This is a genomic window from Kutzneria sp. NPDC052558, from assembly GCF_044547355.1.
Taxonomy (GTDB): Bacteria; Actinomycetota; Actinomycetes; order Mycobacteriales; family Pseudonocardiaceae; genus Kutzneria.
The window spans coordinates 67,625-122,274 of record NZ_JBIUAG010000017.1 but is presented as its reverse complement, the minus strand read 5'-3'; the positions used below and the strand labels follow the sequence as shown (position 1 = coordinate 122,274).

General features: G+C 71.7%; 58 protein-coding genes and 1 pseudogene (1 of these 59 cut by a window edge). 32 read left to right on the top strand and 27 right to left on the bottom strand.

Features of this window, described 5'->3' with window-relative positions; all coding sequences use genetic code 11:
* Nucleotides 1-358 carry the 5' portion of a DUF1707 domain-containing protein gene (locus tag ACIG5F_RS28575; RefSeq protein ID WP_396522665.1) on the bottom strand. Its footprint begins 164 nt before the window's first position, so the window shows 358 of its 522 coding nt (coding positions 1-358); it begins with the start codon at nucleotides 356-358; its stop codon lies beyond the left edge, outside the window.
* A 52-nt stretch (nucleotides 359-410) separates the two neighbouring features.
* Nucleotides 411-2,198, bottom strand: a complete 1,788-nt coding sequence (locus ACIG5F_RS28570; protein ID WP_396522663.1) for an acetyl/propionyl/methylcrotonyl-CoA carboxylase subunit alpha — start codon at nucleotides 2,196-2,198, stop codon at nucleotides 411-413.
* Nucleotides 2,199-2,364: 166 nt separating this feature from the next.
* On the opposite strand from ACIG5F_RS28570, the gene ACIG5F_RS28565 reads away from it, so the two are divergent.
* The gene (locus ACIG5F_RS28565) at nucleotides 2,365-3,069 is read left to right on the top strand and encodes a hypothetical protein (RefSeq protein WP_396522661.1); all 705 of its coding nucleotides are present in this window, start codon (nucleotides 2,365-2,367) and stop codon (nucleotides 3,067-3,069) included.
* Nucleotide 3,070: 1 nt separating this feature from the next.
* On the opposite strand, the gene ACIG5F_RS28560 is transcribed toward ACIG5F_RS28565, so the two are convergent.
* The 4 genes from ACIG5F_RS28560 to ACIG5F_RS28545 form a co-directional block, all read right to left on the bottom strand.
* Entirely contained in the window at nucleotides 3,071-3,706 is a 636-nt protein-coding gene (locus ACIG5F_RS28560; RefSeq protein ID WP_396522659.1) for a Maf family protein, read from the bottom strand.
* Nucleotides 3,707-3,773: 67 nt separating this feature from the next.
* Entirely contained in the window at nucleotides 3,774-5,603 is a 1,830-nt protein-coding gene (locus ACIG5F_RS28555) for a Xaa-Pro dipeptidyl-peptidase (RefSeq protein ID WP_396522657.1), read from the bottom strand.
* A 59-nt stretch (nucleotides 5,604-5,662) separates the two neighbouring features.
* Nucleotides 5,663-5,899, bottom strand: coding sequence for an acyl-CoA carboxylase epsilon subunit (locus ACIG5F_RS28550; RefSeq protein ID WP_396522655.1), 237 nt, complete (start codon nucleotides 5,897-5,899; stop codon nucleotides 5,663-5,665).
* Complete coding sequence (locus ACIG5F_RS28545) at nucleotides 5,896-7,533, bottom strand: acyl-CoA carboxylase subunit beta (protein WP_396522653.1); 1,638 nt, start codon at nucleotides 7,531-7,533, stop codon at nucleotides 5,896-5,898. The genes ACIG5F_RS28550 and ACIG5F_RS28545 overlap by 4 nt, the downstream gene beginning before the upstream one ends.
* A 98-nt stretch (nucleotides 7,534-7,631) precedes the next feature.
* On the opposite strand from ACIG5F_RS28545, the gene ACIG5F_RS28540 reads away from it, so the two are divergent.
* Genes ACIG5F_RS28540 through ACIG5F_RS28520 form a run of 5 tightly spaced genes read left to right on the top strand, consistent with a single transcriptional unit; the run spans nucleotide 7,632 to nucleotide 11,125 of the window.
* Nucleotides 7,632-8,429, top strand: coding sequence for a biotin--[acetyl-CoA-carboxylase] ligase (locus tag ACIG5F_RS28540; RefSeq protein ID WP_396522651.1), 798 nt, complete (start codon nucleotides 7,632-7,634; stop codon nucleotides 8,427-8,429).
* A gap of 44 nt (nucleotides 8,430-8,473) precedes the next feature.
* Nucleotides 8,474-9,013 carry a PH domain-containing protein gene (locus tag ACIG5F_RS28535; protein WP_396522649.1) on the top strand — a complete coding sequence of 180 codons (540 nt, stop codon included), beginning with the start codon at nucleotides 8,474-8,476 and terminating at the stop codon, nucleotides 9,011-9,013.
* On the top strand, nucleotides 9,010-9,939 hold the full coding sequence (locus tag ACIG5F_RS28530; RefSeq protein WP_396522647.1) for a hydroxymethylglutaryl-CoA lyase: 930 nt from the start codon (nucleotides 9,010-9,012) through the stop codon (nucleotides 9,937-9,939). The genes ACIG5F_RS28535 and ACIG5F_RS28530 overlap by 4 nt, the downstream gene beginning before the upstream one ends.
* On the top strand, nucleotides 9,936-10,532 hold the full coding sequence (locus ACIG5F_RS28525; RefSeq protein WP_396522646.1) for a GNAT family N-acetyltransferase: 597 nt from the start codon (nucleotides 9,936-9,938) through the stop codon (nucleotides 10,530-10,532). Before ACIG5F_RS28530 ends, ACIG5F_RS28525 begins: the two co-directional genes overlap by 4 nt.
* Nucleotides 10,529-11,125: an adenosylcobinamide amidohydrolase gene (locus ACIG5F_RS28520; protein ID WP_396522644.1), complete on the top strand. Its 597-nt coding sequence runs from the start codon at nucleotides 10,529-10,531 to the stop codon at nucleotides 11,123-11,125. Before ACIG5F_RS28525 ends, ACIG5F_RS28520 begins: the two co-directional genes overlap by 4 nt.
* Here ACIG5F_RS28520 and ACIG5F_RS28515 read toward each other — a convergent pair.
* Both ACIG5F_RS28515 and ACIG5F_RS28510 read right to left on the bottom strand, forming a co-directional pair.
* On the bottom strand, nucleotides 11,106-12,290 hold the full coding sequence (locus ACIG5F_RS28515) for a serine hydrolase domain-containing protein (protein WP_396522642.1): 1,185 nt from the start codon (nucleotides 12,288-12,290) through the stop codon (nucleotides 11,106-11,108). The two genes, ACIG5F_RS28520 and ACIG5F_RS28515, sit on opposite strands and share 20 nt — an antisense overlap.
* Before the next feature lie 7 nt (nucleotides 12,291-12,297).
* The gene (locus ACIG5F_RS28510; RefSeq protein WP_396522640.1) at nucleotides 12,298-12,735 is read right to left on the bottom strand and encodes a MaoC family dehydratase; all 438 of its coding nucleotides are present in this window, start codon (nucleotides 12,733-12,735) and stop codon (nucleotides 12,298-12,300) included.
* Nucleotides 12,736-12,822: 87 nt separating this feature from the next.
* Between ACIG5F_RS28510 and ACIG5F_RS28505 the strand changes: the two genes are divergently transcribed.
* The 4 genes and pseudogenes from ACIG5F_RS28505 to ACIG5F_RS28490 form a co-directional block, all read left to right on the top strand.
* Nucleotides 12,823-13,278 (top strand): YbaB/EbfC family nucleoid-associated protein, encoded by a 456-nt coding sequence (locus tag ACIG5F_RS28505; RefSeq protein WP_396522638.1) that lies wholly within the window; start codon nucleotides 12,823-12,825, stop codon nucleotides 13,276-13,278.
* On the top strand, nucleotides 13,275-13,586 hold the full coding sequence (locus tag ACIG5F_RS28500) for a hypothetical protein (RefSeq protein WP_396522636.1): 312 nt from the start codon (nucleotides 13,275-13,277) through the stop codon (nucleotides 13,584-13,586). The genes ACIG5F_RS28505 and ACIG5F_RS28500 overlap by 4 nt, the downstream gene beginning before the upstream one ends.
* A 25-nt stretch (nucleotides 13,587-13,611) precedes the next feature.
* Nucleotides 13,612-15,813 carry a glycohydrolase toxin TNT-related protein gene (locus tag ACIG5F_RS28495; protein ID WP_396522634.1) on the top strand — a complete coding sequence of 734 codons (2,202 nt, stop codon included), beginning with the start codon at nucleotides 13,612-13,614 and terminating at the stop codon, nucleotides 15,811-15,813.
* A pseudogene (locus ACIG5F_RS28490) lies at nucleotides 15,810-16,079 on the top strand (hypothetical protein); the annotation flags it as partial. The gene ACIG5F_RS28495 and the pseudogene ACIG5F_RS28490, both read left to right, overlap by 4 nt.
* A 98-nt stretch (nucleotides 16,080-16,177) precedes the next feature.
* On the opposite strand, the gene hisN reads toward ACIG5F_RS28490, so the two are convergent.
* On the bottom strand, nucleotides 16,178-16,951 hold the full coding sequence (gene hisN / locus ACIG5F_RS28485; RefSeq protein WP_396522812.1) for a histidinol-phosphatase: 774 nt from the start codon (nucleotides 16,949-16,951) through the stop codon (nucleotides 16,178-16,180).
* Between the two features lie 42 nt (nucleotides 16,952-16,993).
* On the opposite strand from hisN, the gene ACIG5F_RS28480 reads away from it, so the two are divergent.
* Together ACIG5F_RS28480 and ACIG5F_RS28475 are read left to right on the top strand one after the other, a co-directional pair.
* The gene (locus tag ACIG5F_RS28480; RefSeq protein ID WP_396522632.1) at nucleotides 16,994-17,668 is read left to right on the top strand and encodes a response regulator transcription factor; all 675 of its coding nucleotides are present in this window, start codon (nucleotides 16,994-16,996) and stop codon (nucleotides 17,666-17,668) included.
* Between the two features lie 3 nt (nucleotides 17,669-17,671).
* On the top strand, nucleotides 17,672-18,952 hold the full coding sequence (locus ACIG5F_RS28475; protein ID WP_396522630.1) for an ATP-binding protein: 1,281 nt from the start codon (nucleotides 17,672-17,674) through the stop codon (nucleotides 18,950-18,952).
* A gap of 3 nt (nucleotides 18,953-18,955) precedes the next feature.
* On the opposite strand, the gene ACIG5F_RS28470 is transcribed toward ACIG5F_RS28475, so the two are convergent.
* The 5 genes from ACIG5F_RS28470 to ACIG5F_RS28450 all read right to left on the bottom strand — a co-directional run bounded on the left by ACIG5F_RS28470 (nucleotide 18,956) and on the right by ACIG5F_RS28450 (nucleotide 23,981).
* Nucleotides 18,956-20,248, bottom strand: a complete 1,293-nt coding sequence (locus ACIG5F_RS28470; RefSeq protein WP_396522628.1) for an amidohydrolase — start codon at nucleotides 20,246-20,248, stop codon at nucleotides 18,956-18,958.
* The gene (locus ACIG5F_RS28465; protein ID WP_396522626.1) at nucleotides 20,245-21,438 is read right to left on the bottom strand and encodes a M20 family metallopeptidase; all 1,194 of its coding nucleotides are present in this window, start codon (nucleotides 21,436-21,438) and stop codon (nucleotides 20,245-20,247) included. The genes ACIG5F_RS28470 and ACIG5F_RS28465 overlap by 4 nt, the downstream gene beginning before the upstream one ends.
* Nucleotides 21,439-21,628: 190 nt before the next feature.
* Nucleotides 21,629-21,859 carry a hypothetical protein gene (locus ACIG5F_RS28460; RefSeq protein ID WP_396522624.1) on the bottom strand — a complete coding sequence of 77 codons (231 nt, stop codon included), beginning with the start codon at nucleotides 21,857-21,859 and terminating at the stop codon, nucleotides 21,629-21,631.
* Between the two features lie 27 nt (nucleotides 21,860-21,886).
* Nucleotides 21,887-23,287 carry a xylulokinase gene (xylB, locus tag ACIG5F_RS28455; protein WP_396522622.1) on the bottom strand — a complete coding sequence of 467 codons (1,401 nt, stop codon included), beginning with the start codon at nucleotides 23,285-23,287 and terminating at the stop codon, nucleotides 21,887-21,889.
* Between the two features lie 40 nt (nucleotides 23,288-23,327).
* Nucleotides 23,328-23,981: a GPP34 family phosphoprotein gene (locus tag ACIG5F_RS28450; protein ID WP_396522620.1), complete on the bottom strand. Its 654-nt coding sequence runs from the start codon at nucleotides 23,979-23,981 to the stop codon at nucleotides 23,328-23,330.
* A gap of 90 nt (nucleotides 23,982-24,071) precedes the next feature.
* Here ACIG5F_RS28450 and ACIG5F_RS28445 point away from each other — a divergent pair, with 90 nt between their 5' ends.
* The gene (locus ACIG5F_RS28445) at nucleotides 24,072-25,511 is read left to right on the top strand and encodes an APC family permease (protein WP_396522619.1); all 1,440 of its coding nucleotides are present in this window, start codon (nucleotides 24,072-24,074) and stop codon (nucleotides 25,509-25,511) included.
* On the opposite strand, the gene ACIG5F_RS28440 is transcribed toward ACIG5F_RS28445, so the two are convergent.
* Nucleotides 25,508-26,320: an LLM class flavin-dependent oxidoreductase gene (locus tag ACIG5F_RS28440; RefSeq protein ID WP_396522617.1), complete on the bottom strand. Its 813-nt coding sequence runs from the start codon at nucleotides 26,318-26,320 to the stop codon at nucleotides 25,508-25,510. The genes ACIG5F_RS28445 and ACIG5F_RS28440 overlap by 4 nt on opposite strands.
* Before the next feature lie 89 nt (nucleotides 26,321-26,409).
* Here ACIG5F_RS28440 and ACIG5F_RS28435 point away from each other — a divergent pair, with 89 nt between their 5' ends.
* Genes ACIG5F_RS28435 through ACIG5F_RS28420 form a run of 4 tightly spaced genes read left to right on the top strand, consistent with a single transcriptional unit; the run spans nucleotide 26,410 to nucleotide 31,136 of the window.
* Nucleotides 26,410-26,922 carry a TetR/AcrR family transcriptional regulator gene (locus ACIG5F_RS28435; protein WP_396522616.1) on the top strand — a complete coding sequence of 171 codons (513 nt, stop codon included), beginning with the start codon at nucleotides 26,410-26,412 and terminating at the stop codon, nucleotides 26,920-26,922.
* A gap of 36 nt (nucleotides 26,923-26,958) precedes the next feature.
* Nucleotides 26,959-28,653, top strand: a complete 1,695-nt coding sequence (locus ACIG5F_RS28430; RefSeq protein WP_396522614.1) for a serine/threonine-protein kinase — start codon at nucleotides 26,959-26,961, stop codon at nucleotides 28,651-28,653.
* A 21-nt stretch (nucleotides 28,654-28,674) separates the two neighbouring features.
* A complete protein-coding gene (locus ACIG5F_RS28425) occupies nucleotides 28,675-29,490 on the top strand; it encodes a purine-nucleoside phosphorylase (protein WP_396522612.1) in 816 nt (271 codons plus the stop codon).
* A complete protein-coding gene (locus ACIG5F_RS28420) occupies nucleotides 29,487-31,136 on the top strand; it encodes a phospho-sugar mutase (RefSeq protein WP_396522610.1) in 1,650 nt (549 codons plus the stop codon). Before ACIG5F_RS28425 ends, ACIG5F_RS28420 begins: the two co-directional genes overlap by 4 nt.
* A 43-nt stretch (nucleotides 31,137-31,179) precedes the next feature.
* Here ACIG5F_RS28420 and ACIG5F_RS28415 read toward each other — a convergent pair whose 3' ends face one another.
* Complete coding sequence (locus ACIG5F_RS28415) at nucleotides 31,180-31,515, bottom strand: hypothetical protein (RefSeq protein ID WP_396522609.1); 336 nt, start codon at nucleotides 31,513-31,515, stop codon at nucleotides 31,180-31,182.
* 213 nt (nucleotides 31,516-31,728) lie between these two features.
* Between ACIG5F_RS28415 and ACIG5F_RS28410 the strand changes: the two genes are divergently transcribed.
* Complete coding sequence (locus ACIG5F_RS28410) at nucleotides 31,729-32,181, top strand: flavodoxin family protein (RefSeq protein ID WP_396522607.1); 453 nt, start codon at nucleotides 31,729-31,731, stop codon at nucleotides 32,179-32,181.
* 43 nt (nucleotides 32,182-32,224) lie between these two features.
* On the opposite strand, the gene ACIG5F_RS28405 is transcribed toward ACIG5F_RS28410, so the two are convergent.
* Genes ACIG5F_RS28405 through ACIG5F_RS28395 form a run of 3 tightly spaced genes read right to left on the bottom strand, consistent with a single transcriptional unit; the run spans nucleotide 32,225 to nucleotide 34,595 of the window.
* Nucleotides 32,225-33,211, bottom strand: a complete 987-nt coding sequence (locus ACIG5F_RS28405; protein WP_396522605.1) for an aldo/keto reductase — start codon at nucleotides 33,209-33,211, stop codon at nucleotides 32,225-32,227.
* Nucleotides 33,212-33,222: 11 nt separating this feature from the next.
* Complete coding sequence (locus ACIG5F_RS28400) at nucleotides 33,223-34,140, bottom strand: aldo/keto reductase (RefSeq protein WP_396522810.1); 918 nt, start codon at nucleotides 34,138-34,140, stop codon at nucleotides 33,223-33,225.
* A gap of 56 nt (nucleotides 34,141-34,196) precedes the next feature.
* Nucleotides 34,197-34,595 carry a MerR family transcriptional regulator gene (locus ACIG5F_RS28395; RefSeq protein ID WP_396522603.1) on the bottom strand — a complete coding sequence of 133 codons (399 nt, stop codon included), beginning with the start codon at nucleotides 34,593-34,595 and terminating at the stop codon, nucleotides 34,197-34,199.
* Between the two features lie 98 nt (nucleotides 34,596-34,693).
* Here ACIG5F_RS28395 and ACIG5F_RS28390 point away from each other — a divergent pair, with 98 nt between their 5' ends.
* A complete protein-coding gene (locus tag ACIG5F_RS28390) occupies nucleotides 34,694-35,287 on the top strand; it encodes a DinB family protein (protein WP_396522601.1) in 594 nt (197 codons plus the stop codon).
* Here ACIG5F_RS28390 and ACIG5F_RS28385 read toward each other — a convergent pair.
* From ACIG5F_RS28385 to ACIG5F_RS28375, 3 genes are read right to left on the bottom strand one after another with little or no spacing between them, the layout of a single operon-like run.
* Nucleotides 35,238-35,618, bottom strand: coding sequence for a type II toxin-antitoxin system death-on-curing family toxin (locus tag ACIG5F_RS28385; protein WP_396522599.1), 381 nt, complete (start codon nucleotides 35,616-35,618; stop codon nucleotides 35,238-35,240). The two genes, ACIG5F_RS28390 and ACIG5F_RS28385, sit on opposite strands and share 50 nt — an antisense overlap.
* Nucleotides 35,619-35,819: a type II toxin-antitoxin system VapB family antitoxin gene (locus ACIG5F_RS28380; RefSeq protein WP_396522808.1), complete on the bottom strand. Its 201-nt coding sequence runs from the start codon at nucleotides 35,817-35,819 to the stop codon at nucleotides 35,619-35,621.
* A 29-nt stretch (nucleotides 35,820-35,848) separates the two neighbouring features.
* Nucleotides 35,849-36,328 (bottom strand): DUF4188 domain-containing protein, encoded by a 480-nt coding sequence (locus ACIG5F_RS28375; RefSeq protein ID WP_396522597.1) that lies wholly within the window; start codon nucleotides 36,326-36,328, stop codon nucleotides 35,849-35,851.
* A 64-nt stretch (nucleotides 36,329-36,392) separates the two neighbouring features.
* Between ACIG5F_RS28375 and ACIG5F_RS28370 the strand changes: the two genes are divergently transcribed.
* The gene (locus ACIG5F_RS28370; RefSeq protein ID WP_396522595.1) at nucleotides 36,393-37,040 is read left to right on the top strand and encodes a TetR/AcrR family transcriptional regulator; all 648 of its coding nucleotides are present in this window, start codon (nucleotides 36,393-36,395) and stop codon (nucleotides 37,038-37,040) included.
* A 121-nt stretch (nucleotides 37,041-37,161) separates the two neighbouring features.
* Here ACIG5F_RS28370 and upp read toward each other — a convergent pair whose 3' ends face one another.
* Entirely contained in the window at nucleotides 37,162-37,785 is a 624-nt protein-coding gene (upp, locus tag ACIG5F_RS28365; RefSeq protein ID WP_396522593.1) for a uracil phosphoribosyltransferase, read from the bottom strand.
* Nucleotides 37,786-37,917: 132 nt separating this feature from the next.
* On the opposite strand from upp, the gene efeU reads away from it, so the two are divergent.
* From efeU to ACIG5F_RS28345, 4 genes are all read left to right on the top strand, one after another.
* On the top strand, nucleotides 37,918-38,754 hold the full coding sequence (efeU, locus tag ACIG5F_RS28360; protein ID WP_396522591.1) for an iron uptake transporter permease EfeU: 837 nt from the start codon (nucleotides 37,918-37,920) through the stop codon (nucleotides 38,752-38,754).
* The gene (efeO, locus tag ACIG5F_RS28355; RefSeq protein ID WP_396522589.1) at nucleotides 38,751-39,905 is read left to right on the top strand and encodes an iron uptake system protein EfeO; all 1,155 of its coding nucleotides are present in this window, start codon (nucleotides 38,751-38,753) and stop codon (nucleotides 39,903-39,905) included. Before efeU ends, efeO begins: the two co-directional genes overlap by 4 nt.
* A complete protein-coding gene (efeB, locus tag ACIG5F_RS28350) occupies nucleotides 39,902-41,104 on the top strand; it encodes an iron uptake transporter deferrochelatase/peroxidase subunit (protein WP_396522587.1) in 1,203 nt (400 codons plus the stop codon). Before efeO ends, efeB begins: the two co-directional genes overlap by 4 nt.
* 210 nt (nucleotides 41,105-41,314) lie before the next feature.
* Nucleotides 41,315-41,944 carry a DUF1707 domain-containing protein gene (locus ACIG5F_RS28345; protein ID WP_396522586.1) on the top strand — a complete coding sequence of 210 codons (630 nt, stop codon included), beginning with the start codon at nucleotides 41,315-41,317 and terminating at the stop codon, nucleotides 41,942-41,944.
* Nucleotides 41,945-42,088: 144 nt separating this feature from the next.
* Here the strand turns inward: ACIG5F_RS28345 and ACIG5F_RS28340 are convergent, their stop codons facing one another.
* Nucleotides 42,089-42,364 carry a CU044_2847 family protein gene (locus tag ACIG5F_RS28340; protein WP_396522584.1) on the bottom strand — a complete coding sequence of 92 codons (276 nt, stop codon included), beginning with the start codon at nucleotides 42,362-42,364 and terminating at the stop codon, nucleotides 42,089-42,091.
* Between the two features lie 145 nt (nucleotides 42,365-42,509).
* The gene (locus tag ACIG5F_RS28335; protein WP_396522582.1) at nucleotides 42,510-43,232 is read right to left on the bottom strand and encodes a DivIVA domain-containing protein; all 723 of its coding nucleotides are present in this window, start codon (nucleotides 43,230-43,232) and stop codon (nucleotides 42,510-42,512) included.
* Nucleotides 43,233-43,291: 59 nt separating this feature from the next.
* Here ACIG5F_RS28335 and deoC point away from each other — a divergent pair, with 59 nt between their 5' ends.
* The 4 genes from deoC to ACIG5F_RS28315 all read left to right on the top strand — a co-directional run bounded on the left by deoC (nucleotide 43,292) and on the right by ACIG5F_RS28315 (nucleotide 47,183).
* Nucleotides 43,292-44,242: a deoxyribose-phosphate aldolase gene (deoC, locus tag ACIG5F_RS28330; RefSeq protein WP_396522581.1), complete on the top strand. Its 951-nt coding sequence runs from the start codon at nucleotides 43,292-43,294 to the stop codon at nucleotides 44,240-44,242.
* A complete protein-coding gene (locus ACIG5F_RS28325) occupies nucleotides 44,242-45,675 on the top strand; it encodes an aldehyde dehydrogenase family protein (protein WP_396522579.1) in 1,434 nt (477 codons plus the stop codon). The genes deoC and ACIG5F_RS28325 overlap by 1 nt, the downstream gene beginning before the upstream one ends.
* Entirely contained in the window at nucleotides 45,668-46,528 is an 861-nt protein-coding gene (locus tag ACIG5F_RS28320; protein ID WP_396522577.1) for an aldehyde dehydrogenase family protein, read from the top strand. Before ACIG5F_RS28325 ends, ACIG5F_RS28320 begins: the two co-directional genes overlap by 8 nt.
* Nucleotides 46,529-46,589: 61 nt before the next feature.
* Nucleotides 46,590-47,183 (top strand): Uma2 family endonuclease, encoded by a 594-nt coding sequence (locus tag ACIG5F_RS28315; RefSeq protein ID WP_396522575.1) that lies wholly within the window; start codon nucleotides 46,590-46,592, stop codon nucleotides 47,181-47,183.
* A gap of 7 nt (nucleotides 47,184-47,190) precedes the next feature.
* Here ACIG5F_RS28315 and ACIG5F_RS28310 read toward each other — a convergent pair whose 3' ends face one another.
* Together ACIG5F_RS28310 and ACIG5F_RS28305 are read right to left on the bottom strand one after the other, a co-directional pair.
* Complete coding sequence (locus ACIG5F_RS28310; protein WP_396522573.1) at nucleotides 47,191-48,369, bottom strand: thiolase family protein; 1,179 nt, start codon at nucleotides 48,367-48,369, stop codon at nucleotides 47,191-47,193.
* A 113-nt stretch (nucleotides 48,370-48,482) separates the two neighbouring features.
* The gene (locus tag ACIG5F_RS28305; RefSeq protein ID WP_396522571.1) at nucleotides 48,483-49,742 is read right to left on the bottom strand and encodes a hypothetical protein; all 1,260 of its coding nucleotides are present in this window, start codon (nucleotides 49,740-49,742) and stop codon (nucleotides 48,483-48,485) included.
* 363 nt (nucleotides 49,743-50,105) lie between these two features.
* Here ACIG5F_RS28305 and ACIG5F_RS28300 point away from each other — a divergent pair, with 363 nt between their 5' ends.
* From ACIG5F_RS28300 to ACIG5F_RS28285, 4 genes are all read left to right on the top strand, one after another.
* Nucleotides 50,106-51,185 (top strand): adenosine deaminase, encoded by a 1,080-nt coding sequence (locus tag ACIG5F_RS28300; protein WP_396522569.1) that lies wholly within the window; start codon nucleotides 50,106-50,108, stop codon nucleotides 51,183-51,185.
* 23 nt (nucleotides 51,186-51,208) lie between these two features.
* Nucleotides 51,209-52,597 carry an AAA family ATPase gene (locus ACIG5F_RS28295; protein WP_396522567.1) on the top strand — a complete coding sequence of 463 codons (1,389 nt, stop codon included), beginning with the start codon at nucleotides 51,209-51,211 and terminating at the stop codon, nucleotides 52,595-52,597.
* Nucleotides 52,594-53,157 (top strand): DUF4276 family protein, encoded by a 564-nt coding sequence (locus ACIG5F_RS28290; RefSeq protein WP_396522565.1) that lies wholly within the window; start codon nucleotides 52,594-52,596, stop codon nucleotides 53,155-53,157. Before ACIG5F_RS28295 ends, ACIG5F_RS28290 begins: the two co-directional genes overlap by 4 nt.
* Nucleotides 53,158-53,315: 158 nt before the next feature.
* Nucleotides 53,316-54,521, top strand: coding sequence for an MFS transporter (locus tag ACIG5F_RS28285; RefSeq protein WP_396522563.1), 1,206 nt, complete (start codon nucleotides 53,316-53,318; stop codon nucleotides 54,519-54,521).
* Nucleotides 54,522-54,650 lie beyond the last annotated feature (129 nt).

The following is a 54,650-nucleotide window of genomic DNA, read 5'->3' as shown; positions in this document are numbered from 1 at the left end:
TCACCCAGTCATGAGTGATCCAGCTGACCGCGATGGCCACCGGCCAGCTGGCCGCCGCGATGGCGGCCATGGAGATGCGCGGGGCGTTGCTCCGCTTCTCCACCGGGGCGGCCGGCACTGCGGCCGGCGGCTGCGGGGCAGCCGCCGGCTGAGGCGTCGGGACGGATCCGGGCTTGGGATCCGGCAGGTCGGTGAACAGCTCGACGAGCTCCCGGTGGGTGCGCGCGGCGGTCACCTTGGCCGAGCGCTCGCCGTACTCGTCGATGTCCAGTCGACCGGCGCTCATGTGCTCCCCGAGCGCGGCGAGCGCCTGCTCGCGTTCGGTGTCACCGATCCGCATGTCCGGGGAGTCGTTCACGACCCCAATCGTACGGGCCACCCACGGTGGCCTGTAGTGACATCCGTCAGGTTCAGTCCTTGATCTCCAGCAGCACGGTGCCCTGGGTGACCGTTTCGCCCGGTGTGGCGGCGAGCCCGGTCACGGTGCCGGCCTTGTGCGCGGTCACCGGGTTCTCCATCTTCATGGCCTCCAGCACCACCAGCAGCTCGCCGGCCTCGACGGCCTGCCCGTCGGCCACGGCGACCTTGACGATGGTGCCCTGCATCGGCGCCGCCACCGCGTCGCCGGAGACGGCGGCTGTGCTCTTGCCGGCGCGCTTGCGGGGCTTGGCCTTGGCGGCGGCCGGTGCGGCGGCGCCGACGGCCAGGGTGCCGGGCAGCGACACCTCCAGCCGGCGACCGCCGACCTCGACCACGATGGTCTGCCGCTCGCCGTCCTCCTCCTCGGCCACGGCCGGGTCGGTGAAGGGCGGGATGGTGTTGTCGAACTCGGTCTCGATCCACCGGGTGTGCACGGTGAAGCCGTCCTCGGCGGTGAACGCCGGGTCGCGCACGACCGCCCGGTGGAACGGCAGCACGGTGGCCATGCCCTCGACGACCATCTCGTCCAACGCCCGGCGGGCCCGCGCCAGCGCCTGCTGCCGGGTCTCGCCGGTGACGATGAGCTTGGCCAGCAGCGAGTCGAACTGGCCGCCGATCACGTCGCCCGACCGCACGCCGGCGTCGACCCGCACGCCGGGGCCCGCCGGCTCGATGAACGTCTGCACCACGCCCGGGGCGGGCAGGAAGTTGCGGCCGGCGTCCTCGCCGTTGATCCGGAACTCGATGGAGTGCCCGCGCGGGGTCGGGTCCTCGGTGAAGCGCAGCTTCTCGTTGGCGGCGATGCGGAACTGCTCCAGCACCAGGTCGATGCCGGAGGTCTCCTCGCTGACCGGGTGCTCGACCTGCAGGCGGGTGTTGACCTCCAGGAAGGAGATCGACCCGTCCAGGCCGACGAGGTACTCCACGGTGCCGGCGCCGTAGTAGCCGGCCTCGGCGCAGATCGCCTTGGCGCTGGAGTGGATCCGGGCCCGCTGCTCCTCGGTGAGGAACGGGGCCGGGGCCTCCTCCACCAGCTTCTGGTGCCGGCGCTGCAACGAGCAGTCGCGGGTGCCGACCACGATGACGTTGCCGTGCTTGTCGGCGATGACCTGGGCCTCGACGTGCCGTGGCTTGTCCAGGTAGCGCTCCACGAAGCACTCCCCGCGCCCGAAGGCCGTGACGGCCTCGCGGACGGCGGAGTCGAACAGCTCGGGGATCTCCTCCAGCGTGCGGGCCACCTTCAGGCCCCGGCCGCCGCCGCCGAACGCCGCCTTGATCGCCACCGGCAGCCCGTGCTCCCGGGCGAAGGCCACGATCTCGTCCGGGCCGTCGACCGGGTCCTTGGTGCCGGGCACCAGGGGCGCGCCGGCGCGCATGGCGATGTGCCGGGCGGTGACCTTGTCGCCGAGGTCGCGGATGGACTGCGGCGAGGGGCCGATCCAGGTCAGCCCGGCGTCCAGCACGGCCTGGGCGAAGTCGGCGTTCTCGGACAGGAAGCCGTAGCCGGGGTGCACGGCGTCCGCGCCGGCCCGCTTGGCCACGTCCAGCAGCTTGTCGATGACGAGATAGCTCTCGCCGGGGGTGCTGCCGCCGAGGGCGAAGGCCTCGTCGGCCATCCGCGCGAACGGCGCGTCCCGGTCCGGGTCGGCGTAGACGGCGACGCTGGCCAGGCCGGCGTCCCGACAGGCCCGGATCACCCGGACGGCGATCTCGCCACGGTTGGCGACCAGGACCTTGTGCAGCGTGATGGGACCCAGGTCTGCGGCCGACTCTGGCACGCCATACCTCCTCGTACGACTTCCAGCTGAACGCACGCGTTTCGCAGCAGTCTACGGACGAGTAACCCCGCGCGGGGGGAGACCATGCTCACGACGCGGCGCGCGCGGAACCCGGTTTGACGTGCAGACTCATGGTGAGCGCGCGAAGCGGAGGAGGTGTCGGCGCGTGACGAGAACGTCCAAGCCGGTGTTCGTCGCCGTTGTGGTCGCGGTGCTGGTGCTGGCGACCACGCTCGGCGCGACGCTGGTGCTGCGCCAGCTGCGCGAGACCGCGTCGGCCCAGCCGTCGTCGAGCACGCCCCCGCCGAACCCGTCGACCGGACCGGCCCAGCTGTGCGGCCAGGCCGAGTGCCTGAAGCTGACCAGCGTCGCGATGCCCCAGTTCAAGGAGACGGTCGAGCTGCTGGCCGACGCCAAGGGGCACTTCGCGCGGCTGCGCGTCACCTCCGACCGGGGCACGGTGATCTTCAGCTCGCAGCTCGCCACCGTGGACGCGCACTCGATCACCTGCGAGGAGGGCAAGATCTCGGCCTGCCTGCTCCAGGGCCCGGACGGGGACGACTCCGACCTGATCGGCGAGGTCTTCACCGACGACGCCGGGGCGTGGCGGCAGACGTCCATCCCGTTCGGCTCGGACGCCGGCTACCTGGCGCTGCGGGACGTCGACGGCGACGGAACCCCCGATGTGGTGACGACGCAGCGCCGCTGCGGCGACACCCCGGCCGCCTCGTGCACCAAGGTCGCCGCGGCGGTGTTCCAGCTGATGGGCGACCCGATCGGGTGCACCGTCACCTACGCGACGCCGCAGCAGCTGCCCGGCTGGCCGGAGGTCGCGCCGGTCGCCTCGAAGCTGTCGGCCTGCCCGTCATGAGTCATGAAGCCGGCCACAGGTCGATCACACTGACCCCGACCTCGGCCAGCAGCCGGCGGGTCAGCGGCAGGCTGATGCCGAGCACGCTGCCGTGGTCGCCGTCGATGCCGTCGATGAACCAGCCGCCCATGCCGTCCAGGGTGAAGCCGCCGGCCACGGCCAGCGGCTCGCCGGTGGCGATGTAGGCCTCCAGCTCACGGTCGCTCGGCGTGCCGAAGCGGACGGTGGTGGCCTGCGCGCCCCGCGCGGCCCGGTCCACGACGCCGTCGACGAGCCGCAGCACCACGTGCCCGGTGAGCAGTTCGCCGGTCTTGCCGGCCATCTCCCGCCAGCGCTCCCGGGCCACCTCGGGCGTGCCGGGCTTGCCGACCATCTTGCCGTTGATGGACAGCATCGAGTCGCAGCCGACGACGACTGCCTCTTGCAGAAGCTCTGTCGGCTCGCCGGCCAGGGCCGCGACGACGGCATGGGCCTTGGCCTCGGCCAGCGCCGTGACGAGCTCGTCGGGGCGGGGATCGGTGAGCGCCGCCGCGACCGCGTCCTCGTCGACGCCGGAGACCCGGACCACCGGGTCGATGCCGGCCGAGCGCAGCACGGTGAGACGGGCGGAGGACTGGGAGCCGAGCACGAGTCGCACGGCTGCGAACCCTAGGCCACGGATGGGTCTCGCGTGTGTGAGACCCATCCGCGCCCAAGGGCCTCACCTACGGAAGGGACCCCACCAGCGGGATCTGGATGGCGGTCTTGGTCAGGTCCAGCGTGATCTTCGGCTTGGCGCTGCCGGCGGTGATCCAGCCGTTGTCGGTGCCGCCCACGATCAGCGCCAGCCGGTGCCCGGCCGCCACCTGGTGGTCGGTCGGGGCCAGCTTGAACGTCAGCGTGTACGCCTTGCCCGGCGTCAGCGTGGCCTTGCTGTTCAGCGACGCGTAGTGGCCGATGTCGGCCCAGCCGCGGGAGATCACCGAGGCGTTGGTGCTGACGGTGTCGGCCGAGGTGTCGAGGAAGCAGCCGGTGTCCCCGGTGGTGCCGGAGCCGAAGCAGGTCCTGGTGCTCAGCGTGGTGATGCCCTCGCCGCTGCCCGACCAGTTGCGGATCGTCTCCGGGCCGAGGTCGACCAGCACCGCGGACACCTGCCCGCTGCTGGCCGAGGACGACGCCGTCACGGTGATCGTGCTGGTGCCGGAGACCGTCACCGGCGCGGTCAGCGTGCCGCTGCTGAACACGACCCGGGCGCTGTTGGCCGAGTCCGGGCTGGTGGCCCAGTTGGTCTCGCTCAGGCTGGGGTTGTCGGTGAACGACTCCACCGAGCCGGCGGTCGGCGCGGTGCTGCCGAGCTTGCCGAGGCCGTTGGTGTTGGTGGCGCTCAACTTCAGCCCGGTCGCGGTGGCCGCCTCGGGGAAGGACGCGGCGTCGACCCAGTTGTCGGGGGTGCGCTCGACCGACAGCTGCGGGCCGTTCTGGATGCCGTTGTCGATGCCCATCAGGTAGTGGTCGAACCACTGGTGCAGGGTGTCGACCCACTGCGCGCGGCGGTAGTCGAACGGGTCGACATGGCTGGTCTGCGAGAGCCAGATCTTGCGCTCGACGCCGTGCGCGGCCAGCGCGTCCCACCACTGCCCGAAGTTGATCGGCTTGACGTTGTCGTCCTCCACGCCGTGCGCGACGAACACGCTGGCGTGCACGTTGGCCGCCTGCGCGTAGTAGTTGCGCTGGTCCCACCAGGACGTGTAGTTGCCGTTGGTCGGCGAGCCGGTGTCGATCGCCGACTGCACGCTCCCGCACCCGCTCTGCGCGGCCGAGTTCTCGACCAGGTTGGACAGGCCGGACGGCTGGCCGGAGGTCAGGTCGGCCCCGTTGGCCCGGTAGTAGTCGTACCAGGAGGAGATGGCCGAGATCGGCACGATGGTCTTCAGGCCGGCGACCCCGGTGGCGGCCACGCCGTTGGCGATGGTGCCGTCCCAGGACTTGCCGATCATGCCGACGCTGCCGCTGGTCCAGGTGGCCGTCACGGTCGTCGAGCCGGTGGCCGTGGTGTACGCCGTCTTGCGGCCGTTGAGCCAGTCGATCACCGACTTGGCCGAGCCGATGTCCGACGGGCCGCCGATGTCCACGCAGCCGTTGGACCGGTTGGTGCCGGCCAGGTCGACCAGCACGATGGCGTAGCCGCGGGGCACGAAGTAGTTGTCGTAGTACAGCGGGAACTGCACCGGCTTGCCGGCGGAGTCGTAGGTCTTGAGCTGGCTCTCGTTGCCCCGCCCGCAGCAGGAGTAGTACGGGCTGGCATCCATGATCACCGGCACCCCGGAGCTCAGCTCCGACGGGCGGATGATGTCCGCGGCGACCCGGACCGCCTTGCCGGTCGGGTCCTTCAACCCGGTGTCGACCCACGCGGTCTCACGGATGGCGTTGGCGTAGGAGTAGGTCGGCTGGCTGCCGCTGTCGTGCGGCGCGGCGCCTGCGGCCGCCGGGACGAGCAGCAGCCCGAGCCCGGCGACCAGGACGGTCAGCAGGGAGGATAACCGTGTCACCTTCACCGGAATGACGTTAGGAACCCGTCGAACCCGGGGAGTAGAGCCGATAGGCGGGTCTGTTGTTACCGGGCGGAGAACTGCCACGCGCCGGGGCCGGGCCGCAGCTGTCGGCCCAACTGCGGCATGCCCCAACGGGATCGGGCGGCGGGCTCCTCGGCGGGAGCCGGGGCGGCGGCGACCGCGCTGACCACGGCGGCCAGCGCGGCGAGTTCGGCGTCGTCCGGATTGCCCCGGACGACGCGCAGCAGCGGACGGACCGGCCCGCTCACGGCGTCCCCGCTCACAGTGCTCCCGCTCACAGGGGGATGTTCCCATGCTTCTTGGGCGGCAGGGCTTCCCGCTTCTCCCGCAGCGTGCGCAGCGCCCGGGCGACGTAGCCGCGGGTGTAGGAGGGCGGGATCACCGAGTCCACGTAGCCGCGCTCGGCCGCCTGGTACGGGTTGCAGAGCGTGTCCTCGTACTCCTGGATCAGCTTGGCCCGCAACGCTTCCACGTCCTCGCCGCGCTCCTTGGCCTCGGTCAGCGTGCGCCGGTGCACGATGTTGGCCGCGCCCTGCGCGCCCATCACCGCGATCTGCGCGGTCGGCCAGGCCAGGTTCAGGTCCGCGCCCAGGTGCTTGGAGCCCATCACGTCGTAGGCGCCGCCGTAGGCCTTGCGGGTGATCACGGTGACCAGCGGGACCGTGGCCTCGGCGTAGGCGTAGATCAGCTTCGCGCCGCGCCGGATGATGCCGTTCCACTCCTGGTCGGTGCCCGGCAGGAAGCCCGGCACGTCCACGAAGGTCAGCACCGGGATGTTGAAGGCGTCGCAGGTCCGCACGAACCGGGCCGCCTTCTCGCTGGCGTCGATGTCCAGGCAGCCGGCGAACTGGGTGGGCTGGTTGGCCACCACGCCGACCGCGTGCCCCTCGACCCGGCCGAAGCCGACCACGATGTTCGGCGCGAACAGCTGGTGCACCTCCAGGAACTCGCCGTCGTCGACGACCCGGGAGATCACCTCGTGGATGTCGTAGGGCTGGTTGGCCGAGTCCGGGATGAGCGTGTCCAGCTCGCGGTCGGTGTCGGTGAGCGTCTCGGCCACCGAGCCGTCCTCGACCAGGCCCGGGAACACCGGCGGCTCGGACAGGTTGTTGGACGGCAGGTAGGACAGCAGTTCCTTGACGTAGGCGATCGCGTCCTGCTCGTCCGTGCCGAGGTAGTGCGCGTTGCCGGACTTGGTGTTGTGGGTGCGGCCGCCGCCCAGCTCCTCGAAGCCCACGTCCTCGCCGGTGACGGTCTTGATCACGTCCGGGCCGGTGATGAACATGTGCGAGGTCTTGTCCACCATCACGGTGAAGTCGGTCAGCGCCGGCGAGTAGACGTGGCCGCCGGCGGCCGAGCCCATGATCAGCGAGATCTGCGGGATCACGCCGGAGGCGTGGGTGTTGCGGCGGAAGATCTCGCCGTACAGGCCGAGCGAGACCACGCCCTCCTGGATGCGCGCGCCGCCGCCCTCGTTGATGCCGACGATCGGGCTGCCGGTCTTCATGGCCAGGTCCATGATCTTGACGATCTTCTCGCCGTAGACCTCGCCCAGCGAGCCGCCGAAGATGGTCACGTCCTGGCTGAACACGCACACCCGGCGGCCGTCGACGGTGCCGTAGCCGGTGACCACGCCGTCGCCGTAGGGCCGGTTGCGCTCCTGGCCGAAGTTGGTGGACCGGTGGCGGGCGTGCTCGTCCAGCTCGATGAACGAGCCGGGGTCGAGCAGCAGGTCGATGCGCTCCCGGGCGGTGAGCTTGCCCTTGGCGTGCTGCTTGGAGATCGCACGCTCGGAACCGGCGTGCACCGCCTCGTCGTTGCGGCGATAGAGGTCGGCCAGCTTGCCCGCGGTGGTGTGGATGTCCGGCTCCGCCGTTGGAGCGACACCCACTGGCTCGGTCGCACTGCTCATGCGTCCGCACTCTAACCACGCTCACCCCCCTGGTTACTGACACGTAGCCCACATCACCCCGACGGTGAGACCGGAGCGGGAGGCTACGCTCGGCAACCGTGCCCGAACCCCTGGACTCCGACCGGCTCCGCGCCGCGCTGACCGGCCCGTACGCGCAGGTGGACGTGGTCGAGAGCACCGGTTCCACCAACGCGGACCTGCGCACCGCCGCCCGGGCCGGCGCCGCGGACCGGACCGTGTTGTTCGCCGAGGAGCAGACCGCCGGCCAGGGCCGCCGGGCCCGCACCTGGGTGTCGCCGCCGCACACCGGCCTCTACGTCAGCGTGCTGCTACGCCCGGACGTCCCGCCGCACCGGGTCCCGTGGATCACGATGCTCGCCGGCGCCGCCCTGGTCCGCACGGCACGGAGCGTCGGCGTGGACGCCGGCCTGAAGTGGCCGAACGACCTGCTCGTCGGCACGGCCAAGTGCGCGGGTGTGCTGGCCGAGGCCGACGACGGCGTGGTGTTGGGCATGGGCCTGAACGTCGCGGCGCTGCCGGACGACGTGCCGCCGGGCGCGGGCGGCCTGCCGGCGACCTCCCTCGAACAGCAGGGCGCGACCACCACCGACCGCACCGAGATCGCCGTCCGCCTGCTGCGCAACCTGGCCGAGCTGGACGACGCGTGGCGGCAGGAGCACGGCGATCCGATCGCCTCCGGCCTGCACGCCGAGTACCGCGAGCACTGCTCGACTCTGGGCCGGCGGATCCGGATCGAGCTGCCCGGCGACCGCGAGCTGGTGGGGACCGCGGTGGCGGTCGACGCCGACGGCCAGCTGGTGATCCGGGCCGACGACGGCTCCCGGCACAGCGTCCACGCTGGTGACGTGGTGCACCTGCGATCAGCCGCCGGCTGAACACCGGTACCGTGGCGGCGTCACCAGCTTCGGGAGGAATCGCCGTGGCCTACCCAGACGACCTGCTCGGCCAGGACGAGCACGTCGTGATCCACAAGCACCCGCACTGGAAGATGCTGTTCTGGCCGATCGTGACCTTCCTGGTCACGGTGGGCGCGGGCGCCTATCTCGCGGCGCTGCTCAGCAGCCAGAGCTGGCATCTCTACGCGTGGATCGCGATCGGCGCCATCGCCCTGGTCGTGATCTGCTGGATCGTGCTCGGCCCGCTGATCCGCTGGCGGACCACGCACTTCGTGCTCACCACGCACCGGGTGATGGTGCGCGAGGGCGTGCTGACCCGGACCGGCATCGACATCCCGATGTCCCGGATCAACAGCGTGCAGTTCCGGCACGGCCTGTTGGACCGGCTGGTCGGCGCGGGCACGCTGATCATCGAGTCAGCCTCGGACGAGCCGCTGGAGTTCGACGACATCCCGAACGTGGAGCACGTGCACTCGCTGCTCTACCGGGAGATCAACGACGACCCCAACGATCGCCATGAAGATGGATACGGTCATCCGGGACACAGCCGGAGCGAGCGATGACCGCACGGTCGGTCGGGCTGCCCAGCGTCGTTCCCGGCGCCGGGCTGCCGGAGCGGATCACGATCTGGGAGGTCGGCGCGCGCGACGGCCTGCAGAACGAGTCCTCGGTCGTGGACGTCGCGGTGAAGCTGGAGTTCCTGGACCGGCTGGCCGACTCCGGCCTGTCGGTGCTGGAGGCGACCAGCTTCGTGCACCCGAAGTGGGTGCCGCAGCTGGCCGACGCCGAGCAGCTGCTGGCCGGGCTGGCGCAGCGGGCCGGCGTGTCCTACCCGGTGCTCGTGCCCAACGAGCGCGGGCTGGACCGGGCGCTGGACGCCGGCGTCCGGCACATCGCGATCTTCGGCAGCGCCACCGAGACGTTCGCCAACAAGAACCTCAACCGGACCCTCGACGAGCAGTTCGCCATGTTCGAGCCGGTCGTGACCCGGGCCCGCAAGGAGGGCCTGGACGTCCGGGCGTATGTGTCGATGTGCTTCGGCGACCCCTGGGAGGGGCACGTCGAGCCGGCGCAGGTGGTGTCGGTGGGCACCCGGCTGCTGGACATGGGCTGCTCGCAGCTGTCGCTGGGCGACACCATCGGGGTCGCGACCCCGGGCCAGGTGGAGGCGGTCGTCGGCGGCTTCCCGTCCGTCGAGAACCTGGCCGTGCACTTCCACGACACCTACGGCCAGGCGCTGTCCAACACGCTGGCCGCGCTGCGGCTCGGCGTGACCACAGTGGACTCGTCGGCCGGCGGCCTCGGCGGCTGCCCGTACGCCGAGTCGGCGACCGGCAACCTGGCCACCGAGGATCTGGTGTGGATGCTGGACGGTCTCGGCATCGAGCACGGGGTCGACCTGGACAAGCTGGTCGCGACCAGCGCGTGGATGGCGGAGCGGCTGGGGCGGCCGAGCCCGTCCCGGGTCGTGCGGGCCCTGGCCGGATGAGTGCCGGCACCGGAGTCGAGGCCACGGTCGTCGCCCTGACCGAGCAGACCTGGCCCGCGTTGCAGGAGTTGCTCGGTCCACAGGGCGGGGCCAGCGGCTGCTGGTGCATGTGGTTTCGGCGCACGGCCAACGACTTCAAGCGCAACAAGGGCGAGTCCAACCGGCAGGCGCTGGGCGAGCTGGTCAGCTCGGGAGAGCCGGTGGGGCTGCTGGCGCTGGACGCCGGTGGCCGGGCCGTGGGCTGGGCCGCCGTCGCGCCTCGGCTCGCGCACATCCGGCTGGACCGGTCGGCGGTCGCGGCGCCGCCCGACCCTCGGGAAGACCTCTCCGACGTCTGGTCCGTGACCTGCTTCTTCGTGCACCGCGAGGCCCGCGGCGCCGGCATCACCCGCTCGTTGCTCGGCGCCGCCGTGACCTACGCGGCCGAGCACGGCGCCCGCTGCATCGAGGGCTATCCAACGGACACAGAAGGCGACCGCAAGCAGGTCAGCACCCTCTACCACGGCACCTTGACCATGTTCCTGGACGCCGGGTTCGAGCTGATCGGCCGGCGCGGCATCAAGCGCGCCCTGGTGCGCCGAGACCTCCGGTGATCATCACCTACGTCGAGTCGTCACCCGTGCTGGTGTGGCGGTTCGACCGGCCCCGGCTGGCCATCTCCTCCGCGCCCTACGGCGGCGGCGTCGGCGAACGCGGCTGGGTGCTCAACGCGACCGTGCCGCACGGCTACGACCGGCTCGACCCCGACCAGCACGTCGCCGAGATCGCCGCCGAGCTGAAGCTCACCGGCCCCGGCACCGGGCTGCTCACCGCGGTCGACGTGCGCAAGGTCGTGTCGGTGACCGAGCGCGGCGTCACCGCCGAGGTGACCACCGGCGTCGGCGACCCGACCTGGGCCGCCGCGCCCGACGCCGCCGGGGAGCGCATCGGCACCATCAACGCCGTCTGCCGGTTACCGATCCGGCTCAGCCCGGCCGCGCTGGTCAACGCCGTCGCCACCGTGACCGAGGCCAAGTCCCAGGCCCTGTTCGAGGCCGGCGTCGCCGGCACCGGCACCGCCACCGACGCGATTGTCTTACTGTGCCCCACTTTCGGCCCCGTGGAGCCCTACGGCGGGCCACGCTCCCGCGTCGGCGCGGCGCTGGCCCGAGCCGTGCACGAGGCCGTCAGCTCGGGCTTACGGTGACCGGCTGGTCGAACATGGCGCAGGTCGCGGCGTTCGACATCGCCTTGCTGGCGGCGGCCAGCTGCGGCTCGGCGTCGAACTCGCTGAACAACTCCGTCGAGATCAACACGGACGCGGAGCGATCGCCAGTACTGTCCGTGAGGTTGACGCTCAGATAGCCGGGCACTCCCCCGTCATGGCTCCACGTCGTGCCGCACGGGCCGGCCACCTTGTCGATGCCCAGTCCGGCGCCGGCCTCCGGATGACCCGGAACCCCTACGGTGTCCCGCATCTGCGCCAGCTGCGCGGCCGGGATCAGCTGGCCCGACATCAACGCCTGGAAGAACCGGGCCCAGTCCTGAGCGGTCGACACGACCGCACCGGCCGCCCCGCCCCAGCGCACGGGATTGCCGGAGACGTCGACATGACCGTCGTGCCGTGGCCCGGCGATGGTCCCGACCTCGGTCGGCATCTGCGGCGGCAGATGACCGGCGTCCGCCTCGTAGCCGCGCACGTAGGGCGCGGACCAGGAGCCGTCGGTGGCGAAGAAGGTGTGTCGCAGGCCGAGCGGCCGGGCGATCCGGTCCCGCACCAGGTCGGCCAGGCTCTGGCCGGTGACCCGCTCCAGGATCGCTCCGATCGCGGCGTAGTTGGTGTTGCTGTACGACCATTGCGCGCCCGGCGGGAACAGCGGCGGCAGTTGCGCGCCGAGTGCGAGCAACTCCTCGTTCGTCCACGGGTGCGGGTCGAGGCCGAGGATGGCCGGCTCGATCGCGGGGACGCTGGTGTAGTCGTCGAGGCCGCTGGTGTGGTTGAGCAGCATGCGCAAGGTGATCGCCTGGCCGTTGGGCACCTTGTCCGGCAACGACTTCTGCACCGGATCGGTCAGCGCGAGCCGGCCTTCGGCGACCAGCTGCAACACCAGCGTGGCCATCATGGTCTTGGTGTTGGACCCCATCCGGAACTCGTCTCCGGCGGCGAGCCGGTGGTCCTTCGCGGTCCAGTCGGCCTGCTCGGCGATCTCCACCGGACGCCCGTGGCCGTCGTCGACCCGCACGATCACCCCGGGCGCGCCGGCGGCGATCAGGTCGTGGACCAGTTGTCGAAGCGGGGCCGTGCTGTCCGGCGGACACAGGACCGTGCCCGCCGCGACCGCCACCGCCGAGGCCAGGTGCAGCCAACGCATGCCGTGGTCAGCCCCTTGTGCCGAACATGCCGGTGAAGGTGGACCGCAGCACCGGCTGCCCGTCCCGGTCGGCCTGCGCGCGGATCTCCACCAGGCCGAGTTCGGGCCGGCTCTTGGACAACCGCGCCGACAACACCTCCAGCGAGAAGTCCAGCTTGTCGCCGGGGAACACCGGGGCCGGCCAGAGCAGGTCCTTGCCGCCGGGCGAACCCTGCGAGGTGGAGTCGAGCAGCACGGTGTCGGCGTACGCGCGCATCCACAGGCACATGGTGAACCAGCCCGACGCGCACAGGCCGCCGAGCACCGAGTTCTTGCCGGCCTCCTCGTCGAGGTGGAACGGCTGCGGGTCGAAGCGGGCCGCGAAGGCGAGCATCTCGTCCCGGTCGACGGTGGTGCTGCCCAGCTCGACCACGCGGCCGGCCGGCAGGTCCTCGAAAGCGATCACAGCTCATTCCTACCCGAAAGAGTGGAACCGAACGCGGACAACGGACGTCCGAAGCTCTGACGTGCCCACCATGCTGGAGGTACCGGGGTGCCAGTTGACCACCAGGCCGAGGTCGACCAGCTCATGGCCGACTACCGGCGCAGCCGCGAGCAGCTGGTCGCCGTGCAGCGGGGCCTGGCCTCGATCCGGGAGACCGCGACGAGCCACGACGAGCTGGTCACGGTGACCGTGGGGCCCAGAGGCACGCTGGTCGACCTGACCATCGACGACCGGGCCTACCAGCGGCTGCGGCCGGCCGAGCTGGCCGAGCTGATCGTCCGCACCACCGACGTCGCGGTCGCGGGCGCGACCAGACGCATGCACGATCAGCTGGCCCCGGTGCTGCCGGCCGGCACGGATCCGGACGCCGTGCTGACCGGCCGGGCCGACCTGACCCAGTCGGAGATCGAGCCCGAGCCGGAGCCGGGCCGGCACTCGCGCCGGTCCCGCGAGGACGACAGCTTCGAGAACCGCAGCTGGCTGACCGACGGGAGGCACGCGTGAACACCGGAGGCTTCAGCACCGACGTCGACCTCGTGCTCGATCGGGCGGGCCAGCTCGACGGCCTGTCCGACACCGCGCAGTCGATCGCCAAGGAGCTGGCCGACGCGCTGGCCGCCGCCGGCCAGTGCTGGGGGACCGACTCGGTGGGACAGAGCTTCGCCAGCGGCTACACCGATGCCGCCGAGGCGACGTTCGAGCTGGTCAAGGCCCTGCCGGGGCAGTTGTCGGACGTCGGCGGCCGGCTGGCCGACCACGCCCACATCCACCGGTCGGCCGACCAGGTCATCGCCACCGGACGCCCGGACTGACTCGGACTGAGGGGAAGCACCACCGATGGGGATCACCCTGCCGGCCGACCTGGCCGAGATCGCCGGGCAGGTCGGCGTGCAGTGGCCGCAGGCCGACGAGACCGCCATGCACACCGCCGCCCAGGCCTGGCGCACCGCCGCGGCCAAGCTGACGACGCTGGCCAAGGACGCCGACACGACCGCCAGCGCCGCGCTCGGCGCGATGAGCGGGCAGGCCGCCGAGGCCGCCGACAAGTTCTGGGGCAAGTTCGTGCACGGCGAGAACGCCAAGTTCACGCAGGCCGTGCAGGGCTGCCTGGCCGCCGCCGACCGGCTGGAGCAGGCCGCGCAGAAGATCGGCGCGGCCAAGGTGGCGATCGTGCGCAAGCTGACGGCCGTGTCGCAGCAGAGCGGGGCCGCCCACGCGGTGCCCGGCGACCAGTCCAAGGCCGGGCTGGGCACCCTGTTGTCCGGGGCCGGCGCCGACATCAACGGCATCCTCGGCGGTCTGGCCGAGGACGTGAATCCGTCCACCCTGACCTCGCCGACCGTCAGCGCCGACGCTCCCTCCGGCTTCACCGGCGCCCACAAGGGCACCGGGCCGGGCGGCGGCCTGCTCGGGCTGGCCGACGGGCTGCCGAACGTCGACGACCTGATGTCCGGGACGTCGCCGCAGGTCGCGCTGGACCCGACGACAGGTCAATATGTCGACAAAACGACCGGTCAGGTGATCGACCCCAGGACCGGGCTGCCGATGCTGCCCGGCAGCCATCCCGGTCCGCTCGGCGACGACTCCCCCACCGGGCAGTTCCCGGTCGGCGGCGCCCGTCCCGCCGGCGCCACGCCGGGGGCCGACGCGCCGACCGGGCCGGTCCCGCAGCACATCATCAACGCCGCCGCGCCGCCGAACTACGGGCCTCAGGGTGGTGGTGGCTATTCGCCGCCGCCGGTCTACTCCGATCCCACTCCGACCGGGCCGGTGCACGTCGCGCCGCATGTGCCGCAGTCGACCACCGTGCAGTCGGCGGCCCCCGTGTACACGCCGCCGCCCGCCCCGGAGGCTCCGGTCTACCAGCCGCCGGCCAGCGGTGGCGGTGGTGGCACGTACTGGACTCCTCCGGCCACGGATAGTCCGGCACCCGTCGGTTCCGCGCCGGCCGGCGGCGGCGCGGCGGGGATGCCGGGGCCGCGTGGTCCGGTGCCGCCGACCTTCGGGCAGCCAGGGGCTCCCGGTGCTCCCGGGCAGCCCGGTGCCGGCAGCGTGTTCGCCGGCGGCGGTGGGGCTGGGGGTCCTGGTGCTGGCGGCGGCCTTCTTGCCGGTGGCCCTGGCTCGGGCGGGGCCGGCGGTCTGCCCGGTGGCCCTGGTGCGGGCGGGGCTGGTGGCGGGGGCCTGGCCGGCGGGCCAGGTGCTGGCGGTGTCGGGGCTGGCGGTGTTGGGGCTGGTCAGGCCGGTGCCGGGCAGGCGTTCGTGCAGCAGCCCGGGGCGCAGGGCGCGGGTGCCGCCGCGATCGTGAACACCACGCGGCGACCGGGTCCCGGTGACGTCGCCGGCGTGTTCCTCGACCATGCACGGCCCGAGATCAAGCCCGTCGTGAAGCGGCCGACCGTCGCACCCGGCCTGTTCATGGTCTACATGTTCCCCATCGGCCACATGCCGACCCCCAGCTCGCGGCCCGCGCGTCAGCTACCGCCGCCGCCGGCCGAGGTCGACTACGCCGCCGGTCTGCGGTTCGCGCCGCACGACCACCCCGAGTCCGGGCTGATCCAGCAGCTCAGCGCGGTCGGCACCGAAGAACCCGCGCCCCGTACCGGCGAGGAGAGCGGGGTCGCCGAGGGCTACGACCCTCTCGGCGGTGGCAACGAGCGCGACTGGGACCGCCGCTTCCTGGTCCGGGCCGGCACCGAGGACCGCCGGGCCGAATACGCGTGGCCGCCCGGCGAGCTGTTCCCCGAGGGCGGTTGCGACGCCGGCGAGGCCGTCGTGCTCGAACCCGGGGCCGTCATCGACCGCTTCGGCACCCCCGAGGGACGGGTGTTCAGCTCCGACGGCACCCCCTACGCCCAGCGCGCCCTGCCGCCCGAGCACCTCGACGCCGGCTACCGGCGCTACAAGGTGCTGGCCCCGCTCCCCATGTGGCAGACCATCAGCGCCGCCTGGTTCGGCCAGTCCGGCGGCGGCGTCCGCTACCGGTCCGTCTACCCCGCCGCCGACCTCGTCGCGCTCGGCTACCTGGAGGCTGTCGCATGAACGCCGAGTCCATCACCACCTGGCTGGAGACCGTCGGCGTGCCGGCCGAGGTCGTCTCCGTCGGCACCGAGGCCGACAACGCCTGGTGCCTGCTGCGCGAGGAGCCGGCCGCCGAGGACAACGCCGTCACCTGGGAGGTGTTCTGGCGGGAGCAGGGCAACCGCTACGACTGGGCCCGCTTCACCAACGAACAGGTCGCCTGCCACTACCTGTTCGGCCGACTCACCTGGGCCCAGGTCGCCCGCGGCGCTGTCGGCCTGCTCCCCACGCCCGCCGACACCCCGGCCCCCGCCCAATCCGCACCGGCGCCGGCCGCCCCCGCCCAGGCCGCACCGGCTGCCCCGGCGCAGGCCACACCACCCGCCTAGCGAGCCAGCAGCCGCAGCGACTCGTCGTGCAGGTGGCCGTTGGTGCTCAGCGCCGAGCCGGCGGAGTAGTCCGGCTTGCCGGTCAGGTCGGTGAAGCGGCCGCCGGCCTCGGTGACCAGGATCTGCGCGAAGGCGACGTCCCACGGGTTGACGATGGCCTCGGCGGCGATGTCCATGACGCCCTCGGCGACCAGGCAGTGCGACCAGAAGTCGCCGAACGCCCGGCTCTCCCAGCAGGCGTCGGCCAGGCGCAGGTAGGCCTCGCGCGAGTGGTGCTCGGTCCACGCGCCCAGGTCGGTGGTGGTGAGGTAGGCGTCCGCCATGGCCGACACGCCCGAGACGGAAATCCGTCGCGGCTCGGCGAGCGGGTCGCAGGTCCACGCCCCCTCGCCGGCGGCGGCCCACCAGCGGCGGGTCAGCGCCGGCGCGCTGCACAGGCCGACCTGGGGCTGACCGTCGACCACGAGCGCGACCAGGGTGCCCCACACCGGCACCCCGCGCAGGAAGTTCTTGGTGCCGTCGATCGGGTCGAGCACCCACGTTCGCCCTGGTCCAGCCGTTCCGCCGCGCTCCTCGCCCAGGATCGCGTCGTCGGGGCGCTCGGCGGCGAGGATCTCGCGCACGGCGTCCTCGACCGCGACATCGGCGTCGGTGACCGGCGTTCGGTCCGGTTTGCGCTCCACCCGCAGGTCACGAGCCCGGAACCGGGACAGTGTTATCGCGTCGGCCGCGTCCGCCAGCCGCAACGCCAGGGCCAAGTCAGCACCAATGGTTGACACAGGTTGGATGTTGTCACGCCTACGCTGAGGGGCGTGAGCGTGGTACTGCTGGCCGAGGACGACCCGGCGATCGCCGATCCGCTGTCGCGGGCCCTGCACCGTGAGGGCTACGCCGTGCACGTGGTCGGCGACGGCCCGGCCGCCCTGGACGCCGCCACCGCCGGCGGCGTCGACCTGCTCGTGCTGGACCTCGGGCTGCCCGGCATGGACGGCCTGGAGGTCTGCCGCCGGCTGCGGTCCGGCGGGCGCAGCGTGCCGGTGCTGATGCTGACCGCCCGGGCCGACGAGGTCGACTTCGTGGTCGGCCTGGACGCCGGCGCCGACGACTACGTGGCCAAGCCGTTCCGGCTGGCCGAGCTGCTGGCCCGGATCCGGGCGCTGCTGCGGCGCCGGGCGCCGGGCACCGTCGAGGTCAACGGCGTGCGCATGGACCTGGCCGCCCGCCGGGTCACCGTGGACGGGCGGGAGCTCCAGCTGGCCAACAAGGAGTTCGAGCTGCTGCGTGTGCTCATGCAGCACGCCGGCCAGGTCGTGACCCGCGAGGACATCCTGTCCGACGTGTGGAGCGGCCCCGAGCTGAAGAGCAGCAAGACCCTCGACATGCACATGTCGTGGCTGCGCCGCAAGCTCGGCGACGGCTCGCCCAAGGCGGCCGAGCGCCGCATCGCGACCGTGCGCGGGGTCGGGTTCCGCTTCAACTCCGAGTAAGCCGTGCGCAAGAAGATCCTGCAGGCGATCCTGCTCGCGGTCGCCGTCACCGGCCTGGCGCTGGGCGGGCCGCTGGTGTACACGACCGTGCTGCTGGTCGAGAACACCGTGCGGACCCAGCAGCAGGAGACCGCCAGCCGCATCGCCGACCAGATCGACGACCAGTACGCCCGGGGGTCGACGCTCGACCTCGAGGCGGTGCGGCCGGCCGTGCCGCGCCAGGGCTACCTGAAGGTCGTCGACCAGAACGGCAACATCCACTCGCTGGGCACGCCCATCAGCGGCGGCACCGTCACCTCGTCGGCCAACACCGTGCCGCGGGGCTCCGTCGAGCTGTCCATCTCCGACGACAACATGCGCAGCAGCCAGCTCAGCGAGGGCGGGCTGGTCATGCTCCTGCTCGTGCTGTCGGTCAGCATCGGCACCGTTGTCGCCACCCTCACCGCGCGCCGGCTCGCCGAGCCGCTCCAGCGGGTCGCCGAGCGCGCCACCCGGCTCGGCGACGGCGACTTCCGCCCCGACCCCCGTCGACACGGCGTGCAGGAGCTCGACGCCCTCGCCTCGGCGCTCGACGCCTCCGCCGCCGCGCTGGCCCAGCTCATCACCCGGGAACGGGAACTCGTCGGCGACGTCTCCCACCAGCTGCGCAGCCGTCTGACCGCCCTCCAGCTGCGGCTTGAGGCGCTGGCCATGCACCCCGAGCAGGAGACCGCCGCCGAGGCCGGCGCCGCGCTCGAACAGGCCGACCGGCTGGCCGAGGTCCTCGACGAGCTGCTCGCCGCCGCCCGGGCCGCCCGGGCCCTCGGGGCCGAGGCCCTCGACCTGGCCACCGAGCTGCCCGGCATCGTCGAGGAGTGGCGTCAGCGGCTGCGGGCCGACGGTCGCGTGCTGCGGATGAAGGTGCCCGACACCCTCGTCGTCCGCGCCACCCCCGCCCGGCTCCGCGAGGCCATCGGCGTGCTGCTGGACAACGCCCTCCAGCACGGCGGCGGCACCGTCACCGTGAGCGCCCGCATCAGCGAGGGCACCGCCGTCATCGAGGTCACCGACAACGGCTCCGGCGTCCCCGACGAACTCGCCGGCCACATCTTCGAACGCGGCGTGTCCGGCCACGGCTCCACCGGCGTCGGCCTCGCCCTGGCCCGTGCCCTCGTCGACGCCGACGGCGGCCGCATGCAACTGGCGACCGCCCGCCCCGCCACCTTCGTGATCTTCCTCCCCGTCCCCAAGCCCGACGACGTCCTCGCCGGCGTCGGCTGGCGCGCCGACCCCGGCCCCCGCTAACCCCTAGGCGAGGGCGGTTAGGGCGGCGTGGACCAGGACGCGGACGCCTACGAGGAGGGCGCGTTCGTCGAGGATGAAGGTGGGCTGGTGGAGGTCGTACTGGCGGCCCTCGCCGGACCAGACGCCCAGGCGGGCGAAGGAGCCGGAGACGTGTTCCAGGTACCAGCCGAAGTCCTCGCCGCCGGAGGACTGCTCGGTGCCGGCCAGGGCATCCTCGCCCAGCGCGGCCTCGATGCCGGCGCGCAGCACAGCGGTGCTCTCGGCGTCGTTGACCACGGGGGGCACGCCGCGGCGGTGCTCCAGCTCGAAGCCGACGCCGGTGGGCCACAGCAGGGACTGCACGAGGTCCTTGACCAGCGGCTCCAGCTCGTTCCACACGTGGTGGTCGCCGGTGCGCAGGGTGCCCCGCAGCAGCCCGTCCTGGGGCACGGCGTTGGCGGCCTGGCCGGCGTGCACGGCGCCCCAGGTCAGTACGGTGCCGGACCGCGGGTCGACGCGGCGGTTGAGCAGCGCCGGCAGGCCGGTGATCACGGTGCCGAGGGCGTGCACGAGGTCGGCGGTCAGGTGCGGCCGCGAGGTGTGCCCGCCGGGCGAGGTGAGCTTGAGTTCGAGCAGGTCGGCGGCGGAGGTGATGGCGCCGACGCGGGTGCCGACCCGGCCGACCTCCAGCCGCGGGTCGCAGTGCAGGCCGAAGATGCGGTCCACGCCGTCGAGGGCGCCGGCGGCGATCACGTCCAGGGCGCCGCCGGGCATGGACTCCTCGGCCGGCTGGAAGATCAGCCGGACCCGGCCGGGCAGCTCGGGCGCGGAGGCCAGGGCCAGCGCCGCGCCGAGCAGCACGGCGGTGTGGGCGTCGTGGCCGCAGGCGTGGCAGGCGCCCTCGTTCACCGAGGAGAACGGCAGGCCGGTGTTCTCGGTCAGCGGCAGCGCGTCGATGTCGGCCCGCAGCGCCACGCAGCGCTCGCCGGAGCCGATGTCGCAGATCAGGCCGGTGCCGCCGGGCAGCACGGTCGGGTGCAGGCCGACCGACCTGAGCACGCCGGCCAACAGCTCGGTGGTGTCGTGCTCCTGCCGGGAGACCTCGGGGTGGGCGTGGATGTGCCGTCGCCACGCCACGACGTCGGCCGCACCCGATGCCAGCCACTCGTCGAGCCAGGCCGGGCCGCGCCCGGCGCCCAGGTCCGCCACGTCGGACATGCTGACCCCGGAATCGGTGATCAGCACGTCGGACCCTTCTTCGTGCCGGCGGCCGCCGCCCTCCCTGGGCAGTTCCGGCCGCGAGTCCAGCACGGTCACGCCGCACCTCCAGCGCGTGCCACGCGGCTACCGGCGCCGGTCAGCAACCTCTCCCGCTGGGCGGGATCGGTCGCCGCCGCCACCGCTGTCCACGCCAGCGCGAGCGCGCCGTCCAACACGGCACGGTCCCCGCTGGGGGTGGCACAGGCGGCGGCGAACTCCGGCTGGTGGTTCACCGCGTCTCCGCAGTCGATCGCAATTGATGGGTGGATACCGGGCAACGCTCGGGTGACGTTGCCCATGTCGGTGCTGCCGGTCAGGCGGAGCAGCTCGTCTTGCGGACTCATCGGCGCACGGCCGAGTTCCGTGACGGCCTCGCGGTACGCCGAGGCCAGCCAGGGGTCCGGCGCCAGCTCCTGGTACTCCGCCGAGATCGGCCTGATCTCGAGCGAGCACCCGGTGCCGACGGCGCCGGCGGTGAAGCAGCCCTCGATCTTGTCGACCAGGCGCTGCAACGATTCGTGGTCGACCGCGCGCAGGTAGAACTGCCCGGCGGCCGTGGCGGGAACGATATTGGGGGCCGCGCCGCCGTGGGTGACGATGCCGTGAATCATCTGTTTCGGCTCCAGGTGCTGCCGGGCCAACCCGATCGCGACCTGCGCGATGGTCAGCGCGTCGGCGGCGTTCACGCCCAGCTGGGGCGCGGCGGCCGCATGCGAGGCGCGGCCGGTGTACTCGATCTCCAGGTCGATGATGGCCAGTGAGGGCGACGCCACCGCCTCGTACGGCGCCGGGTGCACCATCATGGCCAGCCCGAAGCCGTCGAACACGCCGTGTTCCAGCAGCTGGACCTTGCCGCCGCCGGACTCCTCGGCTGGAGTACCCACCAGCTTGATCGTCACACCCAGCTCGTCGGCCACGTCGCGCAGCGCGATGGCGGCCCCGGTCGACGAGGCGGCGATGATGTTGTGACCGCAGGCGTGGCCGACCTCGGGCAGCGCGTCGTACTCCGCGCACAGGCCGATGACCAGGTCACCGCTGCCGTAGGTGGCGGTGAAGGCGGTGTCCAGGCCGGCGACGCCCCGCTCGACCTGGAAGCCCTCGCGCTCGGCCAGGTCGGCGACCATGGCGGCGCTGCGGTGCTCGCGGTAGGCCAGTTCGGGCTCGGCGTGAATGCTCCGGGAAAGGCTCACCAGGGCGTCCGAGTACCGCTCAACGGATGAACGGCAGGTCGCCTTCGGGTGGCTCACCCACACAATCCTGCACCAAGCGTGCTAGGGACTCGCTTAAGTTTGGTCCCTTCAGGGCCAGCCGGCACCGATATTGCGACGAACGGTGCAACGTGCCCCTAGGAGTTATGCCTGGCTGTAGCCGTCGCCCAGCCGATGATCATGAAATCGTCGGCGGGCGGTCCGGGCTCCCACATGATGGGAAATCGGATCAGCTGCTCTGCCGCTTCTTGCGCACCCGGCGGCCGTACCAGACCACCGCGGCCAGCACGACCGCGATCACGCCGAGGATCAGCCGCGTCCGGGCGTCGTCGGAGAAGTTCACGTTCTGCGGCGGGTTCAGCGACGGCCCGGGCGGCGGTGTCTCGGTCTGCGCCTCGGCGGCGCCCGCGAACCACACGCTGAACATCAGCATGGTGACGAGCGTGGTGACCCGGGCCATGAAACGCCTCCTCCGCCTGTTGATCACCTAGCCTACGGGCCCGTGCATCTGGGCGACAGCCGCCGTGTAGGCGGCCCGCACCGCCGCCCCGCCCCCGGTCGCCGCCAATCCCACGCCCTGGACCGGCCAGTCCGGCGGCTCCGCCGCGCCGGACAGCGCCCAGGCCGCCTGCCGGGCCGCGCCCAACGCCACGTACTCGGCGGGCTCGGGCACCTCGACCGGCGCGTCGAACAGCCCGGACGCGACCGCCTGCACGGCCGCCGACCGCGCCGCCCCGCCGATGAGCAGCACCCGCCGCGCCTGCACGCCGACCCGGCGCAGCTCGGCGAGCCCGTCGGCCAGCCCGCACAACATGCCCTCGACCGCGGACCGCGCCACGTTCTCCGGCGTGAGGTTGCCGCGCCGGATCCCGGTCAGCGTGCCCGAGGCGTCGGGCAGGTTGGGCGTCCGCTCGCCGTCCAGGTAGGGCACGAACACCAGGCCGCCGGAACCCGGCTCGGCGCGCAGCGCCAACTCGTCGAGGCCGGCGACGTCGGTGCCGAGCAGCGACGCGGTCGTGGTCAGCACCCGTGCGGCGTTGAGCGTGCAGACGAGCGGGAGGTAGCGGCCGGTCGCGTCGCAGAAGCCGGCGACGAAGCCGGTCGGGTCGGCGGTGCCCTGCTCGGTGACGGCGAAGACCGTGCCGGAGGTGCCCAGCGACACGACGACGTCCCCGGGCCCGGCGTTGAGCCCGAGGGCGGCCCCCATGTTGTCCCCGGTGCCGGCCGCCACCAGGGCGCCTTCCTTGGTGCGGCCGCCGACCTCGGCCGGCCCCAGCAGGCGGGGCAGCCCCGGTGTGCGGCCGCCGAAGGCCTCGGCCAGCAGGTCGGGCAGCCACTCCCCGGTTCGGGGCGAGAAGTAGCCGGTGCCGGACGCGTCGCCCCGGTCGGTCGCCGGCTGCGTGCCCGGCTCGGACAGCGTCCAGCTCACCCAGTCGTGCGGCAGCAGCACGCGGTCGACCCGGTTCGCGGCCTCGGGCTCGTGCTCGGCCAGCCAGGCCAGCTTCGTCACGGTGAAGCTGGGCACCGGCACCGAGCCGGTCAGCTCGGCCAGCCGGTCGGCGCCGTGCTGGTGCACGAGCTTCTCGGTCTCGGCCGCCGACCTGGTGTCGTTCCACAGCAGCGCCGGCCGCACCGGCTCGCCCTCGGCGTCGACGGTGACCATGCCGTGCTGCTGGCCGGCGACCGCGATCGCGGCGATCGGCCCCGGCGCGTTCTCCCGGGCCGCCGACACCGCGCGCGTGCAGGCCACCTGCCAGGCGCGCGGGTCCACCTCGGTGCCGTCCGGGTGCGAGGACCGGCCCTCGGCCAGCACACGGCCCGTCTCGGCCTCGACCACCAGCGCTTTGGTCGACTGGGTTGACGAGTCGACACCGATCACCAAGGTCACTTGGTCGATCCAACCGGAGCCGCTGCCGCGGGGAAAGACCTCAGCGCCGCTCGCCGCCGTACACCGAGGCGGCAAGCGCGGCCTCCACGGCCGTCAGCACCTCAGTCGCGGCCGGCGGCATCGGCTTGGCCGCGCGGTCCAGCCATGACCGCAGCATCCGCCGGTCCGCCTGCGGCTCGCACACGTCGTCCAGGCCGAGCTGCCAGGCCAGCAGCGCGAGGCTCACGTTGTAGACGTCCGGGCCGGCCGGCCCCAGCACCGCGGCCCGGATCTCGGTCCGGCCGGCCGCCGCGACCAGCAGGTCGGTCGGCGGGTACCGGTGCGTGCGGCGGAGCAGGGTCCGCTCGCTGATCGGAGTGATCAGTCCGGCCTCGGCGAGCTGGTCCACGACCAGACCCACCACCGACGGCCGCAGGTGGTCGATCCACTCCCGCAGCGGATGGCCGGCCGGCTCGGCGGCGATCTCGGCCAGCACCGCCGCCGACGCCCGATCGCCGCGGCCGCGTTTTCCCGTGACCGCGGGACAGCCGTCGTTGACCGATATCCGGCCGGTGAACAATAGGTCACAAAAAATTGCGCCGCTCAAACATATCTCCAGCGACGGCCGCGCCACCTGCGACTTTCCCGTGAACTCGTCGTGGGCCAGGAAGAACAGGGCCTCGACCAGCGGCGGACGGGAGTTCGTAAACGCCACGGGCGGCCAAACTAGCGGCTGGGAGAACCGCTGTCGAATGGCTACGATCGGCCGCCGTCAGTGGTATGACTGCCCTGGGGAGAAAAGTCGGTGGCTACCGGAACACCGCTGCGGGAACGTGGTCTCGCCCGTCCGCGGCTGGGCGTTGTGCAAATTCTGTTCTTCGTCGTCGGCGCGTCCGGACCGCTGTACGCGATCGCCGGCGGCGTGACCGCGACCTACGCGGTGACCGGCATCGTCGGTGTGCCGCTGTCGTTCGTGCTGCTGGCGCCCGCGCTGCTGCTGTTCGCGGTCGGCTACGCCGCGATGAGCCGGTACATCACCGGGGCCGGCGCGTTCTACCCGTACGTCGCGAACGGCCTGGGCCGCTCCAGCGGCGTGGCCATCTCGTTCGTCGCGCTGGTGGCGTACAACGCGATCCAGATCAGCGTGTACGGCCTGTTCGGCTGGTCGCTGTCGAACTGGCTGAACCCGCTGCTCGGGCTGGACACGCCGTGGTGGCTGTGGGGCATCGTGTGCGCGCTGGTCGTCGGCGCGCTCGGCGTGCTGCGGGTGGACCTGAACGCCCGGGTGCTCGGCGTGCTGCTTCTGTTGGAGTGCGCCGTGATCGTGGTGTCCGACGTGGCGTTGCTCGGCTCCCCCGCCGGTGGTGGCGCGCCGTCGCTGGCGCCGCTCGCGCCGAGCAGCCTGTTCACGACCGGAGTCGGCGCGGTGTTCGCGTTCTCGATCGCCGTGTTCACCGGCTTCGAGGGCGCGGCGACCTACAGCGAAGAAGTGCGCGATCCTCGCAAGACCGTCGCCCGCGCAACATATCTCGCGGTGTTGCTCACCGCCGTGCTGTACACCGTGTCGGCGCTCGCGATGGCCGACGCGACCGGCCCGGCCCAGATCGTCGGCGCCGCCCAGTCGCAGGGCCCCGGCCTGTTGTTCGGCCTGAACGCGCAGCGGCTCGGCAGCACCTTCGCCGACCTCGCCTACGTCCTGTTCCTCACGAGCCAGTTCGCCTCGCTGCTGAGCTTCCACAACGCGATCGCCCGCTACTTCTTCGCGCTCGGACGCGAGGGCGTGCTGCCGGAGACGCTGGCCCGCACCAATCGCCGCACCGGCGCGCCGGCCGCGGGCTCGCTGTTGCAGACCGCGCTGGGCCTGGTCGTGGTGGCGGTCTTCGCGATCACCGGCCGGGATCCGTTCACCGAGCTGTTCACCTGGCTGGGCACGATGGCCTCGGTCGGCGTGGTCTTCGTGCTGGGCGCTGTCTCGGTGTCGGTGATCGGCTTCTTCGGCCGGCGCGAGCACGACGAGCCGCTGTGGCGGCGCACCGTCGCGCCCGCGCTGGCCGCGGTGTCGCTGCTGGTGGTGCTGGTGCTGATCATCTGGAACTTCGACGTGCTGCTCGGCACGGCCGGCGACTCGCCGCTGCGCTGGATCCTGCCCGGCATCCTGTTGCTGGCCGCCGTGGCCGGCTTCGTCCGCGGCTCGGTGCTGCGCAGCCGCAAGCCCGACGTGTACGCCGGCATCGGCCGGAGTTAAGCCTTCAGGGCCGCCAGGGTTCGCTCGCGGTCGCCGGCGACGCTGACCACCAGCTCGGTGACGCCGACGTCCGCGAGCCGTCGGATCTCTTGTGCCACAACCTTTTCGTCGCCGAGGATGGCCGTATCGGCGACGGTGGCCAGGCCCTGGCGGTCGAGGTGCCGGTGGTAGTTCGGAAGTTGCTTGACCGGACCGAGGCCGGCGGCCAGCTGCTGCCGCAGCGCGTCCGCGTCATCGGTGACGCCGACCTGGGCCACGAGCACGATTTCCTTGTCGTGCAGGCGAGGCGCGACCAGTTCGGCCACGCCCCGGGCGGTGGTCCAGACGAGTATCGTGCCGTCGGCCAGCTCGTCGGCGATGCCGAGCATGACCGGGCCCAGCGCCGAGAGCAGCAGCTTGGGCCGGGTCGCGCCCGGAAGCCCCGAGGTGTCGTCCAGCAGCGGCCGCAGCCGGGTCAGGTAGTCGCGGACATGGGCCGCCGGCTTGTCGTAGCTGATGCCGAAGCGCTCCTCCATCGGCGCCTTGTGGCCCGGCCCCACCCCGAGGACGAACCGGTTGCCGGTCGCCTGCTGCGCGCTCAGCGCCGCCTGGGCCAACGCCCGCGGATGACGCGGGTAGGTCAGCGTCACCCCGGTGCCGACCTCGACGGCCGGCACCCGCGCGCCGATCAGCGCCGCCAAGGTCACCGGGTCCCAGCCGACGGTCTCGTTCAGGTAGACGACGTCCGCGACGGCCCGAGCCGCCTCCGTCTCGGCCACCAGGTCGTCCAGCGCGCGGCCGACGCTGTCCACGTGCAGTCCGATTCGCATGTCTCCCCCTGAAGGTGAATCAGAGATTCCGTTTAGGCCCCGATGCTAGCCTAAGGTGAATCCGAGATTCCACTTCTTGGGAGGACCTGGTGCGGGCCGACGCGCGGCGCAACCGCGAGCTGATCGTGCGGGCCGCCACCCGGGCCTTCATGGCCGCCGGCGAGTGCGTGCCCATGGAGGACATCGCGCGGGAGGCCGGGCTCGGCGTCGGCACGCTCTACCGGCACTTCCCCGATCGCGCGGCGCTGCTCGCCCTGATCAGCTGCGATGTGGTCAGCCGGCTCACCGCGGCCGTCGCCGAGGCCGCCGACAGCGACCTGCCCCGCTGGGACGTGCTGCTCGTCTACGTGCGCGAGGCCGTGCTGGAGCCGTTCGCCGTGCTCAAGTCGGTGCCCATTGACGATCCCGTGGTCGCCCAGCCGGTCGCACGGCTGCACGAGGTGATGCTCCGAGTCGTCAAGGAAGCCCAGGACGAGGGCTCCGTCCGCGCCGACGTGGAGCCGCGGGCCGTCCTCGAACTGCTGTCCATGGTCGTCTGCCGCCCCGGCGCGAGCGCCGACGACGCGCTGGCCAAGGTGGTCCTGGCCGGCCTGCGGGCCTGAAACACTGGTCAGACACGCCTCGTGGAGAATGGCCGCATGGCCACGCCGGAACCCCCGCAGGACGACCGATCCCGCGTGATCGCCGGTCGCTACCGGCTCGAACACGTGCTGGGCAACGGGTCGATGGGCACGGTGTGGGCGGCCTACGACGAGTTCCTCCAGCGCAAGGTCGCGGTGAAGGAAGTCCTTCTGCCGCCGGGAATCCCGGCCGGCGAGGCGGACGCGCTGCGGGAGCGCACCCTGCGGGAGGCCCGGGCCATCGCGGTGCTGTCGCACCCGAACGTGGTGACCCTGCACGACATCGCGCGCCAGGACGGCGAGCCGTTCGTGGTGATGGAGCTGGTGCCCTCGCGCAGCCTCGCGGAGGTGGTGCGCCAGCAGGGTCCGCTGAACACGCAGCAGACGGCGGCGGTCGCCGACGCGGTGGCGGCCGGTCTGGAGGCGGCGCACCGGGCCGGCATCACGCACCGTGACGTGAAGCCGGGCAACGTGCTGGTCGGGGACAGCGGCCAGATCAAGCTCACCGACTTCGGCATCGCCCGCAACGTCGCCGAGAACACGATGACCAGCACCGGCATCATGCTGGGCTCGCCGGCCTACATCGCGCCGGAAGTGGCGTCGGGCCAGGAGGTCACGCCGGCGGCCGACCTGTGGAGCCTGGGCGCGACGCTGTTCGCGGTCGTCGAGGGCGTGCCGCCGTACGACGCCGACGACGACCCGCTGGCCACGGTCACCGAGGTGGTGCACGGCGACGTGCCGCGGCCGTCGGCGGCCGGTGCGCTGGAGCCGGTGATCGCCGGCCTCATGGTGAAGGACCCGAGCGCCCGGATGACGCTGGCCGAGGTGCGCCGCCGGCTGCGGCCGCTGCTGGCGGAGCCGGGCACGGTGCTGTTCCCGATGCCGGGCACGGACGCCCCGCCGGTGGCGCCGCCGCCGAAGGCGACCCGTCCCTCGCTGTCCAAGCAGTTCGCGCCGCCGAAGGCTCCGGTCGCGCCCACGGACACGCCGCTGGCCAGCGACCCGGGCCCGTTGCCGTTCATGGTGACCAACGCGCCGACACCGCGGCCACCGACGCCGCGCAAGCGCCGCGGCAAGCTCGCCACGGCGGTGTTGGCGCTGGTCGCGGCGATAATCGTGGTGCTGTCGATGAGCGGCGGCTTCGTCCTGACCCGCTACCTGGGCGGCCAGGCGCTGCTGCCGCCGGCCGTCGCGTTCGGCGGCACGCCGACCTCGCTGCCGACCTCGCCCGGCGCCACCCCGATCCAGACCACGCCCACCCAGGGCAACGCCGTGACCCTGACCGGCCCCACCGGCGGCAACTTCACCGTGGACGTGCCGAACGACTGGCAGCAGTTCAAGCAGACCCGCGACGCCACGGACCTGCTACCGGCGCGCGCGGTGGTGTTCTACATCAGCAAGGACGGCTCACGGGAGCTGTCCGTGCAGCGCTTCCCCAAGTTCACCAACGTCGCCACCTACATCACCGCCATCCGGAAGCTGTCGGGGGTGAGCATGCGGCCGGTGGTCTCCATCGACGTGCCGGGCTTCACCCAGGCCCAACAGCTCGACTACAGCCAGGACGTCGCCGGCGGATCGCCGCCGGGGACGACCGCGATGGCGCTGGTCAAGGGCAACGACCTGTGGGTGGTCGGGGTGAAGACCCCGGTCAACGACCCGATGGGCAAGGTGCTGTTCAACCAGATCTACCGGCAGTTCCAGGTGGCCGGCTGAGGGTGATTTAGGCTCGCCCGCGTGACCGGTATCAGCGAAGACCCCATTTCCCCCGACGCGCTGGCGACCGCCGCCGCGGCGGCGCTCGTCGAGCGCACCGGCGTCGCCCAGCACGACGTCGCCGTGGTGCTCGGCTCCGGCTGGCGGCCGGCCGCCGACGTGATCGGCGAGGCCGAGCACGAGGTGCCGATGCCGGAGCTGCCGGGCTTCCGCGCCCCGACCGCGATCGGGCACGGGGGCACCATCCGTTCGCTGAAGGTCGGCGACAACCGCGTCCTGGTCATGCTCGGCCGCACCCACCTGTACGAGGGCTTCGGCATCGACCCGGTCGTGCACAACGTGCGGACCGCGACCGCCGCCGGCGTGCGCACGATCATCCTGACCAACGCGGCCGGCGGGCTGCGGCAGGGCATGAGCGTCGGGCAACCGGTGCTGATCAGCGACCACCTCAACATGACCGCCAAGTCGCCGCTGGTCGGGGCCCGGTTCGTGGACCTGACCGACCTGTACTCCTCGCGGCTGCGCGACGTGGCCCGCGGCATCCGCCCCGACCTGGAGGAGGGCGTGTACGCGGCGATGCCCGGCCCGCACTTCGAGTCGCCGGCCGAGATCCGGATGCTGCGCACCATGGGCGCGGACCTGGTCGGCATGTCCACGGTCCTGGAGGCGATCGCCGCTCGGGCGGCCGGCGCGGAGGTGTTCGGCCTGTCGCTGGTGACGAACCTGGCGGCCGGCATCACCGGCGAGCCGCTCAACCACGAGGAGGTCCTGGAGGCCGGCCGGCTCGCCGCCACCGACATGGGCACCCTGCTGCGTGACCTGGTGGCGAAGGTATGACCCTTTCGCCGGCGCTGCGTGACACCGCGTTCCGGTGGATCGCCGACGACCCCGACCAGGACGCCCGGGCCGAGCTGCAAGGCGTCGTGGCCAAGGCGATGGCCGGTGACCAGGCGTCGATCGACGACCTGGCCGACCGCATGGCCGGGCCGCTGACGTTCGGCACGGCCGGGCTGCGCGGGCCGGTGCGCGCCGGGGCGAACGGCATGAACGAGGCGGTGGTCGTGCGGACCACCGCCGGCCTTGCGGACTGGTTGCGGCGCAACGGACACGGCGGCGGCGTCGTGGTCGTCGGGCGGGACGCGCGGCACGGCTCGGAGCTGTTCCACCGGGCCGCGGCCGAGGTGCTGGCCGCGGCCGGGTTCGACGTGCGGGTGCTGGACGGCCCGCTGCCGACGCCGGTCACGGCGTTCCTGGTGCGGCGGCTGAACGCGGTCGCCGGCGTGCAGATCACGGCGTCGCACAACCCGCCCGCCGACAACGGCTACAAGCTCTACATAGAGCACGGCGCGCAGATCGTGCCGCCGACCGACCGCCAGATCGAGGCGGCGATCGCCCAGGTGCCGGCGGCGGTCTCAGTGCCGCGCGCGCAGACGTGGACGACCGTGTCCGCCGACGAGGTCGCCGCGTACGTGACGCGGGCGGCGAGCCTGCCGACCGGCGGGGTGCGGACGCTGCGCGTGGCCGCGACCCCGATGCACGGCGTGGGGGCCTCGACGCTGGCCGAGGTGCTGGCCGCGGCCGGCTTCACCGACGTGCACTTCGTTGCGCGGCAGCAGGAGCCGGACCCGGACTTCCCGACGGTGTCGTTCCCGAACCCGGAGGAGCCGGGCGCGACGGACCTGCTGTTGGCGCTGGCCGCCGAGGTCGACGCCGACCTGGCCGTCGCGCTGGACCCGGACGCCGACCGGTGCGCGCTGGGCGTGCGGGAGCGGGACGGGTCGTGGCGCATGCTGCGCGGCGACGAGACCGGGGTGCTGCTCGGCGAGCACGTTCTGTCCACAATGGACGCTTCCGGGGCGTTGGTGGCGACGACGATCGTGTCGTCCTCGCTGCTGTCGAAGATCGCCGCCGCGCACGGCGCCCGCTATGACGAGACGCTGACCGGCTTCAAGTGGCTCGTGCGGGCGGGCGACGGCGCCGGCACCGGTCTCGTCTACGCGTACGAGGAGGCGCTCGGCCACTGCGTCGACCCCGACTACGTGCGGGACAAGGACGGCATCTCGGCCGCGGTGCTGGCCTGCGACCTGGCCGCCGGGCTGAAGGCGGAGGGCCGGACGCCGCTGGACGTGCTCGACGACCTGGCCGTCACGCACGGTCTGCACCTGACCGACCAGGTGTCGCTGCGGGTGACCGAGCTGAGCCGGATCGGCGAGCTGATGGCCGCGCTGCGCACCGATCCGCCGACGTCGCTGGCGGGCGGTTCGGTGCGTGCCGAGGACCTGCGGCCGCGGGCCGACGTGCTGGCCCTGCGCGGCGAGGGGGTGCGGGTGCTGATCCGGCCGTCGGGCACCGAGCCGAAGCTCAAGGCCTACCTGGAGATCGTGGAACCGGTGCCGGACCGGGACGGTCTGGCCGCCGCGCGGCAGCGTGCCGTGGCACGGCTGGCCGCGCTGCGCGGCGAGGTGTCGGCCCTGTTCGAGTGACTCAGGTCGAATGACTCAGGTCGAATGACTCAGGTCGAATGACTCAGGTCGACGCGGCGATGACCAGCGCGATCACCGCGACGGCCAGGCAGACGCCGGCCACCACGTAGGGGATGTTGCCCGGTCCCGACACCGGTCGGGGCCGGCTCTCCGTCATGCCGGCGACGGCCGCGCGGCCGAACGCGTAGGAGAGCGAGGACAGGCACAGTCCGAAGGCGAGCAGGACCGTGTTGGCCGAGTAGGGGGTGTGGTCGATGCCGGGCCACAGCGACAGGACCACCAGCGGTGCACCGATCAGGCCGATGCCTACGGCCAGCCAGCCCGCGTAGATCACACGCTTGCGCCGGCTGCCGGACAGGAGAGTTGAGGTGACGTCCACAGTTCTTCCATGTATACCAGCGTTTCCTCTAAGGAGGACGAGTGGGGTGGCGTCCCGGTTGCCTCGTCGCGCGCCGCTTTTCCTTGACGCGTAGGCACATTCACCGCCACGCTCCGTCACCCGGTCGAACCGGAATCGTGCTGGCAGCACGGTTTTCGCCCCCGGCGCGGCTACCCACCGTCGATCGGTCCCGGGTGTGGCATCGTCGTGCGGGTGCCCCGACTGCTGATCGTGCACCACACGCCCTCGCCCAATCTCCAGGCGATGTTCGAGTCGACTGTGGCCGGAGCCACAACGCCGGAGATCGAGGGCGTCGAGGTCGTGCGCCGCCCCGCGCTCGCCGCCACCGCCGTGGACGTGCTGGCGGCCGACGGCCTCATCCTCGGCACGCCGGCCTCGCTGGGTTACATGTCCGGCGCGTTGAAGGTGTTCTTCGACCTCGTCTACTACCCGTGCCTGGACGCGACGCACGGCCGCCCGTACGGGCTGTACGTGCACGGCAACAGCGACATGTCCGGCGCCGTGCGTGCCGTGGAGGGCATCACCAAGGGCCTGGGCTGGACCCGGGTCGCCGACCACGTGCTGGTCACCGCCACGCCGTCGAAGGACGACCTCCAGGCGTGCTGGGAGCTCGGCGCGACCGTGGCCGCCGGCCTGATGACATGACGGAGCCGCCGGCCCCCCGACGGCCGGCGGGCTCCGGGTCAGATCACTTGCCGACCGAGCCCATCCTGGACGCGGGGTAGCGCTCGCCGGCCACGGCGTCGAGCGGGACGGCGGCCTCGATGGCGGCGAGGTCGTCGGCGGTGAGCGTGAGGCCGGCCGCGGCGACGTTCTCCTCCAGATACTTGATCCGCTTGGTGCCGGGGATCGGCACCACGTGGCTGCCGCGGTGCTGCACCCAGGCCAGCGCCAGCTGGCCCGGCGTGACGCCACGCTCGGCGGCGACGGCCTTCAGGGCCACGACGATCGCCTGGTTCTTGGCCAGGTTCTCCTCGCTGAACCGCGGCTGGCCGACCACCCGGAAGTCGCCATCGCCGAAGCTGTCGGTCGAGGTGAAGCGGCCAGTGAGGAAGCCTCGGCCCAGCGGCGAGTAGGCCACGATGCCGATGCCCAGCTCCTGGCAGGTCGGGGCGATCTCGTCCTCGATGTCACGCGACCACAGCGACCACTCCGTCTGGAGCGCGGTGATCGGGTGCACGGCGTGGGCCCGGCGGATCGTCGCCGCGCCGGCCTCCGAGAGGCCGATGTGCCGGACCTTGCCGGCCCGCACCAGCTCGGCCATCGCCCCGACCGTCTCCTCGATCGGCACGTTCGGGTCCACGCGGTGCTGGTAGTAGAGGTCGATGTGGTCGACCCCGAGCCGGGCCAGCGACTTGTCCACGGCCTCGCGCACGTACGCCGCGTCGCCGCGGACACCCCGCACGCTCGGGTCGTCGGCGTCGCGGACGAAACCGAACTTGGTGGCCAGCACCACCTGGTCCCTGCGGTCCTTGAGGGCCCGCCCGACCAGCTCCTCGTTGGCCCCCATGCCGTACATGTCGGCGGTGTCCAGGAAGGTGACGCCGAGCTCGATCGCGCGGTGGATGGTCGCGATCGACTCCGTGTCGTCGCCCTGTCCGTAGAACTCGCTCATCCCCATGCAACCGAGGCCCTGAGCGGACACCTCCAGGCCGCCGAGCTTGCGCGATTCCATCTTTCTCCTTGTCAGCGTCCGACGAGTTTCTGCATTTCGGGGCGGTACCGGTCGCCGGCGACCACCTCGACGGTGCCGGCGATGGCCGCCAGGTCGTCCGCGGTCAGCGCCAGCTGCGCGGCGGCGACGTTCTCCTCCAGGTACCTGCGCCGCTTGGTGCCCGGGATCGGCACCACGTCCTCGCCCTGCCCCTGGACCCAGGCCAGCGCCAGCTGACCGGGCGTGACGCCGCGCTCGGCGGCGACCGCCCTCAGCCTGTCGACGATGGCCAGGTTGCGGTCGAGGTTCTCGCCGGCGAACCGCGGCAGGGTGCGCCGCATGTCGTCGGCGTCGAGGGTGTCCACCGAGGTCACGCTGCCGGTCAGGAAGCCGCGGCCGAGCGGGGAGAACGGCACGATGCCCACTCCCAGCTCACGGCAGGCCGGCAGGATCTCCGCCTCGATGTCCCGGGTCCACAGCGACCATTCGCTCTGCAACGCGGTGATCGGATGCACGGCGTGGGCGCGGCGGATCGTGTCCGCGCCGGCCTCCGACAGGCCCAGGTGACCGACCTTGCCCGCCCGGACCAGCTCGGCCATCGCCCCGACCGTCTCCTCGATCGGCACGTTCGGGTCGACCCGGTGCTGGTAGTAGAGGTCGATGTGGTCGACCCCGAGCCGAGCCAGCGATCTGTCGACCGCCTCATGCACGTACGCCGCGTCGCCACGCACCGCGAGCCCACCGCCGTCACCAGGCACGAACCCGAACTTCGTCGCGATCGCCACCTGGTCACGCCGTCCCTTGAGGGCCCGTCCGAGCAGTTCCTCGTTGGCGCCGAGGCCGTACTGGTCGGCCGTGTCGAACAGGGTGACGCCCAGCTCGATCGCGCGGTGGATCGTCGCGATCGACTCCGTCTCGTCGCCCTGCCCGTAGGCCTGGCTCATGCCCATGCAGCCCAGGCCCTGGGCCCCGACCGCGAGCTCCCCGAGCCGTCTGGTCGCCAGGCTCACGCCGACGCCTCCTGCACCAGCGTCATGCCGGCCAGCTTGGCCTCGACCTCGGCGTAGTTGGTGATCTTGTAGTCGAGAATGGCCAGGCAGGCCTGGAGCTCGGCGATGCGCTGCCGGACGTCGGTCCGGTGGTCGTAGAGCAGCTGCTTGCGCCGGCCGGCCGTGGCCAGCCCCTTGCGGCGCAGCTGGGCGTACTCCCGCATCAGCCGGATCGGCATGCCGGTCGTGCGCAGTTTGGTGAGGAACTCCAGCCAGCCGAGGTCGTCGTCGGAGTACGAGCGACGTCCCCCGGAGTCCCGGGCCGGCGGATCGACCAGCCCGATTCGTTCGTAGTAGCGGAGGGTGTCGATGGACAACCCGCTTCGGTCCGCTGCCTGGGCGATCGAGTATGTCACGTGGTTGACCGTAGAAGCTGGAGTGCACTCCAGGTCAAGCGCTGAGGCCCGTTGGTGTGCCGCAAACGCTTGCCGTCACACTCTGGCAGCCTGGAGCGGTGATCGACGACTTCGCGAAGCAGTACCTGCACGGCGACCTGCGGGAAGTCCGCGAGGAGATGGTCGAGCGGCTCGACGGGCTGTCCGAGTACGACGTGCGGCGGCCCCTCACCTCGACCGGGACGAACCTGCTGGGGCTGGTCAAGCATCTGGCCCTCGGGGAGTCGCGGTATTTCGGCGAGGTGTTCGGACGGCCGTTCCCGGAGGCGCTGCCGCGGTGGGACGACCTCGACGCCCGCGGCCTGGACAAGTGGGCGGCCGAGGACGAGTCGCGGGAGGAGGTCATCGGGCGCTATCGCCGGGTGTGGGCGCATTCGGACGCGACGATCGAGGCACTCGCGGTGGATGCGCCGGGGCATGTGCCGTGGTGGCCGAGGCCGGAGGTGAAGCTGTTCACCGTGTTGGTCCACGTGCTGACCGAGACCAACCGGCACGCCGGCCACGCGGACATCCTGCGGGAGCAGCTGGACGGCCGGACGTCGGCGCCGGAGCGGGACGCGGCGTTCTGGGCGGCCCGGCGCGCCGAGATCGAGCGGGTGGCGGTCAGGACTTCGGCAGCGCCCAGGACTCGAAGCGAGTCGCCAGGTCGGTGACGTCGAGCCGGTTGTGGGCGACGGCGCGCACGACACCGAGGGCCTCGTCCTCATCGGCGTCGATCCACCAGCCGTTGATGTCGCACAGGGCGACGGCGGCGACCCAGCCGAGGCGCCAGTTGCCCTCGGCCAGCGGCCGGGTGCGGACGACGGAGTGCAGCACGGAGGCGGCCTTGAGCCAGAGCGTCGAGTAGGCCTCGACGCCCAGCACGGTGGCCCGCGGCCGGTAGGCGGCGGCGTCGAGCAGGCCCAGGTCCCGCACCACCAGATCGCCGCCGGTGACGGCGGTGGCCAGCACGAGCAGGTCGCCGGCGTCCAGGTATTCGGTCACTCAGGCCGAGCCGAGGCGGTCGAGCAGCCCCTGGTAGCGCGGCAGCACCCGGCCGAGCACCTCGCCGAGCTGCTCCTCCTTCTGCAGCCGGGCCCATCGCTCGGCCAGCGCCAGGCGCACGATCTCCTGCTTGGAGCGCCCCTCGGCGGCCGCCAGCTCGTCGAGCTGGCGGTTCTCCTCATCGCTCAGACGCAGAGTCATCGCCACGCGGCCACGGTACCAATGTGGTATCAGGCCGGTCCAGTGTCGGCCAGCCGCTGGCGGGAGCTGCCGCTGGCCCTGGTGACGGCCTCGTGGCTGAACGCCTCGGCCAGCCCGAACGCGGGCATGTTGGCGTAGACGGCCTCGAACCGGCCGGGCCCGACCAGGTAGGTCTCGTGCCAGACGCCGACAGTGCCGTCGGCGCCAACGGCGCGGTTGTAGGCCTTCCAGGCCTCCAGGTGCGGCGCGGACCTGGCCGAGGCGAAGTCGATCAGGTCGTCGGCGCTGCGCCAGTACGACACCAGGATCGTGGTCCGGCCGAACCACGAGCGGCCGCCGAGAAAGCCCAGCTCGGGATGCCGGCCGAGGTGGACCAGCATGCGCGGCATGGCCGTGACCACCGGCCACCAGCGGTCCGCCCGCCACCACTTGTTGAACCGCATGCCGATCAGGAACACCACGCCGCCCTGCTCGGGCAGGCGGGCCGTCCACCGTCCGTCGAAGACCATCGCCGGTCCCTCCCCGCAGTTTCGCGACACCGTTATAAAACACCGTTTCGGTTACACTCGTCAAGTGCCACGACCGAAGACCCACGACGACGCCCTGCGCGGGCGACTACTGGCCTGCGCGGCGGAGCTGATCGCCACCGACGGGGTCGACGCGCTCAGCCTGCGCAAGCTCGCCGCCGACGTGCACACGTCGACCACGGCGGTGTACTCGCTGTTCGGCGGCAAGCCGGGCCTGATCAGAGCGGTCTACCTGGCGGCGTTCGAGGGCTTCGAGCGGGAGCTGCGGGCCGTCACGGGGTCGGACGACCCGGCCGAGGACCTCATCCAGCTCGGACTGGCCTACCGCCGGTACGCGCTGGCCCAGCCGCACCTCTACACGCTGTTGTTCACCGACGCGGCCCGCGCCCATGTGCAGCAGTACGAGCTGCTGGCCGAGGTGTCGGCCAGCGCCTTCGCGATCCTGTTCGACACGGCCCGGCGCGGCGTCGAGACCGGCGTCTACATCGACGAGCGGCCGGACGTGATCGCCGTCTCGGCCTGGGGCCTGGTGCACGGCCTGATGTCGCTGGAGCTACAGGGAAACATGCCCGATGTCGAGCAGATGACGCCGGCCTACGAGCGGTCGGTGCGGGCGCTGGTCGACGGCTGGCGGCTCGACCGGGCCACCGGTTCCCGCGACGACACGAGGCCCGGGGAAGTGGCCGCCACGTGACCTCCCCGGGCCTCGCACTCGAAATAATGTGGTCCAGACCACCCTTCGTCAAGGTCTAGACCAGTCTGGACACTCGAAAGACGCAGCCGAAAAACTGGCAACCGTTAGATGTAACCGTTTGCTAGACGGAGCCGTACTGGCGGTCCCCGGCGTCGCCGAGGCCCGGCACGATGAAGCCGGACTCGTTGAGCCGCTCGTCGATGCTCGCGGTGACCACCCGCACCGGCAGCCCGGACTCCTCCAGGCGGCGGATGCCCTCGGGCGCGGCCAGCGCGCACACCGCGGTCACGTCGGTGGCGCCACGCTCGGTGAGCAGGTTGATGGTGTGCACCATGGAGCCGCCGGTGGCCAGCATCGGGTCCAGCACCAGCACCGGCCGCCCGGCCAGGCTCTCCGGCAGCGACTCCATGTACGGCGTGGGCTGGAGCGTCTGCTCGTCGCGGGCCAGCCCGACGAACCCCATCTGCGCGTCCGGGATCAGCTTGTGCGCCTGGTCGGCCATGCCCAGCCCGGCCCGCAGCACCGGCACCAGCAGCGGCGGGTTGCTCAGCCGGTAGCCGTCGGTGCGGGCGACCGGGGTGTGGATGCGTTCGGTGGCCACCGGGGCCTCCCGGGTCGCCTCGTAGACGAGCATCACGGTGAGCTCGTGCAGGGCGGCCCGGAACGCGGCACTGTCGGTGCGCGCGTCCCGCATGGTGGTCAGGCGGGCCCTGGCCAGCGGGTGATCGACGACGAGGACGTCCATGGGTGGTCACGGTAGCCGCCGGATGTCCGGCTTCCGCGTGACAGGTCCCCCATCTGGTTGACAGTGCGCCGGCGGGTGTTTTAGATAGCCTCGCCTTACTCGCAGGTAAGGCACGCCTGACCGGGAGAGTTGATGCTGCCCACATTCGTGATCGGACTGCGTGAGGGCCTCGAGGCCGCGTTGATCGTCGGGATCATCGCCGCGTTCCTGGCCCAGCAGGGCCGCAAGGACGCGCTCCGCCAGGTCTGGATCGGGGTGGGCATCGCCGTCGCCCTGTGCGTCGTGATCGGTGTCGTGCTGCGCCTGGTCTCCCAGGAGCTGCCCCAGCAGGGCCAGGAGGCGCTGGAGACCGTGGTCGGCGCGCTGGCCGTGGTGATGGTCACGTACATGGTGCTCTGGATGGCTAAGCACTCCCGCGGCCTGCGCAAGGAGCTTGAGGGCGCCGCCGCCAGCGCGCTGGCCCAGGGCTCCACGGCGGCGCTGGTCGGCATGGCGTTCCTGGCCGTGATGCGCGAGGGCTTCGAGACCGCGGTGTTCCTGCTGGCGCTGACCCAGGCCAGCGGCAACGCCACGCTGTCCTTTCTGGGCGCGCTTCTGGGCATCCTGGTCGCCGCCGCCATCGGATACGGCATCTACAAGGGCGGTGTGCGGCTCAACCTGAGCCGGTTCTTCCGCATCACCGGCATCGTGCTGGTCATCGTCGCCGCCGGCCTGGTGATGTCCACGCTGCACACGGCGTTCGAGGCGCACTGGATCTCGTTCGGCCAGCAGCGGGCGCTGAACCTGTCGTGGCTGGTGGTGCAGGGCACGCCGCTGTACTCGCTGTTCAGCGGGGTGCTCGGGGTGCAGCCCTATCCGACCGTCACCGAGGTGACGGGCTGGCTGGTCTACGCGGCGCCGATGCTCGCGTACGTGTTGTGGCCGCGGACGGCCACGAAGAAGAAGCTGATTGGAGCGACCAACTCGTGAGAACCACCATCGGCCTGACCGCGATCGCGGCAGCGGCGACCCTGGCCCTCACCGCGTGCGGCGGCAGCAGCACCAGTGGGAACCCGCCGGCGAACGCCCCGGCCGGGCAGGGTGGCGACGTCACGGTGACGCTGACGGCCGACGGCTGCCAGCCCTCGCCCACGTCGATCTCCAGCGGCGCGGTCAACTTCAAGGTGTCCAACAAGGACGCGGGCGCGATCAGCGAGGCGGAGCTGCTGTCCGGCGGCCAGATGCTCGGCGAGCAGGAGAACCTCACGCCCGGCCTGGACGGCGGCTTCTCCCTGGAGCTGGCCAAGGGCGACTACCAGATCTACTGCCCGGGGGCCAAGCAGGAGAAGTGGGACTTCCACGTGACCGGCGACGCCGCCAAGTCGTGGAAGGACAACCCGACCCTGGTCACCGCGACCACCGAGTACGGCAAGTGGATCGTGGACCAGGTCAACCAGCTGGTCACCGGCACGCAGGCGTTCGCGGACGCGGTGAAGGCCGGCGACATCGCCAAGGCCGGCGTCGCCTACGGGCAGGCCCGCGTGTTCTACGAGAAGGTCGAGCCGGTGGCCGAGATCTGGGGCGACCTGGACCTCAACATCGACGGTCGGCTCGACGACTTCGACAACGCCGCCGACTTCAAGGGTTTCCACAAGATCGAGCAGGCCATCTTCGAGACCAAGAAGCTGGACGGCATGGGCCCGGTGGCCGACGAGCTGGTCAAGAACGTGACCTCGTTGCAGCAGCTGGTGACCAAGGCCGCCTACCAGCCGGCCGAGATCGCCAACGGCGCCACCGAGCTGGTCGACGAGATCCAGAAGACCAAGGTCACCGGCGAGGAGGAGCGGTACTCGCACATCGACCTGCTGGACTTCAAGGCCAACCTGGACGGCTCGATGGAGGCGTTCACCGTCCTGCTGCCGGCGCTGCAGAAGAGCGCCCCGGACCTGGCCAAGACCGTGCAGGACCGCGACGCGGCGGTGGAGGCGGCGCTCAAGCCGTACGAGCAGAGCCCTGGCTACCTCGACACCGGATATGTGGACTACTCGACTGTCAGCAAGGACCAGCAGAAGGTGTTGTCCCAGGCCGTGAACGCGTTGGGCGAGGCCATGTCCCAGGTGGCCGCCAAGGTGACCCAGTGACCTCCCGGGTCTCGCGCCGCGCCCTGTTCTCCGGCATCGGCGCGCTCGGCGTCGGCGGTCTGGTGGCCGCCGACGCCTCGGCGTCGGCGCTCAACGCCGAGAACGCGACCCCGCAGGTGGTGCCGTTCCGGGCCGACCGCCAGGCCGGCATCATCACGCCGCAGCAGGACCGGCTCACCTTCGCCGCGTTCGACGTGGTCACCAAGGACCGCAGCGAACTGGTGTCGCTGCTCAAGACGTGGACCGCCGCGGCCGAATCGATGACCAGGGGCGACCTGGTGCCGGGCGGGGAGGCCGACCTCCAGGCCCCGCCGGCCGACACCGGCGAGGCCGACGGCCTCAAACCCGGCAACCTGACCGTGACGATCGGCTTCGGCCCGTCGCTGTTCGACGACCGGTTCGGGCTGGCGTCGAAGAAGCCGGCGGCGCTGGTTGCGCTGCCCAAGCTGGTGCCGGAGCAGTTGGATCCGGCCTACACCGGCGGGGATCTGTGCGTGCAGGCGTGCGCGGACGACCCGCAGGTGACCTTCCACGCGGTGCGCAACCTGGCCCGGCTCGGGGCGGGAATCGTGGTGCTGCGGTGGATGCAGCTCGGTTTCGGCCGTACGGCGTCCACGTCGAGCGCGCAGGCCACGCCCCGCAACCTGATGGGCTTCAAGGACGGCACCCGCAACCTGCGCGCCGAGCAGACCGACCTGATCGACCAGAACGTGTGGGTCGGCGCCGAAACCGACCAGCCGTGGCTGCGCGGCGGCAGCTACCTGGTGGCGCGCCGGATCCGGATGTTCATCGAGACCTGGGACCGGGACTACCTGGCCGACCAGCAGAACGTGTTCGGCCGCTACAAGTCCAGCGGCGCGCCGCTGGGTGGGGCCCAGGAGTTCGACCCGCCCAACCTCGGCAGCACCGACATCCCCGACGACGCCCACATCCGGCTCGCCTCGCCGGAACACAACGGCGGCGTGCACCTGCTGCGGCGGGGCTACTCGTTCACCGACGGCATCGACAGCACCGGAAACCTGCTGGGCGGGCTGTTCTTCATCGCGTTCATGAAGGATCCGCAGCAGTTCGTGACCGTGCAGAAGGCGCTGGCCGGGGACGCCCTCAACGAGTACATCCAGCACATCGGCAGCGGCCTGTTCGCCTGCCCGCCCGGGGTCACGGACGGCCAGTACTGGGGCCAGTCGCTGTTCACGTAGCGTTCACGGTTGCGGCGGCGATGTTCTTGTTGTCAGGAAACGAACTCGTTGGGCGGTGCGGCATGGCTGACTCGGGATGTGTCGCGGTGCCGTGCCGGTGCTGGGTGTGCACGCTGCGGCGGCTGCGACGGCCGGCGCCGAGCCGGCCGCGGGGCGGTCCTTCCGGCAAACCCCGGGCGGGGCGCTAGCGCTGGTTCTAGGCTGCTGCGTGTGAGCGAGCAGCCTGACCCCATGTCCCTGCGGGCCTCGGACGCCGACCGTGAGCGGGTCGCGCAAGTGCTGCACAAGGCGATGTCCGAGGGCCGGCTGACCGTGAGCGAGCTCGACGAGCGGCTGGCCGGGCTGTACCAGTCCAAGACCTTCGGCGACCTGGTGCCGTTCACCCGTGACCTGCCGGACGTGCAGACCCCGATGCCGGCGGCGCCGGCCGTGACTCAACCGGGCCAGTACGCGCCGTCGATCGGCGGCTTGGTCACCTCGTCGACGTCGGTGGCCATCATGAGCCAGTCGGTGCGCAGCGGGCAGTGGGTGGTGCCGGCGTCCTACACGGCTTCGGCGTTCTGGGGCGAGGTCAAGCTGGACCTGCGGGACGCCACCTTCGAGGCGGCCGAGTGCACCATCACCGCGACCGCCGTGATGGCCGCGATCAAGATCATCGTGCCGCCGGAGCTGACCGTGCGCATCGACGGATTCGGCTTCATGGGCGAGTTCGAGCGCGCCGCCGACGGCCCGGGCGTGCCGGGCTCCCCGGTGCTGCGCATCACCGGCCTGGCCCTGATGGGCGCGGTAGAGGTCCGCCGCAAGCCCCGCAAATCCGACCGCCGCCAACTCCCCAACTGATCCCCGCGAGTCCCGCCCAGCGACATCCCGAATGGAGGTTTCAAGCACCTTCGAAAGCCACATGTGCGCCACATTCGACTCCCAGCGCCACATGTGGCAAAAACCGGGGCGGGGTGGTCGAGGCCGTGAGGGGTAGCGGCGGGGTCAGGCGGCCCAGTTGGCGGTGATCGTGCAGCGGGCCTCCGAGGACGTCCCGCCGGTGACCGTGAACCCGAACTGGATGGTCACGTCGGTGGGCGGCTCGGCGCCGTTGCGCAGGTTGGCCAGCGCCGCCTGCAATGTCGGCCGGACCTTCTCCAGCGCCTCGCGCAGCGCCCCGCCGGCCTCGGTCACCAGCGAGCCGGAGCGGTCGAGACCGCCCTCCACCTCGACCAGCACGTTGTTGCCGTCGTCCAGCGTCAAAGCCACCACGTTCACCATGACGACTCCTGGAGTTGTCCCAGCGTTCGGCCAAGGTTAGATCCACTGCCCCCGGGCAGGCGGGTGAAACACCCGTGCTGTCCCGCCAACGAGGGACACCCTCGCCCTGAATCGCGCATTCGGCATGTCGCTGAGCGGGGGTTCATCAGACGGCTTGGGGGTGTTCGGCGGCGGAGAGCTGGATCTCGACGAGGTCGAGGAAGGCGTCCACCTCGTCCTGGTCGTAGCCCTCGCCTTCGATCAGCGCCTCCCCGAAGGTGGCCTCGCGGACCTGGGCGGCGGTGAGCCGGCCGCGGCCGCGCAGGGTGGCCTCGACCTTGTCCAGAAAGTGGTCGACCTCGTCCTCGTCGTAGCCGCGGGTGCCGGCGGCGGCGGTGTGGAAGCCGACGGTGACGATGTCGTCGGCGGTGAGGGTGCGCGGCCGGCCGCCTAGTCGTTCCAGCACCTTGGCCACGATCAGCAGGAACGCGTCGACGCCGTCCTCGTTGTAGCCGTCGGCGTCGGCGGCGGCCCGGCTGAACCGGACGGCCCGGACCTCGTCGACGGTGAGCCGGTCGGTGCCGTGCAGCGCGCCGACGACCCGGTCCAGGAAGGCGTCGACCTCGTCGATGTCGTAGCCGCAGCCCAGCGCCTCGGCCGCCAGCGCCAGGAACTGGTCGACCTCGTGGTCGAAGTAGCCCTCCTCGCCGGCCGGCGGCTTGTGGAACTTGACCTTGTTGACGTCCTGGCCGGTGAGTTTGTCCCGGCCGCGCATCGTCGCCTCGATGCGGTCGACGAAGTCGTCCACCTCGCCCGGGTGGTAGGCCCGTCGCCCCGGCGGCGGCGGGTTGAACACGACGTCACGCACCTCTTCGGGGGTCAATGTCACGGCGGCCTCCTCACGTCATAGGGGACATACGCACGCAAGGGCCACTTAGACTCGATCCCATGTCAGCCCCTTCTACGACAGAGTTGTCGGAGGTCACGCGCGACGACGCGTCCCTGCGGCGCTTCCTGCACGGACTGCCCGGGGTCGACCAGGTCGGCGTGGAACAGCGCGCGGCCGGCCTCGGCACGCGGAGCATCAAGAAGGCCGCCAAACTGTGGGCCATCGACACCGCGATCTCCATGGTCGACCTGACCACGCTGGAGGGCGCCGACACGCCCGGCAAGGTCCGCACCCTGGCCGCCAAGGCCCGCAGGCCCGATCCCGAGTACGCGGACGTGCCGCACGTCGGCGCGGTCTGCGTCTACCCGGACATGGTGGCGACCGCCGTGGCCGGCGTCGGCGACAGCGGGGTCGGCGTGGCCAGCGTCGCGACGGCCTTCCCGTCCGGCCGGTCCAACCGCGCGGTCAAGCTGGCCGACACCGCGCTGGCCGTCGACGCCGGCGCCACCGAGATCGACATGGTGATCGACCGCGGCGCGTTCCTGTCCGGCCGCTACGGCCAGGTGTACGAGGAGATCGTCGCGATCAAGCAGGCCTGCGGCAGCGCCCACCTCAAGGTGATCCTGGAGACCGGCGAGCTCGCCACGTACGACAACGTGCGCCGGGCGTCCTGGCTCGCGCTGCTGGCCGGCGGCGACTTCATCAAGACCTCGACCGGCAAGGTCTCCCCCGCCGCGACGCTGCCGGTCACGCACGTGATGTTGCAGGCCGTCCGCGACTGGCACGAGCGCACCGGCGAGCTGCGCGGCGTGAAGCCCGCGGGCGGCATCCGCACCACCAAGGACGCGATCCGCTACCTGGTCGCGGTGCACGAGGTCGCCGGGGAGCAGTGGCTGACCCCGAAGCTGTTCCGTTTCGGCGCGTCCAGCCTGCTCAACGACCTGTTGATGCAGCGACGCACCCAGCTGGAGGGCCACTACAGCGGCCCGGACTACGTGACGGTGGACTGATGAGTAACTGGGAGTACGCGCCCGCGCCCGAGTCGCGGGACATCGCGAACCTGAAGCCGGCCTACCGCATGTTCGTCGACGGCAAGTTCGTCGAGGGCTCGGGCGAGCCGCTCAAGACGGTCAACCCGGCCACCGAGGAGGTGCTGGCCGAGGTCAGCACCGCGTCGCCGGCCGACGTGGACACCGCGGTCAAGGCCGCGCGCCGGGCCCACGAGCGGGTGTGGGGCAAGATGCCCGGGGCCGAGCGGGCCAAGTACATCTTCCGGGTGGCCCGGCTGATCCAGGAGCGCGCGCGGGAGCTCGCGGTGCTGGAGAGCCTGGACAACGGCAAGCCGATCAAGGAGTCGCGCGACGTCGACGTGCCGACGGCCGCCGCGCACTTCTTCTACCACGCGGGCTGGGCCGACAAGCTCGGCTACGCCGGCTTCGGGCCCGACCCGCGGCCGCTGGGCGTGGCCGGCCAGGTCATCCCGTGGAACTTCCCGCTGCTGATGGCGGCCTGGAAGATCGCGCCCGCGCTGGCCTGCGGCAACACCGTGGTGCTCAAGCCGGCCGAGACGACGCCGCTGACCGCGCTGGTGCTGGCCGAGATCTGCCAGCAGGCCGAACTGCCGCCGGGCGTGGTCAACATCCTGCCCGGGGCCGGCGACGTCGGCTCGGAGCTGGTCAACCACGCCGGCATCGACAAGGTCGCGTTCACCGGGTCCACCGAGGTCGGCAAGCTGATCCAGCGCTCGCTGGCCGGCACCGGCAAGAAGCTCACCCTGGAGCTGGGCGGCAAGGCCGCCAACATCGTGTTCGACGACGCGCCGCTGGACCAGGCCGTCGAGGGCATCGTGAACGGCATCTTCTTCAACCAGGGGCACGTCTGCTGTGCCGGCTCGCGGCTGCTCGTGCAGGAGTCGATCGCCGACGAGCTGCTGGAGAAGCTGCGCTACCGGGTGTCGACGCTGCGCGTGGGCGACTCGCTGGACAAGAACACCGACGTCGGCGCGATCAACTCACGGGCCCAGCTGGAGAGGATCCAGGAGCTGGCCGCGGCCGGCGACGCCGAGGGCGCGCAGCGCTGGACCAGCCCCGCGCCGGTGCCGGAGAAGGGCTTCTTCTTCGCCCCCACGGTGTTCTCCGACGTGCAGCAGTCGATGCGGATCGCCCGGGAGGAGATCTTCGGGCCGGTGCTGTCGGTGCTGACCTTCCGCACCCCGGACGAGGCCGTGGCCAAGGCCAACAACACGCCGTACGGGCTGTCCGCCGGCATCTGGACCGAGAAGGGCTCGCGCATCCTGTGGGCGGCGCAGCGCATGCGGGCCGGCGTGGTGTGGGCCAACACGTTCAACCGTTTCGACCCGACCGCGCCGTTCGGCGGCTACCAGGAGTCGGGCTTCGGCCGCGAGGGCGGCCGCGCCGGGCTGGAGGCGTACCTCGATGTCTGACCGCATTTCCGTCGCCAAGACGTACAAGCTCTACATCGGCGGCGCGTTCCCGCGCTCCGAGTCCGGCCGGTCCTATCCGGTGAGCGACTCGCGGGGCGGCTTCCTGGCCAACGCCGCGCAGGGCTCGCGCAAGGACGCCCGGGACGCCGTGGCCGCCGCCCGCAAGGCCTTCCCCGGCTGGTCCGGCGCGACTGCCTACAACCGGGGCCAGGTGCTGTACCGGGTCGCCGAGCTGTTGGAGGGCCGGCGCGAGCAGTTCGTCGCCGAGGTCTCGGCCAGCGAGGGCACCAAGCGGGGCGAGGCGATCGTGGACGCCGCCATCGACCGCTGGGTCTGGTACGCCGGCTGGACCGACAAGATCGCCAGCGTCTTCGGCGCGTCCAATCCCGTCGCCGGGCCGTACTTCTCGTTCAGCGTGCCCGAGCCCACCGGCGTCGTCGCCGTGCTCGCCCCGCAGGCGTCGTCCCTGCTCGGCCTGGTCAGCGTGGTCGCGCCGGTGATCGCCACCGGCAGCACCTGCGTGGTCGTGGCCAGCCAGGAGCGGCCGCTGCCGGCGATCACCCTGTCCGAGGTGCTCGCCACCTCCGACGTCCCCGGTGGCGTGGTCAACGTGCTCACCGGCCGCACCGCCGAGATCGCCCCCTGGCTCGCCGCCCACGCCGACGTCAACGCCCTCGACCTCACCGGCGCCCCCGACGCCGTCAAGGCCGACCTGGAGCGCGCCGCCGCCGGCACCGTCAAGCGCCTCGTCCGCTCCGGCCGCGGCGAGCCGGACTGGGTGCGGGAACCCGACGTCAGCCGCATGCGCGCCGTGCTGGAAACGAAGACCGTCTGGCACCCGATGGGGGTATGAGTGACCGCGGTTCAAGGGGGGATAGAGGTGACGCCCCCCTTGAACCGCGAATACTGGAGCAATGACGGTCGGAGTTCAGTGGCCATACGTGCCGCCGGACGGGTGGAGAGCAGCTGATCTCGATCAGCTGAGCCCGGACGGCCCCGATGGCATGTTCGATGCGCTCAAGCACATCGAGCTGATCGACGGAGAACTCATCGTCATGAGTCCGCGGACCGAGTTCCACCAACGAGTGATCATCGGTCTGTGGTTCGAGCTGAAACGCCAGGTTCCGGCCGAGTTCACCGCGACCACGGAGATGGACATCATCCTCGGGGAGCGGCAGCGCCCCTGTCCGGATGTCTCCATCGTGTCTGCCGCTGCTGCCGCCCAGGTGAGCCGCACCTACTACGTGCCGGAAGATGTGCTGCTGGTCGTCGAGGTGGTCTCCAAGTCCTCGGAGATCCGGGACCGGGAGACCAAGCCTCGAAGGTATGCGGAGGCCGGCATTCGTCACTTCTGGCGTGTCGAGAACGACGGCGGCCGACCGGTGGCCTACGTCTACGAGCTCGATCCCGCCACTCGCACCTACTCGTTGACCGGGATCTTCCACGACCGGCTGAAGACGACGGTGCCGTTCGCCATCGACATCGCGCTGACCGACCTGACGCGCTGACGCCCGGTCACAGCCGTTCGATGATGGTGGCGTTGGCCAGGCCGCCGGCCTCGCACATGGTCTGCAGGCCGTAGCGGCCGCCGGTCTGCTCCAGGACACCGAGCAGGGTGGTCATCAGCCGGGCGCCGCTGGCGCCGAGGGGGTGGCCGATGGCGGTGGCGCCGCCGTTGACGTTGACCTTGGCCAGGTCGGCGCCGGTCTCGGCCTGCCAGGCCAGCACGACGCTGGCGAAGGCCTCGTTGACCTCGAAGGCGTCGATGTCGGCGAGGGTGAGGCCGGCCCGGTCCAGCACCTTGCGGGTGGCCGGGATGACGCCGGTGAGCATGTAGAGCGGGTCGTCGCCGACGACGGCGAAGGAGTGCAGCCGGGCCCGGGGCCGCAGGCCGAGCCGCGCGGCGGTCTCGCTGCTGGTGATCAGGACGGCGGCGGAGCCGTCGTTGATCGGGCTGGAGTTGCCGGCGGTGACGCGCCAGTCCAGGTCGGGGAAGCGCTGCTGCCAGAACTCGGACTTGAAGGCGGGCCGCAGTCCGGCCAGCACCTCGGGGGTGGTGGTGGGGCGGATGGTCTCGTCCCAGTTGACCTCGGCGGCGTCCACCTTGACCGGCGCGACCTCGGCGGCGAACCGGCCGTCGGCCCAGGCGGAGGCGGCCCGGCGGTGGCTCTCGGCGGCGAAGGCGTCGAGCCGCTCCCGGGACAGGTTCCAGCGCTGGGCGATCAGCTCGGCGCTGATGCCCTGCGGCGCCAGCCCCTCAGGGTAGCGGGCGGCGACACCGGGGCCGAGGAAGTCCTGGCCGGCGGCCTGGCTGCCGATCGGGATCCGGCTCATGGACTCGATGCCCGACGCGATCACCACGTCGTACGCGCCGGCGATGACGCCCTGGGCGGCGAAGTGGATGGCCTGCTGGCTGCTGCCGCACTGCCGGTCGACGGTGACCGCCGGCACCGACTCGGGCAGCCCGGCCGACAGCGCGGCCCAGCGGGCGGTGTTGCCGCTCTGCTCCCCGATCTGGCCGACCGCCCCGCTGATCACGTCGTCGACCACGGCCGGGTCGATGCCGGTGCGCTCGATCAGCGACCGGATGGCGTGCGCGTGCAGGTCGACGGGATGGACCCCGGACAGCGCCCCGCCCGGCTTGCCCTTGCCGATCGGTGTCCGCACGGCGTCGACGATGACGGCGTCCCTCATGGTTCCTCCTCAGCACGGGACCTACCTGCTGAGTTGGATTTTACGACTCAGTAACGAGAAAGAAGGAGCCCGAGGTGAGCGGAGTCACCTCGGGCCCGTTCTAGCGCACGGGATCAGGCGCCTTCGGCGGCCAGGTCGATGCCGTCGAGGTCCACCTTGTCGCCCTTGCCGGCGATGGCGTTCTTCGGAGCCCGGGCCCGGCGCTGCGGCCGCGGCAGGGCGGTGGGCGGCGGGGGCGGGGTGGGCGCGCCGCCGCCGAGGATGAGCTCGGCGAAGGTGGCCATGGCCTCGTCCAGCTGACTGGCGTTGCGGCGCTCGGACTCCTCGTTGGCCCCACGGACCAGGGAGACCAGGCGGTCGGCGTCGGGACGGGCGGACAGGGTGCCGTGCACGTCCTGCAGGCCGCTGGAGACGGTGCCGGCCAGGTCGCCGATGCGCTCGCCGGTGGCGGCGCCGACGGCGTCGACCCGGGTGTCGATCTCGTCGAGCCGGGTGGAGACCTGCTCCAGGCGACGGGCCAGGGCCTCGAGGCGGTCGGTCGGGTCCACGGCCGGGCGGGACATGAGGTCGTCCAGCTTGGCGTGCACCGAGTCGTGGGTGGCGCTGATCCGGTCGTTGACCGTGCCGTGCACCTCGGCCAGCTTGCTCTCCAGCGCGATGCGGGAGTCGTTCAGGCTGCTCTCCAGCGCGGCGCGCGAGTCGCCCAGCTTGCTCTCGAACGAGGCGCGGGTGTCGCCGAGGCCCGCGCGAATGCCGTCGCCGGTCTCGGCGACGGAGCGCTGCAGGGCCTCCTTGGTGCCGTCGAGGTGCTCGTGCACGCCCTCGTCGACCTCGTCGATACGGCTGCGCAGGGCGGTCTCCAGCGCCTCGAGGCGCTCGCGGATCGGGGCGTGCAGCACACCGGGCAGGGCGTCGGCCTTGCCGTCCTGCTTGTCCAGGTGGCCGTCGACGTCGTCGAGGCGCTTGTGGATGTGGGTCAGCTTGTCCTCGAGGCCGTCCATCCGGCCGGCGACGCCCTCGAAGCGGCCGCCGACGCCGTCCAGCCGGCCGTCCAGCTGCGCGAACGGCTTGGCCAGCTTGTCGACCACACCCTCCAGCGCGCGGCCCAGCTCGGAGATGGCGCCGTCCTGCGCCTCCAGCTTGGCCAGCGCCTCGTCGAGACGCTCGGCCAGCACGCTGACCTCGGTGCGGTCCGGCAGCTCCGACAGGCGCTTGCGAACGGAACCCAGCGACTCGAGCGGGGACATCCGCGCGTGGATCTCGTCGAGCGCGTCGAAGATCTGCTGCTGTTCGCTCTCACGGATCTCCGCGGCGCGCGTCAGCATGTTGCGCATCCGATCGAAGGACATCGTGGAGTTGTTGTTCTCGTTCACGGCTGGCGCCTTCGTCCATGGGGATGGGGAGACTCAGCGACTCTAGCCAGCTACTCACGGCGACACGAACCGGCCCCACGGATCTTGACGCAGCCGTGCCCTGATTTGCGTCGTTCGGAGCACGCCGAGAGCCGCGTGGGACTGAGTCGATCTTCATCTAGTTGCCGACTGAAACCAAAGATCCCCTGTTTGAGTGATGCTCTACCCCGACGTGGTGGCACACCGTGGTCGAGATACCACCCGACAGCGGAGACCGCCATACGAGCGGGTGCACTTCACCGACACGGCTAACACCGTTCATGATCATACCGCCCCACGATCGCGCGGGCGAGGAACGCGCCACGGTGCGGGTACCGTGTCGCAATGCCCACGCCGATGACCCCCGAGGCGATCCGCCGCGCCCCCAAGGTGCTCCTGCACGACCACCTGGACGGCGGGTTGCGGCCCCAGACCGTGATCGAACTGGCCGACACGATCGGCTACACCGATCTGCCCACCACCGAGCCCGAAGCCCTCGGCTCCTGGTTCAGAGACGCCGCCGACTCCGGCTCGCTGGTCCGGTACCTGGAGACCTTCGCCCACACCTGCGGAGTGATGCAGTCCGAGCAGGCCCTGGTGCGGGTGGCCGCCGAGGCGGCCGAGGACCTGGCCGCCGACGGCGTCGTCTACGCCGAGGTGCGCTACGCCCCCGAGCTGTTCCTGCCCAGCGGCCTGTCCCTTGAGCAGATCGTGGAGGCCGTGCAGGAGGGCTTCCGCCAGGGCGAGCGCACCACCGGCAACAAGATCCGGATCGGCACCCTGCTGTGCGCGATGCGGCAGAACGAGGGCTGGCAGCGCATCGCCGAGCTGGCCGTGCGCTACCGCGACGCCGCCGTGGTCGGCTTCGACATCGCCGGGCCCGAGGCCGGCTTCCCGCCCACCCGCGGCCTGGACGCCTTCGAGTACCTGCGCCAGCAGAACGCCCACTTCACCATCCACGCCGGCGAGGCGTTCGGGCTGCCGTCGATCTGGGAGGCCATCCAGCACTGCGGCACCGACCGGCTGGGCCACGGCGTGCGCATCGTCGACGACATCACCCAGGACGCCGACGGCTCCGTCCACATCGGACGCCTGGCCGGCTTCGTCCGGGACAAGCGCATCCCGCTGGAGATGTGCCCGTCCTCCAACGTGCAGACCGGCGCGGCCAAGTCCATCGCCGAGCACCCCATCGGCCTGCTCACCGAGCTCCGGTTCCGAGTGACCGTCAACACCGACAACCGCCTCATGAGCGGCTGCACCATGACCAGCGAGTTCGCCGCCCTGCACGAGGCCTTCGGCTACGGCTGGTCGGACATGCAGTGGTTCACCGTCAACGCCATGAAGTCCGCCTTCATCGGCTTCGACGAGCGGCTGGCCCTGATCAACGAGGTGATCAAGCCCGGCTACGCCGACCTGATGGCCTGAGCGCGCGAAGGTAGCGTGAGCCCATGTTGACCCGCCTCGAGGTCCACGGCTTCAAGAACCTGGTGGACGTGCAGGTCGAGTTCGGCGCGTTCACCTGCATCGCCGGGGCCAACGGCGTCGGCAAGTCGAACGTCTTCGACGCGATCGAGTTCCTCTCGCACCTCGCCTCGGAGCCGTTGGCCGACGCCGCGAGGCGGGTCCGGGGGCCCTCGGGCGAGCGCGGCGGCGATCCCCGGGACCTGTTCTGGGACGGCTACCGCGACCACGGGCGCGCTATGCGGTTCGCCGTGGAGATGCTTGTGCCCAGCGATGTCCTCGATGACCTGGGCGAGAGCGCCGCCGCAACGTGGACCTTCCTGCGCTATGAACTGGAACTGGGCTACCTGAGGCCGAGCGCAGGCGGACGTGGAGAACTGTTGCTCACCAAGGAAGACCTACTCCGGGCGGATCATGTCGACCGGTTGGGACTCTGGTCGGCGGAACAGTTCATGAATTCAGTCCTGCATGGCAGGCCCAGCCGAGACCCCCTGCTGTCGACACACCATGTGGATGAGTCCAACCTTGCCTACTCGAAGGCAGATGTGGGCAGCCGCGGCCGGTTTCCAAGGGCGGCGGTTCGAACAGCTCGAACCGTGTTGAGCAGTATCTCGTCAGGCGACGAGCCAACGCTGCTGGCCGCACGGCGGGAGATGCAGAGCTGGCGCCGGCTGGCTCTGGAGCCTTCGGCACTGCGCGCGCCCGACAGCTTCTCCGAGCCCCGAGAGCTGGGTGTTGACGGCCGTCACCTCGCGGCCACCCTCCACCGGATCGCCAACGACGGCGACCCCGACGCCGCCTACGCCCGGATCGCCGACCGACTTTCCGACCTCGCCGGCGTCGACGTCGACGAGATCGGCGTGGATCCGGACGAGGCCAGGGAGGTCTTCACACTGTTCCTGACCGAGCGGTCCGGCCTCCGTCTGCCGGCGCGGGCGCTGTCGGAAGGCACGCTGCGCTTTCTGGCGCTGTGCGTGCTGCTCGAAGACCCGACGGTCACCGGCCTGCTGTGCATGGAGGAGCCCGAGAACGGGATCCATCCGGCGAACCTGCCGGCCATGGTCAACCTGGTTCGAGAACTGGCCGTCGACACGTCACGACCACCCGGCGACGACAACCCCTTCCGTCAGGTGATCGTGAACACCCATTCCCCGACGGTCGTGCAGCTGTGCGGCCCCGACGAGCTGTTGTTCGCGGAGCGGATCCGGCAGCAGGCGCCGGACGGCACGGCGACCACGGGTCTCGCGCTCACTCCGTTCCAAGGGACCCGGCGGGCCTGGCCCGGCGAAGCGGCGGCGACGCTGGCCGACCTCGTTCCCTACTTGGCTGCTCCCCCAGACGCGCACCTTCAGCTACCGACGGACCTGACCCTATGACGCTGCATGCCGGACTCTTCGTGGCGGAGGGCTCGTCGGACGCGCCCTTGGCCGGATTGGTCACGGATCTGTTCGCGGAACACGGCGTCCGGGTCAGGCTCCAGGAACCCGACTTCACCTGGCTCAAGCTCGCGAAGGACGTGCGGTCGAAGGTCCGCGCCGGGATCGAGTTGGCCAAGACCGATTTCGATGTCGTCGTGGTGCACCGAGACGCCGACAATGCCGGCCCTGACTCGCGGGTGCAGGAGATCAGCCGGGCCGTGGCCGCCGAGGCCGGAGCCGCCCAGGTCGTGCCGGTGGTGCCGGTCCGCATGACCGAAGCGTGGTTGCTGCTGGACGAGGCGGCGATCCGGCGTGTGGCCGGCAATCCGAACGGACGGATCGGGCTGAAGTTGCCGAAGGCGCACGAGGTGGAGTCCGTCGCCGACCCCAAGCATGTGCTCAGGCAGTGCTTGCTCACGGCGGCCGAATGCACCGGTCGGCGTCGCGAGCAGTTGCCCGGCGCTTCGATGAGCATCGTCGCAACCTGCTTCAACGGCTCGATCCGCAAGGGCCGGTGACGAAATTGTCCAGTTGGCAAAGTCTGGTCGACGCCGTGGCGGCGGCCGCCGACCTGATGGCCTGAGTTTCAGCATCCGGGAATTTGTTGCTGTTGTTGAACTATCCCCGCTAGCGTCCAGCATGTAGGCAGTGATGTCCACATGGCGGGAGGCGGTCGGTGGCCGAGAATCCGCGGCGGTGGCTGATCCTGGCGCTGGGGCTGTCGGCGCAGGCGTCGGCCAGCACCTTTGTGTACGGACTGCCGTTCCTCGTGCCGTACATCCGGGCGGCGGAGGGGTTGTCGCTGGCGCAGGTGGGCGTGATGGTGTCGGCGCCGACGGTGGGCCTGCTGCTGACGTTGATCGCCTGGGGTGCGGCGGCGGACCGGTACGGGGAGCGGGTGGTGATGGCGCTCGGGCTGGGGGCCGCCGGCCTGGTGCTGGCGGCCGGCAGCCTGGCGACCCGAAGTGTCCCGACGCTGGAGGTGCTGCTGCTGGTCGCGGGCGCGGGCAGCGCGTCGGTGAACGCGGCGAGCGGCCGGGTGGTGATGGGCTGGTTCGGGCCGAGGGAACGCGGCCTGGCCATGGGCATCCGGCAGACCGCGCAGCCGGTGGGCGTGGCCATCGCGGCGTTGACGCTGCCGTTTCTGGGACAGGCCCTGGGATACCGCCTGGCGCTGCTGTTCCCGGCCGCGCTCTGCGTCCTGCTGGCGGTGCTGGTGGCGGTCCTCGTGCAGGATCCGCCCCGGCCGCCACGCAAGGAGACGGAACGGACCCGCTCGCCGTACCTGGGGTCGTGGGCGCTGTGGCGTCTGCACGGCGCGAGCTCGCTGCTGGTGGTGCCGCAGTTCGTGATCTCGGCGTTCAGCCTGGAGTACCTGGTCAGCGCCCAGCACTGGACGCCTGGCGGCGCGGGGGTGTTCCTGGGAGTGGTTCAGGGCGCCGGCGCGGTGGGCCGCATCGTGACCGGCAAGTGGGCCGACCTGGTCGGCAGTCGCCTGAAGCCGATGCGGCAGCTCGCGGTGGCCAGCATGCTGGTGATGCTGCTGCTGGCTCTCGGGGACCGGATCGCGCCGTGGCTCGCGGTCGCGGTCATCGCGATCGGCGCGGTGGTCACGGTGGCGGACAACGGCCTGGGCTTCACCGCGACCGCCGAACTGGCCGGCACCGCGTGGTCGGGCCGGGCGCTGGGTGCGCAGAACACGGCCCAGAACATCGCCGCCGCGCTCACTCCCCCGCTGCTCGGCGCGGTCGTCGGCGGCTACGGCTACGCCGTCGCCTTCGTGGTCGGCGCGCTGTTCCCCCTGCTGGCCATCTTCGCCACCCCCGTGAAGGCCGAGGACATCCACCGCGACGCAACACAACTCGCGACCCGCAACAAATAGTGTGGAAGGGGGGGGGGGGGGGGCCCCGCGGGGGGGGGGGGGGCCCCCCCCCCCACCCCCCCCCCCCCCCGCCGCGGCGGGGGGGGGGGGGGGGGGGGGGGGGGGGGCGCGCCCGCCGGGCCCCCCCAC

Bases quoted from the DNA above. Each gene is read 5' to 3' on its own strand.
- ACIG5F_RS28545 (WP_396522653.1), bottom strand. From the start codon at position 7,533: ATGAGCAGTGCGACCGAGCCAGTGGGTGTCGCTCCAACGGCGGAGCCG.
- ACIG5F_RS28530 (WP_396522647.1), top strand. From the start codon at position 9,010: ATGACCGCACGGTCGGTCGGGCTGCCCAGCGTCGTTCCCGGCGCCGGG.
- ACIG5F_RS28525 (WP_396522646.1), top strand. From the start codon at position 9,936: ATGAGTGCCGGCACCGGAGTCGAGGCCACGGTCGTCGCCCTGACCGAG.
- ACIG5F_RS28515 (WP_396522642.1), bottom strand. From the start codon at position 12,290: ATGCGTTGGCTGCACCTGGCCTCGGCGGTGGCGGTCGCGGCGGGCACG.
- ACIG5F_RS28495 (WP_396522634.1), top strand. From the start codon at position 13,612: ATGGGGATCACCCTGCCGGCCGACCTGGCCGAGATCGCCGGGCAGGTC.
- ACIG5F_RS28460 (WP_396522624.1), bottom strand. From the start codon at position 21,859: ATGGCCCGGGTCACCACGCTCGTCACCATGCTGATGTTCAGCGTGTGG.
- ACIG5F_RS28440 (WP_396522617.1), bottom strand. From the start codon at position 26,320: ATGCGAATCGGACTGCACGTGGACAGCGTCGGCCGCGCGCTGGACGAC.
- ACIG5F_RS28430 (WP_396522614.1), top strand. From the start codon at position 26,959: ATGGCCACGCCGGAACCCCCGCAGGACGACCGATCCCGCGTGATCGCC.
- ACIG5F_RS28420 (WP_396522610.1), top strand. From the start codon at position 29,487: ATGACCCTTTCGCCGGCGCTGCGTGACACCGCGTTCCGGTGGATCGCC.
- ACIG5F_RS28405 (WP_396522605.1), bottom strand. From the start codon at position 33,211: ATGGAATCGCGCAAGCTCGGCGGCCTGGAGGTGTCCGCTCAGGGCCTC.
- ACIG5F_RS28400 (WP_396522810.1), bottom strand. From the start codon at position 34,140: ATGGGCATGAGCCAGGCCTACGGGCAGGGCGACGAGACGGAGTCGATC.
- ACIG5F_RS28380 (WP_396522808.1), bottom strand. From the start codon at position 35,819: ATGACTCTGCGTCTGAGCGATGAGGAGAACCGCCAGCTCGACGAGCTG.
- ACIG5F_RS28375 (WP_396522597.1), bottom strand. From the start codon at position 36,328: ATGGTCTTCGACGGACGGTGGACGGCCCGCCTGCCCGAGCAGGGCGGC.
- upp (WP_396522593.1), bottom strand. From the start codon at position 37,785: ATGGACGTCCTCGTCGTCGATCACCCGCTGGCCAGGGCCCGCCTGACC.
- efeU (WP_396522591.1), top strand. From the start codon at position 37,918: ATGCTGCCCACATTCGTGATCGGACTGCGTGAGGGCCTCGAGGCCGCG.
- ACIG5F_RS28340 (WP_396522584.1), bottom strand. From the start codon at position 42,364: ATGGTGAACGTGGTGGCTTTGACGCTGGACGACGGCAACAACGTGCTG.
- deoC (WP_396522581.1), top strand. From the start codon at position 43,292: ATGTCAGCCCCTTCTACGACAGAGTTGTCGGAGGTCACGCGCGACGAC.
- ACIG5F_RS28325 (WP_396522579.1), top strand. From the start codon at position 44,242: ATGAGTAACTGGGAGTACGCGCCCGCGCCCGAGTCGCGGGACATCGCG.
- ACIG5F_RS28320 (WP_396522577.1), top strand. From the start codon at position 45,668: ATGTCTGACCGCATTTCCGTCGCCAAGACGTACAAGCTCTACATCGGC.
- ACIG5F_RS28315 (WP_396522575.1), top strand. From the start codon at position 46,590: ATGACGGTCGGAGTTCAGTGGCCATACGTGCCGCCGGACGGGTGGAGA.
- ACIG5F_RS28310 (WP_396522573.1), bottom strand. From the start codon at position 48,369: ATGAGGGACGCCGTCATCGTCGACGCCGTGCGGACACCGATCGGCAAG.
- ACIG5F_RS28300 (WP_396522569.1), top strand. From the start codon at position 50,106: ATGCCCACGCCGATGACCCCCGAGGCGATCCGCCGCGCCCCCAAGGTG.
- ACIG5F_RS28295 (WP_396522567.1), top strand. From the start codon at position 51,209: ATGTTGACCCGCCTCGAGGTCCACGGCTTCAAGAACCTGGTGGACGTG.
- ACIG5F_RS28290 (WP_396522565.1), top strand. From the start codon at position 52,594: ATGACGCTGCATGCCGGACTCTTCGTGGCGGAGGGCTCGTCGGACGCG.